The organism is Variovorax sp. LARHSF232, assembly GCF_052871435.1.
The window spans coordinates 669,788-711,533 of sequence record NZ_JBIXJS010000003.1; the positions used below are offsets into that span (position 1 = coordinate 669,788).

Genomic DNA, 41,746 nt, shown 5'->3' on the forward strand with positions numbered 1-41,746 from the left:
AGCATGTCGTAGTCGCCGGCGCGCTTGGCGCCAAAGCGGAAGTCGTCGCCCACCAGCACGTAGCGCGTGCCCAGGCCCTCGATCAGCACCTGGTCGATGAATTCGTCGGGCGTGCGGCTGGCCAGCCGCGCATCGAAGGGCAGCACGATCGTCTGGTCGACGCCGCAGGCCGCCAGTTCACACAGCTTGTCGCGCAGGGTGCCGATACGTGCCGGCGCCAAGTCCGGCTTCTTGTTGACCTGAGCAAAGTAGTCGCGCGGGTGCGGCTCGAAGGTCAGCACGCAACTGGGGACGCCGCGATGCCGCGCCTCGGTGGTCAGGAGCGCCAGCATCGCCTGGTGGCCCCGATGCACCCCGTCGAAGTTGCCGATCGTCAGAGCACAGGCCCTGGCAACGCCGGGATGTCGGAAGCCACGGAAGATCTGCATGGGTGGAGTATCTTTTTGATAGCACGCCGTGCCCGGCCGATGGCCCCTGGCAGGCTTATTGTCATGAAAGCGGTATATATTGTGACCGCGTTGATCGATCTCAATTGCCGTGATTCTTCTTTTGTCGAGGAGGCGTGCGTGGTGAAGGTCTTGAAGCTGTCGGCCCAAGGGCTGCCGCAGTCGTGGATTTCGCTGGAACAGGCGGTGACCCACTACGCGGCGGACGAGGTGCGCTGGGAAGTCGGCGCCCAGGTGGCCCTGTTTCGCGGCGGGCACAACGCCCTCACCGGCCAGCAGTCGCAGATCGCAGTCAACAGCATCATCGGCACCAAGGGCGTGCCCAAGATCAATCCGTTCACGCAGCGTCCCGGACTCACCAACAGCAAGCTCTTTGCGCGTGATCGCAACATCTGCGCTTACTGCGGCGGCCATTTCCACGACGAAGACCTGACGCGCGAGCACATCCGGCCCTTTGCCCAGAACGGCGTCGACACCTGGATGAACGTGGTCACGGCCTGCCGGCACTGCAATCACCGCAAGAGCAATCGCACGCCCGAGCAGGCCGGCATGCCGCTTTTATACGCGCCCTACGTGCCCAGCCTGTGGGAAGACTTCATCCTGCGCAACCGCCGCATCCTGGCGGACCAGATGGAGTTTCTGATGGCGCACCTGCCGCACACATCGCGCCTGCACGGGTAGCCAGGCCTCCCGGCTTTTCACTTCGCTTCGCTGCGTGTAATTCGCCGCCTCCCGAGGAGGGGACCTCACCTGCGGCCCGGCGAAGCCGGTTCCGCGGTGTGGGACTGGAAAAGACAAAAGCAAAACGCCCGCTGGCGCGAAGCCAGCGGGCGTTTTTGCGTTGAGCGACGCGTGGCCTATGCGAACACGCCGGCCGTGTCCTGCATGCGTGCCGAGACTTCGCCCAGGTGATGCAGGCTGTCGCCGAAAGTCATTTCCATCTGGGTGAGCTTGCGGAAGTAGTGGCTCACGATGTACTCGTCGGTCACGCCGATGCCGCCGTGCAGTTGCACCGCCTGCTGGCTGATGTAGCGCATCGACTGGCCCAGCTGGTACTTGGCGCGGGCGATGGCCTGGCGGCGCTCGGCGGCCGGGGCGTTGAGCTTGAGGCTGGCGTAGTAGCTCATCGAGCGGGCCAGTTCCAGCTGCATCTTCATGTCGGCCGCGCGATGGCGCAGCGCTTGGAAGGTGCCGATGGCCACGCCGAACTGCTTGCGCGTGTTGAGGTATTCGACGGTGATGGCCAGGGTCTTGTCCATCACGCCCACTGCCTCGGCGCACAGGGCGGCGATGCCGATGTCCACCGCATGCTCGAGCACCGGCAGGCCGTCGATGGCGATCAGGGTCGCGGCGGCGTTGCTCATCACCACTTCGGCCGCGCGGCCGCCGTCCTGCGTGACGTAGCCCTTGGTCTCGACGCCGCTGGCGGCGCGCTCGACCAGGAAGAGGGCGATCTTGCCGTTGGCTTGCGCCGGCACCAGGAAGGCGTCGGCTTCATCGCCGGCCGGCACCAGGCTCTTGGTGGCCGACACGGTCCAGCCGCTGCCGGTTTGCGTGGCCTTGGCCTCGCACACATCGAGCTTGTAGCGCGCCTTGCGCTCCTGGTAGGCCAGCGCCACCAGGGCCTGGCCGCCGGCGATGCGCGGCAGCCAGTTGTCCTTGGTGTCCTGGTCGGCATGGCCAGCCAGCACGGCGCCCGCGATGAAGGCTTGCGCCAGGGGCTCGAGCACGATGCCGCGGCCCAGCTCTTCCATCACCACCATGCCTTCGACCGGACCCATGCCCAGGCCGCCTTCGTCTTCAGGGATGTAAAGACCGCCCAGGCCCAGCTCGGCCAGTTCGTCCCAGGCCTCGCGCGAGAAGCCGCCGGCCTTTTCGATGCCTTGGCGGCGCTCGAAGGTGTAGCCCTTTTCGACCCACTTGGCGACGGCGTCGCGCAGTTGCTGCTGATCGTCAGAAAAATCGAAGTCCATTTTGTATTCCTTAGCGAAGCTCTTGCTGGAGCCCCCTCTCGGAGGGGGTGCGGGGGAGCAGAACGGATTCGCGAAAGCGAAATATCGTCGCCGGCCCGCAGTTCGTATCAGCCCAAGACCGTTTGGGCGACGATATTTCGCTGCACTTCGTTCGAGCCACCGTAGATGGTGGTCTTGCGCATGTTGAAGTAGGTGCTGGCCAGCGGCGCCAGTTCGGGGTGGCCGCCGGGGAAGTCGCCTTGCCAGCCGGCTTCCATGGCCTCGCGCACCAGCGGCAGCGAGTAGGGGCCGCCGGCGAGCATCATCAGCTCGCTGTAGCGCTGCTGGATTTCGCTGCCGCGGATCTTCAGAAGGCCCGCGATGTCCAGCGAGTTCTTGCCCGACTTCTCGGCCGAGAGCACGCGCAGCACCAGCATCTCAAGGGCGACCACGTCGACCTCGAGCTTGGCGATCTCGTCGCGAAAGCGCGGGTCTTCCCACACGCCTTCCTTCTTGGCGATGCGCTTCAGGCGCTCGAGCTCGCGCTTGGCGCGGTTCACGTCGGCGATGTTGGTGCGCTCGTGCGAAAGCAGGTGCTTGGCATAGGTCCAGCCCTTGTTCTCTTCGCCGATCAGGTTTTCGGCCGGCACTTCGACGTTGTCGAACCAGACCTCGTTCACTTCGTAGCCGCCGTCCATCAGCTTGATGGGGCGCACCGTGACGCCGGGCGACTTCATGTCGATCAGCAGGAAGGAGATGCCGGTCTGCGGCTTGCCTTCGTTGCTGGTGCGCACCAGGCAGAAAATCCACTCGCCGTACTGACCGAGGGTGGTCCAGGTCTTCTGGCCGTTGACGATGTACTTGTCGCCCTTGCGTTCGGCACGGGTCTTGACCGACGCGAGGTCAGAGCCCGAACCCGGCTCGCTGTAGCCCTGGCTCCACCAGACTTCGCCGCTGGCGATGCCCGGCAGGAAGCGCTTGTGCTGCTCGGCGTTGCCGAAGGCCATGATCACCGGCGCCACCATGACGGGGCCGAAGGGAATGATGCGCGGCGCGCCTGCGAGGGCAGTTTCTTCCTCGAACAGGTGCTTTTGCACGGCGGTCCAGCCCGGGCCGCCGAACTGCTTGGGCCAGCCGTAGCCCAGCCAGCCCTTCTTGCCCAGGATCTTGGCCCAGCGCTGCAGATCGTCGCGCGTGAGCTCCAGAGCGTTGTGCACCTTGTGCGAGATGTCCTTGGGCAGGTTTTCCGCAACCCAGGCGCGGATGTCTTCGCGGAACTTCTGTTCCTCGGGGGTAAAGGCCAAATCCATGGGTATGTCTCCAGAGAAGGCGGGTTTTTAGCACGCTCGTTCGTGTCATCGAGTCCGCCCGGCGACAGGCCCAACAAGACCCGGATAATCCGCGCCGGCATGACGAAGAACATTGTGATCCTGATCTCGGGCGCTGGCTCCAACATGAAGGCCATCGTGAACGCGGCGGCCAGCGGACGCTGGGCAGAGAGATTCGATGCCCGCATTGCGGCCGTCGTCAGCAACAAGGAGGAGGCTGAAGGCCTGGCCTTTGCGCGTGCGCACGGCATTGCGACCGCCGTGGTGAAGCACCGCGACTACGCCACGCGCGAGGCCTTCGATGCGGCGCTGGCGGGCACCGTCGACGCCTGGCAGCCGGCACTGGTGGTGCTGGCCGGCTTCATGCGCATCCTCACGCCCGGCTTCGTCGGTCACTACGAAGGGCGGCTTGTGAACATCCACCCCTCGCTGCTGCCGGCCTTTCCCGGGCTCGACACGCACCAGCGGGCCATCGATGCCGGCTGCCGGGTGGCCGGCGCCACGGTGCACCAGGTGACTGCCGACCTCGACCACGGGCCCATCCTGGCCCAGGGCGTGGTGCCGGTGCTGCCAGACGACACGGCGCAGAGCCTGGCAACCCGAGTACTGGCGCAGGAGCATGCGATCTATCCCAAGGCCATCGAGGGCTTTCTGGCCACCAACGGCACTGCTTGAGGCAATTTCGCCACGGCCTTAAGTCACGGAAGCCCTTGCGACGCCGAACATTCGGCCTGTGCACGGAAGTTGGCGTTTAACATTCCCTTACTTTTTAAGGGCCTGATGTGGAACGAGCCGACTTCGTTCATCTTGTTCGCCTGAGCGAACATGACAGTGCCGACGACAGCGCACGCTACCGAAGGGGCGTGGCTTTCTTCGCGGCGCTCGGCTACGCCTGGGTCATCGCCTGCCTGATGCTGGCGATCGGCATCCTGATCTGGATCGCCGCGTCCTTCGGCGACAAGGGCATGAACCATTTCAGCCGAGTCTGGCTGGGGCTGTTCGCCTTGGGTCTCTTGTGGGCGACCCTGCGTGCCCTGTGGGTGAGCTTCGACGAACCGGCCGGCGTGCCCCTTTCGCGCGAGGACGCGCCGCGCCTGTTCGATGCCCTGGACCGCATCCGCGACCGCATCGATGGGCCGCCAGTCCACCATGTCTATCTGGACGACGATTTCAACGCCAGCATCCGCCAACTGCCGCGCTTCGGCTTGCTGGGCGGCGCCGTCAACTACCTGAGCGTGGGCCTGCCCCTGTTGATGGCGCTGGACCGCCGGCGCCTCTTGTCGGTGCTGGCGCACGAGTACGGCCATCTGCGCGGCAACCATGGCCGCCTGAGCGCCTGGATCTACCGGACCCGCCTGTCCTGGCTCAAGCTGGACGAAAGCCTGCAGCGCAACGAAGGGCTCATGGCGGCGGTGTCGCAGGCCTTCTTCCGCTGGTATTTCCCGCGCTTTGCCGCCAAGACCTTCGCGCTGGCACGCCAGGACGAGTACGAGGCCGACCGCATCTCGGCCCAGCTCCTGGGCACCTCGGTCGCCGCGGCCGCGCTGACCGAGATCGCCGTCAAGGGCGCCTGGTATGCCGAGGATTTCTGGCCGTCCCACTGGGCGCGGGCCGCCAAGGAGGCCGAGCCGGCCGGGCCTTTCACGGCCTTGCGCATGCAACTGCGCGCCGCGCCCGACCCCGTCTTTGCACGCGAGGCGCTGCGTGGCGCCATGCGCCGGGTGAGTGACGTCGACGACACCCATCCGGTGCTGCGCGACCGTCTCGAAGCTTTCGAGGAGAAGGCGCAGCTGCCCGAATGGTCGGCCAAGCCCGCGCTCGACATGCTGGCGGACCAGGGCCAGAAGTGGATCGAGCACTTCGATCGCCAGTGGTGCCGCAATCACGCCAACGGATGGAAGCAGCACTTCGGCTACCTCGGCCGGGTGCGCGAGCGCGTGAATGCGCTGGCTGCCAGCGTCGGCCGCAACAACGCCGACGAAATGGTCGAGTGGGCCGACCTAGAGCGCCGGCTGGACGCCCACGCCGATGTGCGCTGCCGCTACGAGCGTGCCCTGCAAGTCACGCCCGAGCACGCTGGCGCCCTGCGCGGCTACGTGCAGATGCTGCCGGCGCTGGATCGTGCGGCGCGCCTGCCGGCACTCGAGCGGCTCTACCAGTCCGGCAGCGCCAGTCGCTGGTGGGCCGCCAGGGCCGCCGTGGCGCTGCTGGAGAACCCCGAGGCGGGAGCGCATGACGAAGCAGGGCTGAAGCAATGGCGCGCACGCCTCAAGGAGGCGGAGGAGGGCGAGCGCCGCGCCTGGGAAGAGATCACCAGCACCCCCTTTTTCAGCCAGATCGCCGCGCACGATTTGAGCGACTTCGAGAGCGGCGAGCTGCAAGCCGATCTGGTGCGCTGCCATCCGATCGCGCGGGCCTGGCTTGTGCGCAAGACCTTGCGCGAATTTCCCTGGCGGCGGGCCTACATCCTGTTCCTGGAGCTGCCCGGCCTGATCGACGAGGAGCGCTATCACCTGTGCCGCGAGCTCGAGCAGACGCTCAGCCTGCCCGGCGCCGCGCTGGTGCTGTGGGCCGCTCATTCGCCGACCCTGGAAGACATCCAGCGCCACGCCCGCGCGCCCTTCTGGACGCGCATCGCGTACTGAAGAGATTTTCGATTCGTGCGCCGCCGGGCCGGCTGGCGCCGAGGTCGATGGGACAATCGGGTCATGCACCCCAGAGCCTTGCTGGACGCCGCCGCGGAACTCGTCGGCCTCGTCCTGAAATTCGACCATCCCGCGGACGCTATCGTGTCGCGCTACTTCCGCGAACACCGCGAACTGGGCCAGCGCGAGCGCGCGACGCTGGCCGAGACCGTCTACAACGTGCTGCGCAAAAAGCTCCAGTACGACCACTTCGCGCCTTCGGGCAGTGGGCCCAAGGAGCGCCGCATGGCGATCCTGGGCTTTCACGGCCCCCGCGACTTCCTGCACAGCGCCCTGAACGACACCGAGTCGAGCTGGCTGAAAGCCTGCGATGCGGTGAAGACCGCCGATTTGCTGGAACGCCACCGCCACAACCTGCCGGAATGGCTTGTCGGGCCGCTCAAGGCCCAGCTGGGCGGCGAGTTCTGGCCGTTGGCCGACGCCTTGCTGCGGCCGGCGCCGCTGGATTTGCGGGTGAACGCCCTGACCGACAAGCGCGCCGACGTGCAGGCCGAGCTCAAGTTGGCCGGCATCAAGGCCATGTCCACGCCTCATTCGCCCTGGGGCCTGCGCATCGACGGCAAGCCGGCGCTGAACAAGCTCGACACCTTCACGCGCGGCGCCATCGAGGTGCAGGACGAGGGTTCGCAATTGCTGGCCCTGATGCTGGACGCCAAGCGCGGCGAGATGGTGGTGGATTTTTGCGCCGGCGCCGGCGGCAAGACCCTGGCCATCGGCGCCTGCATGCGCAGCACCGGGCGCCTGTACGCCTTCGACGTCTCGGCGCACCGGCTGGATGCGCTCAAGCCTCGGCTGGCGCGCAGCAAGCTGTCCAACGTGCATCCGGCTGCCATCGCGCATGAACGCGACGATCGGGTGAAGCGGCTGGCCGGCAAGATCGATCGGGTGCTGGTTGATGCCCCCTGCTCGGGCCTGGGCACCCTGCGCCGCAACCCGGACCTCAAGTGGCGCCAATCGCCCAAGGCGGTGGAGGAGTTGACGGCCAAGCAGGCCGCCATCCTGCAAAGCGCATCCCGGCTGGTGAAATCCGGCGGCCGCCTGATCTATGCTACTTGCAGCGTGCTGCCGGAGGAAAACGAAGCCATCGCCGAGGCTTTTGGCGCCGCCCATCCGGATTTCGAGCCGCAGGACGCCGGTGAACTGCTCGCCGCGTTGAAAGTGGACGGCGCGCCGGGCCTTTGCAGCGGCGGCGAGAGCGGTTCGCGCTACCTGCGACTGTGGCCCCATCGACATGACACCGACGGATTTTTCGCAGCGGTCTGGAAGCGCAAGTAAGGTCGGTGAAATTGGGTGATCCGGCCTAAAGGAGCAATTGGCGCGATTTCTTGAGGGAAATCAAAGGTCTTTTTTTGGCCGGTCCGGTAAAATCAGGCTTCAACCAACGAGCCCGCGCCTTCGCGCGACCATGGAGTACCAAAGTTGTTTTTTACTGATTCTGCTGTTGTGAGCTCGGCCATCGAGTGGCTTGCCAACGGCTTGTGGGGTCTCAGCTGGTGGCAGGTCGTCCTGTACACGCTGATCACCACGCACATCACGATCGCCTCGGTCACCATCTTCCTGCACCGCGCCCAGGCGCACCGCGCGATGGACCTGGGGCCGATCCCTTCGCATTTCTTCCGTTTCTGGCTGTGGCTCGGCACCGGCATGGTGACGCGCGAATGGGTGGCCATCCACCGCAAGCACCACGCCAAGTGCGAAACCGAAGACGATCCGCACAGCCCGCAGACCCGCGGCATCGAGACCGTGTTCTGGCGCGGCGCCGAGCTGTACCGCGCGGAAGCCAAGAACGTCGAGACCATTGCCAAGTTCAGCCACGGCGTGCCCGACGACTGGATCGAGCGCAACCTGTACAGCCGCTTCAGCTGGCAGGGTGTGGGCCTGATGCTCATCATCAACCTGGCCCTGTTCGGCACTCTGGGCCTCACGGTCTGGGCGGTGCAGATGCTCTGGATTCCTATTACTGCCGCCGGCATCATCAATGGCATCGGCCACTACTGGGGCTATCGCAACTTCGAGGCGCCTGACGCCAGCACCAACATCTCGCCCTGGGGCCTGATCATTGGTGGCGAAGAACTGCACAACAACCACCACACCTACCCCACCTCGGCCAAGTTTTCGGTCAAGAAGTACGAGTTCGACATCGGCTGGGTCTACATCCGCATGATGGAAGCCATCGGCTGGGCCAAGGTCAAGAAGGTGCCGCCCAAGCTCATGATGGGCGCCGTGCAAGCGGTGGCCGACGAGAAGACGCTGGAGGCGGTGATCGCCAACCGCTACGAAGTCATGGCCCGCTACGCGCGCGAAATGCGCCGCACCTGCAAGGGCGAGATCGAGCAGCTCAAGGCCAAGGGCGCCGACCTGTCGGTGCTCAAGGGCGCCAAGCGCTGGCTGCACCGCGATGACGACAAGGTGCCGGCCTCCGCCCGCCAGACCCTGGTGCAGGCGCGTGCCGCACACCCGGTGCTCGACAAGATGGTCACCATGCGCGAAGAGCTGCGCCAGATGTGGCTCAACACCTCGCAGTCGCGCGAGCAGCTGACGGCTGATCTGGCCGCCTGGTGCCACCGTGCCGAGGCCAGCGGCATTGCCGCCCTGCAGGACTTCTCGGTCCGTTTGCGCGCTGCGCGCACCTGAGCATCGCCGCCAAGTGCGGCGCCTAGAAAAAAAGCCGACCTCAGGTCGGCTTTTTTGTGCCTGCCGTTGTTCGACAGGCAAAGAAAAACCCGCTGGATCGCAGCGGGTTTTCAAAGGAGCGGGCCGAATTACTTCAGCTTGATTTCCTTGTATTCGACGTGCTTGCGCGCCTTGGGGTCGAACTTCATGATCGACATCTTTTCAGGCATCGTCTTCTTGTTCTTGCTGGTCGTGTAGAAATGGCCGGTACCCGCGGTGGATTCCAGCTTGATCTTCTCGCGTCCGCCTTTGCTCGTTGCCATGTGATGCTCCTTACTTAGGCTTGGCCGCGTGCACGCAGGTCTGCGAGCACGGCGTCGATGCCGTTCTTGTCGATCAGGCGGAGCGCAGCGCTGGAAACGCGCAGGCGAACCCAGCGGTTTTCGCTTTCGACCCAGAAACGACGGTATTGCAGGTTCGGCATGAACCGGCGCTTGGTTTTGTTGTTGGCGTGGGAAACATTGTTCCCGACCATCGGGCCCTTGCCCGTGACTTCACATACGCGTGCCATGAGGACACTCTTTCATGAACAGCTGGCACGGCATGGGAAATTGGATCCCCAGGCGGTGTGTTTCAGCTTGACCTCGCCAGAAAACGGGTGGCGGTAACCCGTCCTTGCCGGTGCTCGGGGTCGTTGCGACGCCGAACGCCATTTTTGGCAAAGCCGTGGATTATAGCCCGGCCCCGGGAACAGCGCTATTCCTGCTCCAGGAAGCGCTGGGCGTCCAGCGCCGCCATGCAGCCGGTGCCGGCGCTGGTGATGGCCTGGCGATAGACATGATCCTGCACGTCGCCGGCGGCGAACACGCCCGGAACGCTGGTCATGGTGGCAAAGCCCTGCAGTCCCGACTTGGTCAGGATGTAGCCGTCCTTCATCTCCAGCTGCCCCTTGAAGATGTCGGTGTTGGGCTGATGGCCGATGGCGACGAAGCAGCCCTTCACGTCGAGTTGCTCGGTGGCGCCGGTTTGCGTGCTCTTCAGGCGCACACCGGTCACGCCGCTGTCGTCGCCCAGGACTTCGTCCAGCGTGTGGAAGAGCTTGAGTTCGATCTTGCCTTCGGCTTCCTTGGCGTGGACCTTGTCCATCAGGATCGGCTCGGCGCGGAACTTGTCGCGCCGGTGCACCAAGGTCACTTTGCTGGCGATGTTCGACAGGTACAAGGCATCCTCGACGGCGGTGTTGCCGCCGCCGATCACGCAGACCTCCTGGTCGCGATAAAAGAAGCCATCGCAGGTGGCGCAGCCCGAGACGCCGCGGCCCATGAAGTGCTGCTCCGAGGGCAGGCCCAGGTACTTGGCCGATGCGCCGGTGGCGATGATCAGCGAGTCGCAGGTGTAGGTGCCGCTGTCGCCGGTCAAGGTGAAGGGGCGCTTGCCGAAGTCGACCTTGTTGATGTGGTCGAAAACGATCTGCGTCTTGAAGCGCTCGGCATGCTCCAGAAAACGCTGCATCAGCTCGGGGCCCTGCACGCCGTGCACGTCGGCCGGCCAGTTGTCGACGTCTGTTGTGGTCATCAGTTGGCCGCCCTGTGCGATGCCGGTGACGAGCATGGGCTGCAGGTTGGCGCGGGCGGCGTAAACCGCCGCGGTGTAGCCGGCAGGGCCGGAGCCGAGAATGAGGACCTTGGCGTGTTGCGTGGAGGACATGGAAGGGGAAGCCTGTAAAACGTGAAAAATACACGCGCAGTGCGTGTACATTTTGGATCAATGGTGGGTACGAAGTATCCGCGTACGGTTCCAAATGGGAGTCACGACGATTTCAATGCGCGCGATTGTATGAATCGATTGGATTCGGTCTCGCGCCTTTTTGAGGGATCCTGAAGAATGTCGATGCTGTCCAACCTCGAACTCCTCCGGCGCGTGCCGCTTTTCTCGGCACTGACCACCGGGCAATCGGCGAGCATCGCCGATGCCATCGTCAAGAAGCGCTTCAAGCGGGCCGAGATGGTGGTCGAGCAAGGCAAGAAGTCCGACGCCCTCTACATCATCCTCACCGGCCGCGCTCGCGTGATGAGCACCGACAGCCGCGGCCGCGAAGTGATTCTGGCCACGCTGCAACCGGGCGACTACATCGGCGAGATGAGCCTGATCGACGACGAGCCGCATTCCGCCACGGTGCGCACCGAAGTGCAGACCGACGTGCTCATGCTGGGCCGCGAAGCCTTCTCGCGCTGCCTGCCTGAAAATTCCTCGATGTCTTACAACATCATGCGCGGCTTGGTTGCGCGGCTGCGCCATGCGGACCGCAAGATCGAGTCGTTGGCGTTGATGGACGTCTATGGCCGGGTGGCGCGCTCCCTGATCGAGTTTGCGGCGGACGACGGCGCCGGCAACCTCAAGATCCGCGAGAAGATCTCGCGCCAGGACTTGGCCAAGATGGTCGGCGCCTCGCGCGAGATGGTCAGCCGGGTGATGAAGGACCTGGAAGAGCGCGGCTTCGTGCAGACGCAGCCCGACGGCTCGATGATCGTCAAGGAACGGCTTTCATCGCTTGCCTGAAGCCGCCGGCGGGCGGTCCGTCCTTTTGTGACAATGGGGTCCTCCCGCGGGGGCCTGCCATCGTTTTGTTGAAGAAGACAACGGCGTCCCCGCGCATGCGCGCGGGTAGACCGCCGTTTCTGCCATGACCTATTCGCTCAACACGCTCCAATCCAACGTCGGCGCGCAAGCGCAGCCGGCGCGCTCCCGCGCCTTGCGCTTCGCGCACGAGATCACGCTGATTGCCGGCTTCGTGCTTTTTCTGTTCTGGCTCCTGGCCATGCTCAGTTTCACGCCTTCGGACGCCGCCTGGTCCACCTCGGGCACTGGCGGTGAGGTCAAGAACTGGGGGGGGCGCATCGGCGCGTGGCTGGCCGACGGCAGCTACTACCTGGCCGGCTACTCGGTGTGGTGGTGCGTGGCCGCGAGCTGGCGCGCCTGGGTATCTTCGCTGGCTGGCTGGCTGCGTGGCGCCGAAGGTGGCCAGCACGAGCAGCCGCCGCGCGGCCGCTTCAACCGCAGCCGCATCGCCTTCTGGGGTGGCCTCATCCTCTTGTTGTGCGCCAGTGCAGTGCTGGAATGGTCCAGGTTGTATCGGCTGGAATTCCGCTTGCCCGGCCATGGCGGTGGCGTGCTGGGCTACCTGGTGGGCCCCTTGAGCGTGAAGTGGCTGGGCTTCACCGGCTCCGCGCTGGTGGCCATTGCCGGAGGCGTGATCGGTTCGGCCCTGGTGTTCCGCTTTTCCTGGACACAGATTGCCGAGCGCATCGGCGCCCGCCTGTACACCCTGTTCGAATCGCGCCGCGAGAAGCGCGAGATTGCGCAGGACATCGCGATGGGCAAGCGCGCCGTGCGCGAGCGTGAGCGCGAGGACAGCGTGCTCGGCGGCGAACGCGAGGCCGACGAGGTGGAGTCGCCCGACGAAGAACTGCGCGTCGAGCCGCGACCCAAGCGCCGCCCGCCCGCGCCGCCGGTGCAGATCGAGCCCGCGCTGGCCGAGGTGCCCAAGAGCGACCGCGTCGCCAAGGAGCGCCAGAAGCCCTTGTTCCGCGAGCTGCCCGACAGCAAGTTGCCGCAGGTGGATCTGCTCGACGCATCTCAGGGCCGGCAGGAAACCGTCTCGGCCGACACTTTGGAAATGACCAGCCGGCTGATCGAAAAGAAGCTCAAGGATTTCGGCGTCGAGGTGCGGGTGGTGCTGGCCTCGCCCGGCCCGGTGATCACCCGCTACGAGATCGAGCCGGCCACCGGCGTGAAGGGCTCGCAGATCGTCGGCCTGGCCAAGGACCTGGCGCGTTCGTTGTCGCTGGTGTCGATCCGCGTGATCGAGACCATCCCCGGCAAGAACTACATGGCGCTGGAGTTGCCCAACGCCAAGCGCCAATCGATCAAGCTCAGCGAGATCCTCGGCTCGCAGGTCTACAACGAAGGCAAGTCCATGCTCACGATGGGCCTGGGCAAGGACATCGTTGGCAATCCGGTGGTGGCCGACCTGGCCAAGATGCCGCACGTGCTGGTGGCCGGCACCACGGGCTCGGGCAAGTCGGTGGGCATCAACTCCATGATCCTGAGCCTTCTGTACAAGGCCGAGGCGCGCGACGTGCGCCTGCTCATGATCGATCCGAAAATGCTGGAAATGTCGGTCTACGAAGGCATCCCGCATCTGCTGGCGCCGGTGGTCACGGACATGAAGCAGGCGGCCTATGGCCTGAACTGGTGCGTGGGCGAAATGGAGCGCCGCTACAAGCTGATGAGCAAGCTGGGCGTGCGCAACCTGGCCGGCTACAACACCAAGATCGATGAAGCCAAGGCGCGCGGCGAGTTCGTCTACAACCCCTTCAGCTTGACCCCGGAAGAGCCGGAGCCGCTCAAGCGCGAGCCGCACATCGTGGTCATCATCGACGAGCTGGCCGACCTGATGATGGTGGTGGGCAAGAAGATCGAAGAGCTGATCGCCCGCCTGGCGCAAAAGGCCCGTGCCGCCGGCATCCACCTGATCCTGGCGACCCAGCGGCCCAGCGTGGACGTGATCACCGGCCTGATCAAGGCCAACATCCCGACCCGCATTTCCTTCCAGGTCTCCAGCAAGATCGACAGCCGCACCATCCTCGACCAGATGGGCGCCGAGGCGCTGCTCGGGATGGGCGACATGCTCTACATGGCCAGCGGCACCGGCCTGCCGGTGCGGGTGCACGGCGCCTTCGTGTCGGACGAGGAAGTGCACCGCGTGGTGGCCTATCTCAAGTCGCAGGGCGAGCCCGACTACATCGAAGGTCTGCTCGAAGGCGGAACCGTGGACGGCGAAGGCGATCTACTGGGTGAAGGTGGCGGCGACGGCGGCGAGAAGGACCCGATGTACGACCAGGCGGTCGAAGTCGTGCTCAAACACCGCAAGGCCAGCATTTCGCTGGTGCAGCGCCACCTGAAGATCGGCTACAACCGCGCCGCGCGGCTGGTCGAGGACATGGAAAACGCCGGCCTGGTCAGCGCCATGAGCGGCAGCGGCCAGCGCGAAATCCTGGTGCCGGCGCGCGCCGAGTAGGAAGACTGATTTGATGATGATGAAGCGCTTTTTGTTGGGATGCTCGCTGCTGCTGTTGCTGTCGACGGCGGCGGGCAGCGCCTGGGCCGGCGGCATGGAAAGCCTGGAAGCCTTCGTGAAGAACGTGCGCTCGGGCCGCGCCCAGTTCACCCAGACCGTGACGCCGCCAGCCAGGGAGGGCGAGCCGGTGCGCAACCGCGTGTCCACCGGCAGCTTCGAATTCCAGCGGCCCGGCAAGTTCAAGTTCGACTACAAGAAGCCGTTTGTCCAGCTGATCCTGGCCGACGGCCAATCGCTGTGGCTCTATGACGCCGACCTGAACCAGGTCACGCAACGCAAGCAGGCGCAGGCCTTGGGTTCCACCCCGGCCGCCCTGATCGCGGCCGCCGCCGACCTGCGCGCCCTGCAGGCCGACTTCGACCTGGAAGCGGCGCCCGAGCGCGATGGGCTGCAATGGGTCAAGGCCACGCCCAAGGCCAAGGACGGCCAGCTGCAGCATGTGCAGGTGGGCTTCGCCGGTGAATCGCTGGCAGCCCTGGAGATCCTCGACAGTTTCGGCCAGCGCTCGGTGCTGAAGTTCGACAAGGTCGAAGTCAACCCGGCGCTGCCGGCGGGCACCTTCACCTTCAAGACGCCCGCCGGTGCCGATGTGATCAGGCAGTAGCTTGGCTTCCTCCGGCGCGCACCAACCGCTTGCCGAGCGCCTGCGCCCCCGCAACCTGGGCGAGGTGATCGGGCAGCAGCATCTGCTCGGGCCGGGCATGTCGCTGCGCATCGCCTTCGAGTCGGGGCAGCCGCACTCCTGCATCTTGTGGGGCCCACCGGGCACCGGCAAGACCACCATCGCCCGCCTGATGGCTTCTGCCTTCGATGCGCAGTTCATCGCCATCAGCGCGGTGCTGGGCGGCGTCAAGGACATCCGTGAGGCAGTGGAACGCGCGCAGCTGGCGCGTGACGGCCTGACCCAGCAGCGCACCATCGTCTTCGTCGACGAAGTGCACCGCTTCAACAAGAGCCAGCAGGACGCCTTCCTGCCGCATGTGGAAAGCGGTCTCTTCACCTTCATCGGCGCGACCACCGAGAACCCGTCCTTCGAGGTCAACTCGGCGCTGCTGTCGCGTGCCGCGGTGTATGTGCTGCAGCCGCTCGGTGAAGTCGATCTCAAGAAGATCGTGGCCAAGGCCCAGGCCATCGACGCCGTGCCCGCCATCGAGGCCGCTGCCGTCGACCGGCTGGTGGCCTATGCCGACGGCGACGCGCGGCGCCTGCTCAACACGCTGGAAACCCTGGCGGTGGCGGCGCGCGCCGAGAAACTGGGCGACATCAGCGATGCCTGGCTGTTGCGTGTGCTGGGCGAGCGCATGCGCCGCTACGACAAGGGCGGCGAGCAGTTCTACGACACCATCTCGGCGCTGCACAAATCGGTGCGCGGCAGCGATCCGGATGCGGCTCTGTACTGGTTCGTGCGCATGCTCGACGGCGGCGCCGACCCGCGCTACATGGCGCGCCGCCTGGTGCGCATGGCCAGCGAGGACATCGGCCTGGCCGATCCGCGCGCGCTGCGCCTCGCGCTCGACGCGGCCGAGGTCTACGAGCGGCTGGGCACGCCCGAAGGCGAACTGGCGCTGGCCGAATGCGTGGTCTACCTGGCCGTGGCGCCCAAATCGAACGCCGTCTACAAGGCCTACAACGAAGCACGGGCCTTCGTGCAAAAGGACGGCACGCGCCCCGTGCCGATGCATTTGCGCAATGCGCCGACCCAGCTCATGAAGCAGCTGGACTACGGCAAGGGCTACCGCTATGCGCACGACGAAGACGGCGGATTCGCCGCCGGCGAGCGCTATCTGCCCGAGGGCATGGAAGCGCCCGGTTTCTACCGCCCGGTAGAGCGCGGCCTGGAGGTTCGCATTGCCGAAAAGCTGCGCGAATTGCGCCGCCGCAACCAGGACGCCGGCTGACCGAGGCTCCACGGCAGCGCTATACACCAGCGGGAAAACCCCGGCCTGCCGTGCCCCAAAACGGGGATGACAGTTGTCTACAATCCCGCCCACTAACCCGCGGCCAAACCATTGCTGGCGGGTTTTTTGCTAACTAGAGAGCCTCAGCGCCGACCCGGCGCATCAGGTAATAGAAAGCAGCTCCCAAGGCTGCAACGGAAAAGGGACCTCATATGGACATCTTGCTGCAACAGATCATCAACGGTCTGGTTCTCGGCAGCATGTACGCCTTGATAGCCTTAGGCTATACGATGGTGTACGGCATTATCAATCTCATCAACTTTGCCCATGGCGAGGTCCTCATGGTCGGGGCACTGACCAGCTGGACCATCATCGGCTGGATGCGCGAGGCCATGCCCAACTCGCCGGGCTGGCTGATCCTGATCCTGGCATTGATCATTGCCTGCATCGTCGCCGCGGTGCTCAACTTCGTGATCGAAAAGGTAGCCTATCGGCCGCTGCGCAACAGCCCCAAGCTGGCGCCGCTGATCACCGCCATCGGGATGTCGATCCTCTTGCAGACGATCGCCATGATCATCTGGCGGCCCACCAACAAGGCCTATCCGACCTTGCTGCCCAGCGAATCGATCCACATTGCCGGTGCTTCCATCTCGCCGACGCAGATCATGATTTTGGGCCTGACGGCCGTGTCACTGGCGATCCTGATGTGGATCGTGAACTTCACCAAGCTGGGACGCGCCATGCGCGCGACCGCCGAAAACCCGCGCGTTGCCGCGCTGATGGGCATCCGCCCCGACATGGTGATCTCGGCCACCTTCATCATCGGCGCCGTCCTGGCGGCCATCGCCGGCGTGATGTACGCCTCCAACTACGGCATCGCACAGCATGCGATGGGCTTCATTCCCGGGCTGAAGGCCTTCACCGCGGCAGTGTTCGGCGGCATCGGCAACCTGGGTGGCGCGGTGGTCGGGGGCATCCTGCTCGGCGTGATCGAGGCGGTGGGTGCGGGCTACCTGGGGGCGGTGACGGGCGGCGTGCTGGGCAGCCAGCACAGCGACATCTTCGCCTTCATCATCCTGATCCTGACGCTCACCGTGCGCCCCTCGGGCCTGCTGGGCGAACGTGTGGCCGATCGCGCCTGAGGAGTCCTGCACCATGAAAGACTCCACCAAAAAAATCGTCGTCTTCATCGCCTCGGCTGTGCTCCTGCTGGCCCTGCCGCTGGTGCTGCAGACCCAGGGCAATGCCTGGGTGCGCATCGTCGACATCGCACTGCTCTACGTCTTGCTGGCGCTGGGCCTGAACATCGTGGTCGGCTATGCCGGCCTGCTGGACCTGGGCTATGTGGCTTTCTTTGCCATCGGCGCGTACATATACGCATTGCTGAGCTCGCCGCACCTGACCGACACCTTCCCCGCCATCAAGGCCATGTTCCCGAACGGGCTGCATGTGTCGTTCTTCATCGTGGTTCCGCTGGCATTCGTGGTGGCGGCCGTCTTCGGCGTGATCCTCGGCGCGCCGACGCTCAAGCTGCGCGGCGACTACCTGGCCATCGTGACTCTGGGCTTCGGCGAAATCATCCGCGTGTTCCTGAACACGCTGGACCACCCGGTCAACATCACCAACGGCCCGAAGGGCATCCTGGCGATCGACTCCGTGAAGATCTTCGGCCTGGACCTTGGGCGCATGCTCAAGCTCGACGGCTTCTCGATCTCGTCGGTGTCGCTGTACTACTACCTGTTCCTGACGCTGGTGATCATCACGGTGATCGTGTCGCACCGGCTGCAGCTGTCGCGCGTGGGCCGTGCCTGGATGGCCATTCGCGAAGATGAAATCGCCGCCAAGGCGATGGGCATCAACACCCGCAACATGAAGCTCTTGGCCTTCGGCATGGGCGCGAGCTTTGGCGGCGTGTCCGGCGCCATGTTCGCCTCGTTCCAGAGCTTCGTGTCGCCCGAGTCCTTCGCCTTGATGGAGTCGGTGATGATCGTGGCCATGGTGGTGCTCGGCGGCCTGGGCCACCTGCCCGGGGTGATCCTGGGTGCGGTGCTGCTGGCGGCACTGCCTGAAGTGCTGCGCTACGTGGCAGGTCCGCTGCAAGCCATGACCGATGGACGCCTGGACGCGTCCATCCTGCGCCAGCTCTTCATCGCGCTGGCCATGATCGTGATCATGCTGGTGCGTCCGCGCGGCCTGTGGCCGTCGCCCGAGCATGGCAAGTCGCTCGTGCGCAGAAACGGGAAGCCGGTTGCCGATGGGTCCATCCAGGCACATGCGCCCGGCGTGGAAACGCCCGCCGATGAAGTTCCGGGCGAAGCCTCGCGTCCGATGTCGATCAATCCCTGAGAGCCGAGGACTTTGCAATGACTGAAACCATCCTCGACGTCAAAGGAATCTCCAAGCGATTCGGCGGCCTGCAGGCGCTGTCCGACGTGGGCATTTCCATCCAGCGCGGCCAGGTGTATGGCCTGATCGGCCCCAACGGCGCCGGCAAGACCACCTTCTTCAACGTCATCACCGGCTTGTACACGCCCGACAGCGGGAGCTTCCAGCTGGCCGGCAAGCCCTACCAGCCGACGGCCGTGCACGAAGTGGCCAAGGCGGGCATCGCGCGCACCTTCCAGAACATCCGCCTCTTCGCCGACATGACGGCGCTGGAGAACGTGATGGTGGGGCGCCATATCCGCACCCATTCCGGCGTGATCGGTGCCATCCTGCGCACCAAGAGCTTCAAGGCCGAAGAGGACGCCATCGCCGAACGCGCCCACCAGCTGCTCGACTACGTGGGCATCGGCAAGTACGCGGACTTCAAGGCGCGCACGCTCAGCTACGGCGACCAGCGCCGCCTGGAGATCGCACGTGCCCTGGCGACCGACCCGCAACTCATCGCCCTGGATGAGCCCGCGGCCGGCATGAATGCCACCGAGAAGATGCAACTGCGCGAGCTGATCGACCGCATTCGCAAGGACGACCGGACGATCCTGCTCATCGAGCACGACGTGAAACTGGTGATGGGCCTGTGCGACCGCGTCACGGTGCTCGACTACGGCAAGCAGATTGCCGAAGGAACGCCGGCCGACGTGCAGAAGAACGAAAAAGTGATCGAGGCCTACCTCGGCACCGGAGGACATTGAGATGAGCAGCAAAACTTTGCTGAAGGTCAGCGGCCTGAAGGTCGCTTACGGCGGGATCCAGGCCGTTAAGGGCGTCGATTTCGAAGTGCACGAGGGCGAACTGGTGTCGCTGATCGGTTCCAACGGCGCCGGCAAGACCACCACCATGAAGGCCATCACCGGCACCCAGCCGGCGCTGGCGGGCGACATCGAATTCCTGGGCAAGAACATCAGGGGCCGTGGTGCCTGGGACCTGGTGGAAGAAGGCCTGGTGATGGTGCCCGAAGGCCGCGGCGTCTTCACCCGCATGACGATCACCGAGAACTTGCAGATCGGCGCCTTCATCCGCAAGGACAAGGCCGCGATCGCGCAGGACATGGAGCGCGTGTTCGCCACCTTCCCGCGCCTGAAGGAGCGCGCCACGCAGCTGGCCGGCACCATGTCGGGCGGCGAGCAGCAGATGCTGGCCATGGGCCGCGCCCTGATGGCGCGCCCCAAGGTGCTGCTTTTGGACGAGCCCTCGATGGGCCTGTCGCCCATCATGGTCGACAAGATCTTCGAGGTGGTGCAGGACGTCTACAAGCAGGGCGTCACCATCCTGCTGGTGGAGCAGAACGCCAGCCGCGCCCTGCAGCTGGCCGACCGCGGCTACGTGATGGAGTCGGGCCTCATCACCATGAGCGGCGATGCCAAGGTGATGCTGAGCGACCCCAAGGTGCGGGCCGCCTACCTCGGCGAATAAGAAAAAAGCCGGCAGCAGCCGGCTTTTTTTTTCTGAGTCGCAGATCAAGCGTCAGTCGACGCGGGCGCCGGTGGCCTTGACCACCTTCTCGTACTTCGCCAGTTCGCTCTTCATGAAGGCGCCGAACTGATCGGGCGTGTTGCCCACCGGCTCGGCCATCAGCGCGGCAAAGCGAGTTTTGGTTTCGGGCGCCTGCAGCGCGGCGACGAAAGCCTTGCTCATCTTGTCGATGGTCTCGCGCGGCGTGCCGGCAGGGGCCACCAGGCCCCACCAGGTGTCGATCGAGAAGCCCTTGAGTGTGTCGGCGACCGGCGGCACATCGGGAAGCATCGGGCTGCGCGCCACGGTGGTCACGGCCAGGGCCTTGAGCTTGCCCGAGCGGATGTTGGGCGCGGCGGTGGCCAGGTTGTCGAAGTTGAAGTCGACCTGCTGCGACAGCAGCGCCAGTTGCGCCGGGTTGCCGCCGTTGTAGGGAATGTGCAGGGCGAAGATGCCTGCTTCCTTCTTGAACATCTCGCCCGCCAGGTGGCCGGCGCTGCCGTTGCCGCCGCTGCCGTAGTTGAGCTTGCCCGGATTCGCCTTGGCGTAGGCGATGAGGTCCTGCAGATTGCTGATCTTCAGGCGCTGCGCGGCCTCGGCATTCATCACCAGCACATTGGGCACCCGCACCATTTGCGTGATGGGCGCGAAATCGGTGGCCGCGTTGTATGGCATCTTGGCGTAGAGCCATGGATTGACCGCGTTGGTGGCGGTGGCGGCAATGCCAATCGTCAGGCCGTCGGGCGCGGCCTTGGCCACCATGTCGGCGCCGATGTTGCCGCCGGCGCCCGGCTTGTTGTCGATGATCACGGTGCCCAGCGAGTCCTTCACGCGCTCGGCGAGCGCGCGGGCGGTGACGTCGATCGGGCCACCCGCCGCATAGGGCACGATCAGGCGGATTGGCCGGCCTTGTTGCTGCTGCGCGAAGGCGGGCAGGGTGGCCGTGGCCAGCATTGCAATGGCGGTCGAAATCAGAAGACGTCTTGAAGTCATGGGGGCAGGGTCAGGGCATGGCCTTGTCGGCCTCGGTGGTGAATGCATCGGCGAAAAACTCCTCTTCCGGCAGGCCGGCGCGGGCGACGTAATCGTGCCGCGCCGAGTCCACCACGATCGGTGCGCCGCAGGCATACACCTGGTGGCCGGACAGGTCGGCGATGTCTTCCAGCACCGCCAGGTGGACGAAGCCGGTGCGGCCGGTCCAGTTGTCTTCCGGAACTGCGTTCGACACCACCGGCACGTAGCGCAGATTGGGCATCGCAGCCACGCGCTCGCGCATCCAGTCGTCCATGTACAGGTCTTCGGGCCGGCGGCCGCCCCAGTACAGCGCCGTGGGCCGCTCTAGCCCCAAGTGCGCCATGTGCTCGATCAGCGCCTTGATGGGCGCAAAGCCGGTGCCGGAAGCCAGCAGCACGACCGGCTTGTCGGACTCCTCGCGCAGGAAGAAGCTGCCGTAGGGCCCTTCGATGCGCAGGATTTCCTTTTCCTTCATGGCGCCGAACACGTGATCGGTGAAGCGGCCGCCCGGCAGGTGGCGCACATGCAGTTCCAGGCCGGTGCCCGGCTGGGCCAGCAGGTGCGGCGCGTTCGCCATCGAATAGCTGCGGCGCACGCCGCCTTGCAGGATGAATTCGACGTACTGGCCGGCGTGGAACTGCAGCGGCGCGCCCGCCGGCATCTGCAGCTTGATGGCCATCACGTCGTGCGACAGGCGGGTGAGGGCCTGCACGCGTACCGGCATCTTGCGGATCGGGAAGGCGCCGGCTTCGGTGACCTGGCGCGATTCCAGCACCACGTCGCTCTTGGCCACCGAGCAGCAGGTGAGCACGTAGCCGTTGATCTGCTCTTCGGCGCTCAAGGCCTTGCTCTGATGCACACCGATGGAGACCTCGCCCGACAGCTTCTTGCACTTGCAGGAGCCGCAGGCGCCGTCCTTGCAGCCGTAGGGCAGGCCGATGCCTTGGCGGATGGCGGCGGCCAGGACGGTTTCGTCGCCATGCGCGACGAAATTTCGTCCGCTCGGCTCGACGGTGATGGAAAAGCCCGCCTCGGGCGCCCCTGAACTCATGGGTATTCTTCGGTCCGACAAAAGGATGGAATTTTGCCTGCAAACCATAGTCCCCTCGGCGCGCTGCCCGCGCGCTTTCGCCGTGAACGGGTGCTGATCGTCGGCTGCGGCGACGTGGGCCTGCGCGCGGCGCGGCTGCTCAAGGGCAGGGTGCGCCTGCTGGCCCTGACCTCATCGGCGAGCCGCGTGGCTGAGCTGCGCACGGCCGGTCTGACCCCCATCGTGGCTAACCTCGACCAACCGCAGAGCCTGCATCGCCTGGCCGGACTGGCCGATCGGGTGCTGCATCTGGCGCCGCCGCCGCGCATCGAGAGCGGGCGCTGGTGGCGCGATGCGCGCACCAGCGCGCTGGTGCAGGCGCTGCGGCGCCGCAGCCTGCCGCTGTCCTTGGTCTATGGCTCGACCAGCGGCGTCTACGGCGACTGCGGTGGCGACAGGGTCCTGGAATCGCGCACCGTGCATCCGGACACGCCGCGCGCGCATCGCCGCGTGGATGCCGAGCGCGCGGTGCGCTGGTTGGGCCGCGCCGGCGTCAGGGCAAGCATTTTGCGCATCCCCGGCATCTACGCGCCCGATCGCGAAGGCGGCACGCCGCGCGAGCGCCTGACGCGTGGCACGCCCGTGCTGGCGCGCGAGGACGATGTCTACACCAGCCACATCCATGCCGACGACCTGGCGCGCGCCTGCCTGCTGGCGCTATGGCGTGGCGGGCCGCAGCGCGTCTTTCACGTGAGCGACGACACCGAACTGAAGATGGGCGACTACTTCGACCTGGCGGCAGACCTCTACGGCATGGCTCGGCCGCCGCGCATTGCGCGCAACGAGGCGCAAGGGCAATTGCCGCTGCAGCTGCTGAGCTTCATGAGCGAATCGAGGCGCCTGGACAACACGCGGATGAAGCGCGAGCTGCGCCTGCGGCTGCGGCATCCGACGGTAGCGACGGGCTTGCGCGCTTCATGAGGGATTGAACCAGGTGGGCCTGCAAGACCCTGACAAGGGTTGGGCCAAATACTGGTGCACTGGTGCACTGGTGCCCGAGGCCGGAATCGAACCGGCACGCCTTGCGGCGGGGGATTTTGAGTCCCCTGCGTCTACCAATTTCACCACTCGGGCCGTGAGGGGGAAGAGAGCCCGAAATTATGGCACAGTGCTTGGCATGAAGTACCCGACGATCGAAGACGCCATCGGCAAGACGCCGCTGGCGGCCCTGCAAAGAATCGAAGCCGCGGACAACGCGCGCCGAGGCAATGTCATCCTGGCCAAGCTGGAAGGCAACAACCCGGCCGGCTCGGTGAAAGACCGGCCGGCCCTGTCGATGATCAAGCGGGCCGAGGAGCGCGGCGAGATCAAGCCAGGCGACACCCTGATCGAGGCGACCTCGGGCAACACCGGCATCGCGCTGGCCATGGCGGCCGCCATCCGTGGCTACCGCATGGTGCTGATCATGCCGGAGGACCTGTCGGTGGAGCGTGCGCAAACCATGAAGGCTTTCGGCGCCGAGCTGGTGCTCACGCCCAAGAGCGGCGGCATGGAATACGCGCGCGACCTGGCCGAGCAGATGATGGCCCAGGGCAAGGGCCGCGTGCTCGACCAGTTTGCCAACTCGGACAACACGCGCATCCACTACGAGACCACCGGCCCCGAGATCTGGCAGGACACCCAGGGCCGCATCACCCATTTCGTGAGCGCCATGGGCACCACCGGCACCATCACCGGCGTCTCGCACTACCTGAAGGAAAAGAACTCCGCGATCCAGATCATCGGCGCGCAGCCGGACGAGGGCTCGCGCATTCCGGGCATCCGCAAGTGGCCGCAGGAATACCTGCCCAAGATCTACGAGCCCAGCCGCGTCGACCAGCTGGTGCATGTGAGCCAGGACAACGCCGAGGAAATGTGCCGCCGGCTGGCGCGCGAAGAGGGCATCTTTGCCGGCATCTCTTCCGCCGGCGCCCTGTGGGTCGCGCTGCAGATTGCCAGGACGGTGGAGAACGCCACCATCGTCTTCGTGGTGTGCGACCGCGGCGACCGCTACCTGTCGACCGGCGTCTTTCCGGCCTGAGCGCGACGATGCCGCATCCCAAGTTTTGCCAGGCCTGCGCCACACCGCTCGAATGGGTCGTGCAGCCGGAGGACGGAGGTCCCAAGGAGCGGCTGCGATGCCGCGCCTGCGGACATACGCACTGGAACAATCCCACGCCCGTGCTGGCGGCGATCGTCGAGTACCGCGGCCAGGTGCTGCTGGCGCGCAATGCGGCGTGGCCGACCAAGATGTACGCCCTGATCACCGGCTTCATGGAGGCGGGCGAGACACCCGAGGAGGGCATCGCTCGCGAGGTGAAGGAAGAAACCAACCTCGATGTGAGCTTCACGAAGATCGTGGGTGCCTACGACTTCCAGCGCATGAACCAGGTCATCATTGCCTACCACGTGGTGGCTGATGGCGAGGTCCGTTTGTCGCCCGAGCTGGTCGACTACCGGCTGTACGACCTGCCGCAGCTCAAGTGTTGGCCCGCGGGAACGGGCTACGCGCTGGCCGACTGGCTGCGTACCCGGGGGCACGAGCCGGTGTTTTTCACGCAAGCCGAGAACGAAGAGCGGCGCAGGGGCCTGAACCTGCCGCCACAGGAGCCAACACGTGCAAGTTGATCGCGAAATCGACACCCGCGGGCTCAATTGCCCGCTGCCCATCCTGAAGGCCAAGAAGTCGCTCAACGAAATGCAGAGCGGCCAGCTGCTGAAGGTGGTCTCCACCGATCCGGGCTCGGTGCGCGACTTCCAGGCCTTCTCGCGCCAGACCGGCAACGAACTGGTCGAGCAGCAGACGGCCGGCAGCGACTACATCCACGTGCTGCGCCGGCGCTGAGCGCCGGCGGGCCCAGCGGTCAGAGCGTCAGGCTCTTGAGGTAGCGGCGAAACTCCTCGCCCACCTCGGCGTGCTGCAGGGCCAGTTCCACCGTCGCCTGCAGAAAACCTTCCTTGCTGCCGCAGTCGTAACGCGTGCCTTGATAGGCGTAGGCGTAGACCGATTCCTTGTCGAGCAGCGCGGCGATGCCGTCGGTGAGCTGGATCTCGCCACCCGCGCCCTTGGGCTGGTTGCGGATCTGCGAAAACACCGAAGGCGAAAGGATGTAGCGGCCCGCCACGCCCAGGCGCGAAGGCGCGGCCTCGGGGCTGGGCTTCTCGACCATGCGGCGCACGCGGGTCAGGCCGTCTTCGACGCCGTCGCCCGCCACGATGCCGTAGCGCTTCACATGTTCCAGCGGCACTTCCTGCACCGCCAGGATGGAGCCGCCGAGCCGCTCGTGCGCACGCACCATCTGCGTGAGGATGCCCTCGCCGCCGGCGGGGCCGACCATCAGGTCATCGGCCAGCAGCACCGCAAAGGGCTCGTCGCCCACCAGGTGCTCGGCGCACAGCACGGCATGGCCCAGGCCCAGCATGCGCGGCTGGCGCACGTAGGAACAGGTCATGTCGTCCGGCACGACGGAGCGCGCGATTTCCAGCAAGGCGGTCTTCTGCGCGGCCTCGAGCTGGCTTTCCAGCTCGTAGGCGGTGTCGTAGTGGTCTTCGATGGCGCGCTTGTTGCGGCCGGTGACGAAGATCATGTCGCGGATGCCAGCGGCATACGCTTCTTCGACGGCGTACTGGATCAGCGGCTTGTCGACCACCGGCAGCATTTCCTTGGGTTGCGCCTTGGTGGCGGGGAGAAAGCGGGTGCCGAAGCCCGCCACGGGGAAAACGGCCTTGCGGATACGCGTCGTCGAAGTAGGCATGCTGTTGCGGTTGATAGGTGTCGTGATCGCCGATGGTAAGCGCCACGACACCTTCGCCGTGTCAGCCGAGACGCACTACCTGGTCTTTCAGCCTAGTCAACATGGCGGAAAACTCCGCGACCCGCTGCTTTTCCTGTTCGATGACGGCCGGCGGCGCCTTGGCCACGAAGGCCTCGTTGCCCAGCTTGGCAGTGGCCTTGGCGATCTCGCCTTCGATGCGGGCCAGCTCCTTGCCGATGCGGGCCTTCTCGGCCGCCTTGTCGATTTCCATGTGCAGGCACAGGCGCGCCGGCCCGACCACCGCCACCGGCGCCGCCTCGGCGGCCGCGGTCCACGCGGCCTCGTCGTCGAACACCTTCACTTCGCTCAGCTTGGCCAGGGCCTGGAGAACCGGCGCGCTGCTGCGCAGGAACGCGGCACTGCCCGCATCGTCTGCCACCGCGTACAGCGGGAAGCGGGTGGCGGGCGAAACCTTCATCTCGCCGCGCAGGGTGCGGCAGGCGTCGACCAGGGCCTTCAGGCGCGCCACATACGCTTCTGCCGCCTCGTCGATCTTCCCGCTCTGGCTCTCCGGATAGGCGGCGATCATGATCGATTCGCCCTGGCGGCCGGCCACCGGCGCCACCTTCTGCCACAGCGCCTCGGTGATGAATGGGATGACCGGGTGGGCCAGGCGCAGCAGCGCTTCCAACGTACGGATCAGGGTGCGGCGGGTGGCGCGCTGCTGGGCGTCGTCGCCGGTCTGGATCTGCACCTTGGCGATTTCCAGGTACCAGTCGCAGAACTCGTCCCAGGCAAACTGGTAGATGGCGTTGGCGACGTTGTCGAGGCGGTATTCCTCGAAGCCCTTGGCCACTTCGGCTTCCACGCGCTGCAAGGCCGATGCGATCCAGCGGTCCGCCTGGCTGAAGTCGAGGTAGCCGTGCGCCGGGCCGCCGGGCGCGCACTCGGCCTTGGTGTGCTCGCGCAGGCCGCAGTCCTGGCCTTCGCAGTTCATCAGCACGAAGCGGGTGGCGTTCCACAGCTTGTTGCAGAAGTTGCGATAGCCCTCGCAGCGCTTGGCGTCGAAGTTGATGCTGCGGCCCAGCGAGGCGAGTGATGCAAAGGTGAAGCGCAGCGCATCGGCGCCGAAGGCCGGGATGCCGTCCGGAAATTCCTTTTGCGTGTTCTTGCGCACGGTGGGCGCGGTCTCGGGCTTGCGCAGGCCCTGGGTGCGCTTGTCCAGCAACTCGGGCAGTTCGATGCCGTCGATCAGGTCCACCGGATCGAGCACGTTGCCTTCGGACTTGCTCATCTTGTTGCCGTGCGAATCGCGCACCAGGCCGTGGATGTAGACGTGCCTGAACGGCACCTTGCCGGTGAAATGCTTGGTCATCATGATCATCCGGGCGACCCAGAAGAAGATGATGTCGTAGCCGGTCACCAGCACGCTCGAGGGCAGGTACAGATCCAGGTCCTGCGTCTTCTCGGGCCAGCCCAGGGTCGAGAAGGGCACCAGGGCGGCCGAGTACCAGGTGTCGAGCACATCCTGGTCGCGGGTGAGCTTCTTGCCGGGCGCCTGGGCTTGTGCCGCGGCCTCGTCTTCGGCGACGTAGACCAAGCCGGCTTCGTCGTACCAGGCGGGAATCTGGTGGCCCCACCAGAGCTGGCGCGAGATGGTCCAGTCCTGGATGTTCTCCATCCAGTGGTTGTAGGTGTTGACCCAGTTCTCGGGCACGAAGCGCACTTCGCCCGACTTCACCGCCTCGATGGCCTTGTGCGCGATGGAGGTACCGTCGTTGGCCGGCTTGGTCATGGCCACAAACCACTGGTCGGTGAGCATCGGCTCCACCACCGCGCCGGTACGGGCGCAGCGCGGCACCATGAGCTTGTGCTTCTTGGTCTCGACGAGCAGGCCCAGTTCCTTCAAGTCGGCCACGACCGACTTGCGGGCATCGAAGCGATCGAGGCGGCGGTACTTTTCCGGCGCGTTGTCGTTGATGGTGGCGTCCAGCGTCAGCACGCCGATGATCGGCAACTGGTGGCGCAGGCCCACTGCGTAGTCGTTGTGGTCGTGCGCCGGCGTGACCTTGACTACGCCGGTGCCGAATTCCTTGTCCACGTATTCGTCGGCAATCACCGGGATGAGGCGGTCCACCAGCGGCAGCTTGACCTGCTGGCCCACCAGGTGCTTGTAGCGCTCGTCCTCGGGATGAACCATCACCGCCACGTCGCCCAGCATGGTCTCCGGACGCGTGGTGGCCACCGTGAGCGAGCCGCTGCCGTCGGCCAGCGGGTAGGCGATGTGCCAGAGGAAGCCGTCTTCTTCCTCGCTCTCGACTTCCAGGTCGCTGACCGCGGTCTTGATGGTCGGGTCCCAGTTGACCAGGCGCTTGCCGCGATAGATCAGGCCCTCGTTGTAGAGCTGCACGAAGGTCTGGGTGACCACCTTCGACAGCTTGTCGTCCATGGTGAAGTACTCGCGGCTCCAGTCCACCGTGTCGCCCATGCGGCGCATCTGGCTGGTGATGGTGTTGCCGGACTTCTCCTTCCATTCCCAGACCTTCGCGACGAAGTTCTTGCGGCCCAGGTCGTGGCGGCTGAGTTTTTGCTCCTGCAGCTGGCGCTCCACCACGATCTGCGTCGCGATGCCGGCGTGGTCCGAGCCCGGCAGCCACAGCGTGTTGGCGCCCTTCATGCGGTGGTAGCGCGTCAGGCTGTCCATGATCGTCTGGTTGAAGGCATGGCCCATGTGCAGGGTGCCGGTGACGTTGGGCGGCGGCAGCTGGATGGCGAAGGAGGGGGCGCCGTTCTGGGGCGCCTTGGTGCCGCGGTAGCCGGCCTGCGCGTAGCCGCGCCGTTCCCATTCGGGACCCCAGTGCGCCTCGAGGGCGGCGGGTTCGAAGGACTTGGACAGGCTCTCGAGGCCAGGCTGGTTCAGGGTGTCGCTCATGGGGGGCGATGGGTGGGCGTTCAAGGGAGGCGGCATGGATACGGCACCCCGCATGCGGGGTGCCGCCGTGATTCGGAAGGGAGAACCCGCGATTTTATTCGAGCGCCCTGGCGCGCAGGTCCGCGGCCCCGCCATGTCGCGCTGCGCGCGGTGCGTGAGTTCACAACCCGGGAGTCGTCGTCAGCGCCAATCCAAATCGGCATCTAGCTTCCCAAGGTGCAGGCAATCTGAATTTGACTTGTGAATTTTCCGAATAGAGAAATTATTTTCAATTCTTCGACAATTCGCGATCATTGCGTGGTCGGCAATGCGTCGGATGAAATTCATTGGCGCTGAAAGTCGACAATAAATACTCGTGGAATTTTCGTTGTCAACATGCTGATCAGACGATCTGCGGCAAACGTGTAGGAAAAATCTTGGCTTGTGATTCCTGCTTTCTGGATCATCTTGCAGAAAATTCCGAATGAAAAATAGCCGTTTCTCAATCTAGAGAATTGCTTGTTGTGCGGATCGTGCACCAAATGTGAAAAATCAACGAGTCTCTCGATCTGGCATTTTCTCTATTGGGCAGATCTGGCTCGGACGTCAGGATAATCATTGTCAAATATTTGCGAGCTCGCAGCTTGAAATGCGAAAGGCGCGCTTATGTGACCCGCAACCTGTCAAAACAAGCGACAGCAGAGAACCAACATGACGATCACTGTTAGGAAAAAAAGGCAATCCACTCGCCTGGTGCGCAGCCGTGCCGCCCAAGCCGCCTTGCTGACGCTGGTATTGGCAGGCTGCGCCGTGCAGCCGAAACCCCTCGAGACGCAGGAAAACCGGGCCCGGGCCACCGACCTGATGGCGCGCGTCGATGCCGATCAAGAGCCGGTGAGCGCACCGATCGACCTATACGAAGCCATGGCCCGAGCCATCAAGTACAACTTGGACGGTCGTGTCGAACTGATGAACCTGGCCCTGAGCCAGCGCGAACTGGATCTGCAGCGCTACGACATGCTGCCCAAGTTCGTTGCTTCGCTGGACTATGCCGGCCGCGACAACTACTCGGGTGGCATCAGCCGTTCGCTGCTGACCGGCCAGACTTCGCTCGAGCCCTCGACGTCTTCCGACAAGAATGTGTTGTCGGGCGATCTTTCGCTGAGCTGGGACGTGCTGGACTTCGGCCTGTCGTACGTGCGCGCCAAGCAGGCGGCGGATCAGGTCAACATTGCCGACGAGCGCAAGCGCAAGGTGGTCAACCGCATCGTCGAAGACGTGCGTTCGGCCTACTGGCGCGCCGTCAGTGCCGAGCGGCTGCTGGGCAAGACTCAAGAGCTCGAGCGCGTGACGCAAGCGGCGTTGGGCCAGGCCGAACGCCAGGAGAAGGCCGGCTTTACCGCCCCGCTGGCGCCGCTGACCTATCAGCGCGAACTGCTGAGCATCAGGCGCGATGCCCAGGCCCTGGGCCGCGAGTTGGGCGTGGCCAAGCAGCAATTGGCGGCGCTCATGAACCTGCCGCCCAACACCAAGTACACGGTGGCGCTGCCCTCGCAGTCGACGGTGTGGAAGCCGCTGGAGCTGCCCGGCATCCAAGGCGCCGACTACGTGGCCATGGTGCGCACGGCCATCGAGAACCGCCCGGAGTTGCGCGAAGTGGCCTACCAGCTGCGCAGCAACGATCAGGAAACCACCGCGGCCTATCTTCGTGCGCTGCCCAGCCTGCGCGTGTTCGCCGGCCTCGACTTCAGTGACAACAGCTTTCTCTACAACAACAACTGGGTGGGCTGGGGCGCGCGTGCCAGCTGGAATGTGCTCAACGTGTTCCGCCTGCCGGCCGAGAAGGAAAAGATCAAGGCCCAAGGCCAACTGCTCGATCAGCGGCAGCTGGCCCTCACCACGGCGGTGGCCACTCAGGTGGAAGTCAGTCGTGTCCGCTATGCCCTGCGCCTGAACGAACTCCAGACCGCCAAGCGCTACCAGGACGTGCAGAGCCGGATCGAGGGGCAGATCGAGGCCGGCTACAAGGCTGAGAAGCTCAGCCGCCAGACGCTGATCCGCGAGCAGATGAACACGCTGGTCTCGCAGGTGCGCTACGACATGGCCCTGGCCGATCTGCAGAACGCCTATGCCAACGTGTACGCCTCGCTGGGCATCGACCCGGTCGAAGCCGGCATGACAACGACCGAATCGGTGACCGAACTCGCCGGCAAGTTGCGGAGCATGTGGGCCAAGCGCCACGACGCGGTGGCCGGTTCGCCCAACGCTTCAACCTCGCCAGAGCGGACGCACAAGACAACAGGATCTGCTCACAGCAGCCCCGCAACCGGAGGCTGAGGCCGCTGCGTTGCCGTACTCGAAACCTTGGATGGATGCAGCGCATCATGAAGATACTGATGAACTCGAACTCCTTGTCACCGCGACGCGCTTCGCTGTGGCTGGTGGGCCTGCTGCTCGCAAGCCCCGTGACCTGGGCTGCCACGCCAGCGGAGTCCAGCGTGGCGCGCGGTGTGCTGCGGGCCGAGCGCGAGGCCGTCCTTTCATCCGCGGTATCGGAGCGCATCGTGCGCATGCCCTTCCGCGAGGGCGAGCACTTCGACAAGGGCGACGCACTGGTCACTTTCGACTGCGGGCGCCTGGGCGCTGAGCTTCGCGCCGCACGAGCGGGCGCCGCGGTGGAAGAGCGCAATGCCAAGGTGCAGGCCGAGCTGCTGGCCATGGACGCCACCGGACGTGCCGACGCCGACATTGCCCGCCTGAAGGAAAAGGAGCGCGATGCGCAGGCCGACGTAATCCATGAGCGCATGTCCGGCTGCAAGGTTGTGGCCCCGTTCGCGGGCCGCGTGGTCGAGACGATGGCGCGCGCGCACGAGACGCCACCGCCCAACGAGAAGTTGATCAAGATCGTCAGCGACGGCCCGCTGGAACTGCACATGGTGGTGCCGTCCAAGTGGCTGTCGTGGCTGCACAAGGACTCCACCGTCGCCTTCAAGGTCGACGAGACCGGCGACGTCCTCCAGGCCAAGGTCCAGCGCATCTCCGCCGCGGTCGATGCCGTGAGCCAGACCGTGAAGATCGTGGCAGCCGTCGACAAGGTGCCCGCCACCGTGCGGCCCGGCATGAGTGGCCGCGCCACGCTCAACGGCGTCACCAGCGACGACAAAGGCGCCGCGCGCGCGGCGAAGCCTGCGGCCGCCATGCTGGAGCCCGTGTCGCGCACGATTCCCGTGCGAGAACGGAGGTAAGGGCGATGACATTGCCTGCTGTTGAAGCGCTGTCCGACGAGCCGAAAGAGCCGTCTCGTACGCGCTTGGTGTCCAGGGAAGCGGCCAACGGCGTCGTCAGGCGCCGCGCGTCGATCGGCGCGGCGCCGGCTGAAGCCGATGCCGGCTCACTCCGGCCTTCGCGCGAAGCGGCAGCGGCAGCGAGCAACGGTACGAGCCCGGCCAGTGCCCACCTGATTCGCATCGAGGGTGAGCTGCGCCGCTGCATGACGCGCGACGCGCTGTGGCAGCACCTGGCCAACGAGGCGGTGGCGCTGCTGCCCTTCGGCCAGGCGCTGGTGTTCGAGGCGCAGGCGCCCGCGGTGTCACGGCTGCCCTGGCGGGCGCACACGGGCGTGTCCGGCGCATCCGGCGACGCCCTGCGCTGGAAGACCGTGGCCGTATCCGGGCTGGCGCGGGTTAACCGCGACGCCCCCATGACGCGCTGGTACGAGAACATCGGCGCCTCCGTGTGGCGGCAAGGCGAGGCGGCACGCTCGGTCCATGTGTTCGAGCTGCCCGCGCACGCCGACGCGGACGACCCCTGCACCGAGGATGCCGTCCTGCGCCACCTGATGTGGGTGCCGCTGGCCGACAGCGCGCAACCCGTTGCCGCCGGCTGGCTGCTGGCGCGCGAGCTTCCCTGGGACGATGCGCACCAGAAGCTGGCCGCGCGCCTGGCCCAGGCCTATGCCCACGGCCTGAGCGCGATCGAAGGCCGTGCGAAGCCGCCGCGCGCCTGGCGCCGCCACCAGACCCAACTGGCCGTCGCCGCCGCCATCGCCGCGCTGGCGCTGGTGTTCGTGCAGGTGCCGCTGACCACGCTGGCCCCGGTGGAGGTCACGCCGCAAGATCCGTTCGTGGTGGCCGCGCCGGTGCCCGGCGTCGTCGAGCGGATCCTGGTGTCCCCGGGCGCGCAGGTGCGCGAAGGCACGCCACTGGTGCAACTGGTGGACACCACGCTGCGCAGCGATTTCGAAGTGGCCAGCCAGAAGCTGGAAGTGTCGCGCGCCAAGATGCTGCGCCTGCAGCAGGCCTCGGTGGACGACGCCACCGCCAAGCGCGAGCTGGCCATTGCCCAGAGTGAGCAAAGCGTGGCCCAGGCCGAGCGCGACTACGCAGAGGCCTTGCTCGACAAGTCGATCATCAAGGCCGCGCGCGCCGGCGTGGCGCTGTATGGCGACCCGCAGGACTGGGTCGGGCGCCCGGTGGCCGTGGGCGAGGCCATCATGCGCGTGGCCGACCCGCAGCGCGTGGAGTTCCAGATCAAGGTGCCGGTGGCCGACGCGGTGAACCTGCACGAGGGCGCGCAGGTCAAGGTGTTCCTGGATGCCGACCCCCTGCATCCCCTGGACGCCCGGATCGTTCGTGCCGCCTACAAGGCCGAGGCCGACGCCGCCGGCGTGGCCAGCTTCACCGTGACCGCGCGCGCCGGCCGCGCCGATGCGCGCGTCGAGCGCCTGGGCTTGCGCGGCACGGCGCGCGTGTATGGCGAGGACGTCTCGCTTCTGTACTACCTGCTGCGCCGGCCGATCACCGCCGTGCGCCAATGGACCGGGATCTGAGGCCATGGACGCCGCTCGCATGACGATGCCCGCCCAGGCATCGGGCCCCGCACAAAATGCCGCCGCCTTCGACGCGCAGGCGCTGCCGCCATTGCGCAAGGACCTTCGACTGATCGACGGCGGTGCCGCCGGCCGCAGCCATGACGCCGTGGCGCAATGGAAGATCCACGATCCGCTGGCGCAGCGCTTCTTCGAAGTGGACCGCGGTGTGGTGGAGATGCTGGCGCAGTGGCCTGCCGGCACCGTCGGCGCCATGCGCGACGCGGTGGCGCGCGCCACCGGGCGGCGCCCCGCCGAGCAGGACGTGAAGGCGCTCATCGAATTCCTGATGGCGCACGAACTCGTGCGGGCCATGCCACAGCACAGCTATGCGCAGGCGCGCCAGCGGGCCGCGCGGCAAAACACCGCTTGGAGCCAGCGCCTGCTGCACGGCTACCTGTTCTTCAAGGTGCCGCTGGCACGGCCCGACGCCTTCTTGCGCCGCACGCTGCCCTGCGTTTCGTTCTGCTTCAAGCCCGCCTTCTGGGTGTTCCTGGCGGCGCTGGGCCTATTCAGCCTGTACCTGGTGTCGCGCCAGTGGGAGCGCTTCCTTTCCACCTTCCCCGACATGTTCTCGATCGCCGGCATGGCCACCTTCGGCCTGAGCCTGGCGCTGATCAAGACACTGCACGAACTCGGGCACGGCTACACGGCCGTGCGCATGGGCTCGCGCGTCACCACCATGGGCGTGGCCTTCATCGTGATGACGCCGGTGCTCTACACCGACACCACCGATGCCTGGCGCCTGCCGGATCGCCGCCAGCGGGTGCTGATCGACGCCGCCGGCATGGCCGTCGAGATCATGGTCGCAGTGCTGGCCAGCCTGGCCTGGGTGTTCCTGCCCGATGGGGCGCTGCGCCATGCGGCCTTCGCCCTGGCCACCACCGGCTGGGTGCTCAGCGTGCTGGTCAACATCAACCCGCTGATGCGCTTCGACGGCTACTACCTGTTCAGCGACTTGATGGGCTACCCGAACTTGCAGGAGCGTTCCTTCGCCATGGGGCGCTGGTACCTGCGCGAACTGCTGTTCGGCTATGGCGACGGGCAGCCCGAACCGGCGCACGGGCGCGGCAAGTGGTTTCTCGTCGGCTTTGCCTATGCCACCTGGGTCTACCGCGTCCTGCTCTTCCTGGGCATCGCGCTGCTCGTCTATCACCTGTTCTTCAAGCTGCTGGGCGTCGCGCTGTTCGCGGTGGAGATCGCCTGGTTCATCGTGCTGCCGATCTGGCGCGAACTGCGCGTGTGGCTGGCGCGTCGCCGCGAGAGCGGTGCGCGCGTGCGCATCACCGCCGTGGTGGCGCTGGCGCTGCTAGGGGCGCTGCTCGTCCCCATGCCGTATACCGTGCGCATTCCGGCCGTGCTGAGCGCGGCCGAGCAGGCGCCGGTCTTCGCATCGCAGCCGGCGCGCCTGGAGGAAGTGCATGTCCACCCAGGCCAGGCCGTTCGCGCAGGCCAGGTGCTGCTCACCTTGACAGCGCCGCTGATCGATCAGCAACTGCTGGCCTCGCACGATCGCGCCGCCTTGCTCGAGGAGCGCCTGGGCCGGCGCAGCGCGGACGATCGCGATCTGTCGGAAAGCCTGGTTCTGGCACGGGAACTGAGGCTCGAGCGTGACCGCATCGAGGGCTTGCTGCGCGAGAAGGCCCGCCTGGTTGTGCGCGCGCCGCTCGACGGTGTCGTGGCGGAACTGGCGCAGGACCTGCATGCGGGCCGCTGGTTGAACGACAAGACGCGACTGGCCGTGGTGGCCGCGACTGGCGCGCTGGAAGCGCGCGGCTGTGGATGGCGACGACCTGCGGCGCATCGAGGACGGCGACACCGGCCGCTTCGTCGACGAACTGCACCTGCTGCCGGCCCGCGACGCCACGGTGCAACGCATCGGCGCCGCCGCGTCGGACCACCTGGACAACTGGCTCGTCGCGTCGGTGTTTGGCGGGCCCGTGGCCTCACGCATGCAAGACCGCAAGGCGCGTGCCGAGCACGCGATGTTCGAAGTGTCGGCGCGTGTGGCCGCACCCGCCGGCCAGGCCTTGCCGCCGACCGAAATCCGCGGCGAACTCCAGGTGCGCGGTGCGCCGCAGAGCCTGGCGATGCGAATGATCCGTCGCGTGGCATCGGTGCTGGTGCGCGAGGGAGCGGCATGACCCGATCGGCATTTCGCACGGATCCGTACCCGGATTTGCGCCTCGTCCGGCGCGCAAGGATGCAGGCAGGCGCTGCCGATCGCTGCGCGGCAATCGTTTTGTAAGTTTTTTTATCAGGCACACCCCTGGGCACATCGACCGGAAGGGTGAATGCACAAAAGGGAGTTTCCAGCATGTTCAAACCGTCCCAATCCCGCAAGCGCAAGGCCTCCAAGGGCAAGGCGGCGATCGCTGCGCAAACCCGGCTGCATCTGCGGCCGCTGGAGCAGCGCGTGCTGCTCGACGCCGCCGCTGTGCAGACCGCGCAGGAAGTGGCAGCGCAGGGCGGGGCCGGGATGCCGCCAGACGATGTGACCGAGAGCGGCGACGCCGACCTGATCGCGGCGCTGGAGACCAGCACGGATGCCGCGCAGGCCGGCGCCGAGCAGGCAGCCAACGCTATCTACTTCGTCGATCGCTCGGTGCCTGAGGTGCAGACGCTGGTCGATGCCCTGCCGTCCGGCGCCGAGGTGCACTACATCGAAGCCGGCGTGGATGGCGTCGAGTTCATCGCCGCCACGCTGCAGGGGCGCAGCGAGGTGGCGGCGATCCACGTCCTGAGCCATGGCGAGGCGGGTCAGCTTCAACTGGGCTCGGCGGAACTCACGGCCGCCAGCATGCAGGGGGCCTACCGCGATGAGTTGCTGGCCATTGGGCAGGCGCTCACCGCCGACGCAGACATTCTGGTCTATGGCTGCGATTTCGGACAGGGCGATGTGGGTGGGCAAGCGGCCGAACTCCTGAGCAGCCTGACGGGTGCGGACGTTGCGTCGTCCATCGACCTCACCGGCGCTGCGGAACTGGGTGGCGATTGGCACCTGGAGCGCGAAGTCGGAACGGTGGAGACCCGTGCGGTTGCGGCCGATGCCTGGGACCACCTGCTGCTTGCGCCGACGATGTCGACCACGAGCTTCACCATCGTGAGCACCACCGAAGACCTGGGCGGAACAGCGGCGGTCACGGATCCGAATGTGCCGCCGCCCGCGCGGCCGGGCATTGCCGTTTCCACCTTCGCCGTCACCACGACGGACGGGGACACGAGCGCGGCCGCACCCGGCATTGCCATTGTCGGTGCGGACAACACCCATGGCCAGTGGTGGTACTCGCTCAACTCGGGAACGACCTGGGCCCAGCTGACGAACATCTCGGACGCCCACGCGATGCTGCTGTCCCGCAATGTCACGACCACCCGCGTGTTCTTCCAGCCCCATGGCGACTTCAACGGCACCAGCACGCTGACCATCCGCGCCTGGGACAAGACTTCTGGCGCCGATGGCCAGTTCGTCAACATCACCGCCACCGGCGGCACCACGGCCTTCTCCAGCACCACGGCCGTTGGCACGCTCACGCTGTCGGCCGTGGCGGACATCATGGCTGACACCATCAATGGCGCCAACGCCGCCGTCGAAGACACGGCCAAGGTCTTCAACCCCATCGCCGGCACCGGCGGCGCGACGGCCGACGCCTTCGAAGGCAGCAACCCGCAGATCACCGCCATTGCCGGCCAGGCCATCGTGCCGGGCGGCACGGTGGCGGTCACCAACGGCACCGTGAGCCTGGGCGCGGATGGCCAGACACTGACGTTCCGGGGCGCGGCGGACTGGAGCGGCACCACCACTTTCAGCTACACCGTCACTTCCGGCAGCGTGACCGAGACGGCCAACATCGCGATGACGGTGACTGCGGTGGCCGATGCGCCACGGATCGACCTGGACACCGCCACGGCGGGTGCCGACTACGCCGCCAACTATGACCAGGGCGCGGTCGCCATCGGCAACCTGGTGTCGGTCACTGATCCGGACGGCGACAACCTCGCGTCGATGACGGTGACGTTGACAGGCGCCACGGCGGCAGACTCGCTTACGCTGATGGGCACGGTGACGGGCATCACGGCCAGCTACAACAGCGCCACCGGCGTGCTCACGCTCAGCGGCAACGCCACGCCGGCCAATTACCAGACGGCGCTGGGCCTGGTGCGCTTTGCCACCACTTCGGGCGCCACGACCGCGCGCACGATCAGCGTCGCGGCCACCTCATCGGCGGTGCCGATCGCGTCCAACGTGGCCGTGGCCACCATCACGCCCGTCGACAGCGACGGCGACGGCGTGGCCAATGCAGGCGACATCGACGATGACAACGACGGCCTGCTGGATACCAGAGAGGCTGGTGTGTCATTGATCGCCGACGGGGGCTTCACCGCAAGCACCTTCGACAGCGGGTGGACTGCCAATAGTGAGAACGTCTTTACCGCGTCCTCTCAGGGAATACCGAACTCAACGCTGACCGGCGGGCTGTTCGACGAACTCAATCCAGGCGGAAATGCGGACACGGGAGCGCGAGGCCTGTATGTCAATTTCGACTTCGCCGACTACTACTACTCGTATGCCATTCCTCAGAATCTCAGCGCCGGCACTTACGACTTTGCTTTTGACCTCGCCAAGGTTCCCGCGTTTTCGGACAGCAGCGGCACTGATTTCTACCGGATCGTTCTGTATTCGGGTTCTGCCACTTCGCCGACGACTTCCATCGTCCTTGCTGCTGGAACGATTCAAAGCCTGACGACAGCGTTCCAGAATTTCTCTGGCTCCGTGACGGTCGCCTCGCCGGGGTCGTACTCGATTCTCGTGCAGGTCAACCCCAACGGTGCGGGCAATGGCGACTTTGTCGTTGACCGCTTGGCTTTCGGACGCTCTGGTGACAAGGATCAGGACTCAGTTCCAGATCGTCTCGATCTCGATTCCGACAATGACGGCATCACCGACAACGTCGAGGCGCAGGCCACGGCCGGCTACCTGGCGCCAAGCGGTCAGGGCAGCGCCGTGGTGGACGCCGACGACGACGGCCTGGACGACCGCTACGACGCCAACACGGCAAACGCCAGCTCGGCGGCGAGCCTGGGGCTGACGCCGGTCGATACCGACGGCGATGCATTGGCGGACTACCTGGATGCGGACAGTGACAACGACGGCAAGCTCGACCTGACCGAGCGCGGCGACGGCCAGCCCACGTCCATGACCAGCACCGCCGACACCGACCGGGACGGCCTGCTTGACATCTTCGAGCACGGCAGCGTGAACGATGGCTTCTATGTCCACGACGGTTCGGTGACCACCAGCGGCAGCGGACTGGCCACCACGGTGGTTTCCATCAACCTGGCAGACAGCGACGAAGACACCGCGGCCAGCGGAAGCGATGCATCGCCGCCCGCACGCGACTTCGACTGGCGCGACAACGTCATGACACCGGCCATCGATCTGAACTCCGCCGTTGGCGCGGCCGACGGATCGCGCGACAACACCGTCAGCCAGACCAGCGGCGGCGCCGCGGTGAACTTGGCCATGGCCAATGCCGATGTCAGCGACTTCGGCGACAACGACCTGGCCAGCCTGCGCATCAGCCTGGGCGGCGTGCAGGACGGCGCCAACGAGGTGCTGAACATCGCTGGCATCGACTTTGCTCTCAATGCCGACCGGTCGCAGGCTGCGACGGTGGATGGCGTCGATTTCCTGATCAGCTATACGGTGGCGGGTGGCTTCGTCATCACGCGCAATGGCGGTGGCGCCATCGCGCAGGCCGCGCTGGACACGCTGGTGCGCGGCATGGCATACCGCCACACGCTGGCATCAGCCACGGCGGGCGCGCGGACGCTGAGTTTCGTCGTCACCGATGCCGGTGGCGCAAGTTCATCCGCCGCCGTGGCCACCGTTCAGGTGGTTCCCGGCAACGTGGCGCCGGTGAATACGGTGCCGGGCGCACGCACGGTCGACGAGGACAGCGCATTGGCCTTCACCGGCGCCAATGCCATCAGCGTCAACGATGCCGATGGCAACCTGGCGAGCACGCACCTGACTGTCGGCAACGGCACGCTGACCGTGAACCTGGTGGGCGGAGCGACGATCTCCGGCGGCGCCAACGGCACGGGGACCTTGACGCTGTCCGGCACGCAGGCGCAGATCAACGCCGCGCTGGCCAGCCTGGTCTACCAGGGCAACGCCAATTTCAACGGCGCCGACACGCTGACCGTGCTGTCGAGGGACAGCGCCGGCGTGCCGCTGTCGGACACTGACACCGTGGCCATCACAGTCAATCCGGTCAACGATGCGCCGGCGGCGGTCGACGACACGGCCAGCACCAACGAAGACACGCCGCTGAGCTCGACGGTGAACCTGCAGGCCAACGACAGCGACCTGGACGGCGACCTGCTGAGCGTGGTGGCGGGCACCTTTGCGACGAGCCAGGGCGGCAGCATCACCATCGCGGCGGACGGCAGCTACACGTACACGCCGCCGGCGAACTTCAGCGGCATCGATACGGTGGACTACACCGTCACGGACGGTTCGCTTACGGACGTGGGCAGGTTGACGATCACCGTCACGGCGGTCAACGACACGCCGGTTCCTTTGGAGCCGGTCCCGCCGACGCCGGGCCAGACCTTCAACCCGGCCACGGGCAACTACGCGGCCGAGACGCAGGAGGACACCGACTTCAGCGGTCGGGTGGCCGCCACCGACGCCGATGGCGACACCCTGAGCTACGCGGTGACGACGCAGCCGACCCATGGGACGGTGACGATCGATGCGGCCACGGGGGCCTACACCTACACGCCGACCCCTGACTTCAACGGCAGCGACAGCTTCGTGGTGACGATCGCCGACGGCAACGGCGGCACGGCGCAGACGACGGTCACCATGACGGTGGCGGCGGTGGCCGATATCGCGGCGGACACGGTGACGACCGTCGAAGACACGCTGGTCAACATCGCCGTGCTGGGCAACGACATGTTCGAGAACGGCGGCCGTTCGGTGACGGCGATCAACGGGGCGGCCGTGACGGTGGGCACGCCCATCGCAGTGTCCAACGGCACGGTGACGCTGAGGGCGAACGGGACGCTGGACTTCCAGCCAACGGCCAACTTCAACGGCGCCACCAGCTTCAGCTACACGGTGACTTCGGGCGGCGTGACCGAGACGGCGAGCGTGACGGTGAATGCCACCGCGAGCAACGACACCCCCGCAAACACGCTGCCCGGAGCGCAGAGCACGTCGGAGGACACGGCCAAGGCGATCGTCGGCGTGTCGGTGGCAGACATCGACAGCGCGAGCCTCACGTCGACGGTGTCCGTGACCGGCGGCACGCTGAGCGTGACGACGGGCGGCGGCGCGACCATCACGGGCAACGGCAGCGCGAGCGTGACGCTTTCGGGCACCGCTGCCGAGATCAACGCGGCGCTGGCGGGGCTGAGCTACACCCCGACGGCCGATTACAACGGCACGGCGACGCTGACGCTGGTGACGAGTGACGGGAGCCTGAACGACACGGACACGGTGGCGATCACGGTGGCGGCGGTGGCCGACATCGCGCCCGACACGGTGACGACCGCCGAAGACATGCCGATCAACGTCGCCGTGCTGGGCAACGACAGCTTCGAGAACGGCGGCCGTTCGGTGACGACGGTCAACGGGGCGGCAGTGACGGTGGACACCCCGGTGGCGGTGTCCAACGGCACGGTGACGCTGAGGGCGAACGGGACGCTGGACTTCCAGCCAGCGGCCAACTTCAACGGTGCCACCAGCTTCAGCTACACGGTGAGCTCCGGCGGCGTGACCGAGACGGCGAGCGTGACAGTGAATGTCACCGCGAGCAACGACACCCCCGTGCCGTTGGAACCGATCCCGCCCACGCCGGGCCAGACCTTCAACCCGGCCACGGGCAACTACGCGGCCGAGACGCAGGAGGACACCGACTTCAGCGGTCGGGTGGCCGCCACCGACGCCGATGGCGACACCCTGAGCTACGCGGTGACCACGCAGCCGACCCATGGGACGGTGACGATCGATGCGGCCACGGGGGCCTACACCTACACGCCGACCCCTGACTTCAACGGCAGCGACAGCTTCGTGGTGACGATCGCCGACGGCAACGGCGGCACGGCGCAGACGACGGTCACCATGACGGTGGCGGCGGTGGCCGA

The 41,746-nt window shown here is 66.0% G+C and carries 32 protein-coding genes and 1 tRNA gene (1 of these 33 only partly in view); 22 read left to right on the forward strand and 11 right to left on the reverse strand.

Annotated elements, in window-relative coordinates; genetic code table 11:
* Positions 1-428 carry the beginning of a bifunctional riboflavin kinase/FAD synthetase gene (locus ACIPRI_RS12025; protein WP_446621658.1) on the reverse strand. The gene continues 598 nt to the left of window position 1, outside the view, so the window shows 428 of its 1,026 coding nt (coding positions 1-428); the start codon lies at positions 426-428; the stop codon falls past the left edge of the window.
* Positions 429-569: 141 nt separating this feature from the next.
* Here ACIPRI_RS12025 and ACIPRI_RS12030 point away from each other — a divergent pair, with 141 nt between their 5' ends.
* On the forward strand, positions 570-1,127 hold the full coding sequence (locus tag ACIPRI_RS12030) for an HNH endonuclease (RefSeq protein WP_446621713.1): 558 nt from the start codon (positions 570-572) through the stop codon (positions 1,125-1,127).
* A 176-nt stretch (positions 1,128-1,303) separates the two neighbouring features.
* Here ACIPRI_RS12030 and ACIPRI_RS12035 read toward each other — a convergent pair whose 3' ends face one another.
* Together ACIPRI_RS12035 and ACIPRI_RS12040 are read right to left on the reverse strand one after the other, a co-directional pair.
* Positions 1,304-2,419: an acyl-CoA dehydrogenase family protein gene (locus ACIPRI_RS12035; RefSeq protein WP_446621659.1), complete on the reverse strand. Its 1,116-nt coding sequence runs from the start codon at positions 2,417-2,419 to the stop codon at positions 1,304-1,306.
* 107 nt (positions 2,420-2,526) lie between these two features.
* Positions 2,527-3,708, reverse strand: coding sequence for an acyl-CoA dehydrogenase family protein (locus tag ACIPRI_RS12040; RefSeq protein WP_446621660.1), 1,182 nt, complete (start codon positions 3,706-3,708; stop codon positions 2,527-2,529).
* 99 nt (positions 3,709-3,807) lie between these two features.
* Between ACIPRI_RS12040 and purN the strand changes: the two genes are divergently transcribed.
* From purN to ACIPRI_RS12060, 4 genes are all read left to right on the forward strand, one after another.
* Entirely contained in the window at positions 3,808-4,401 is a 594-nt protein-coding gene (gene purN, locus ACIPRI_RS12045; RefSeq protein WP_446621661.1) for a phosphoribosylglycinamide formyltransferase, read from the forward strand.
* Positions 4,402-4,508: 107 nt separating this feature from the next.
* Entirely contained in the window at positions 4,509-6,371 is a 1,863-nt protein-coding gene (locus ACIPRI_RS12050) for a M48 family metalloprotease (protein ID WP_446621662.1), read from the forward strand.
* 63 nt (positions 6,372-6,434) lie between these two features.
* Positions 6,435-7,706, forward strand: coding sequence for an RsmB/NOP family class I SAM-dependent RNA methyltransferase (locus tag ACIPRI_RS12055; RefSeq protein WP_446621663.1), 1,272 nt, complete (start codon positions 6,435-6,437; stop codon positions 7,704-7,706).
* Positions 7,707-7,850: 144 nt separating this feature from the next.
* Positions 7,851-9,065, forward strand: coding sequence for a DesA family fatty acid desaturase (locus ACIPRI_RS12060; RefSeq protein WP_446621664.1), 1,215 nt, complete (start codon positions 7,851-7,853; stop codon positions 9,063-9,065).
* 128 nt (positions 9,066-9,193) lie between these two features.
* On the opposite strand, the gene rpmG is transcribed toward ACIPRI_RS12060, so the two are convergent.
* The 3 genes from rpmG to trxB all read right to left on the reverse strand — a co-directional run bounded on the left by rpmG (position 9,194) and on the right by trxB (position 10,751).
* Positions 9,194-9,367 carry a 50S ribosomal protein L33 gene (gene rpmG / locus ACIPRI_RS12065; protein ID WP_007830291.1) on the reverse strand — a complete coding sequence of 58 codons (174 nt, stop codon included), beginning with the start codon at positions 9,365-9,367 and terminating at the stop codon, positions 9,194-9,196.
* A 14-nt stretch (positions 9,368-9,381) separates the two neighbouring features.
* Positions 9,382-9,615 (reverse strand): 50S ribosomal protein L28, encoded by a 234-nt coding sequence (rpmB, locus tag ACIPRI_RS12070; RefSeq protein ID WP_068640873.1) that lies wholly within the window; start codon positions 9,613-9,615, stop codon positions 9,382-9,384.
* A gap of 185 nt (positions 9,616-9,800) precedes the next feature.
* Positions 9,801-10,751, reverse strand: a complete 951-nt coding sequence (gene trxB, locus ACIPRI_RS12075; protein WP_446621665.1) for a thioredoxin-disulfide reductase — start codon at positions 10,749-10,751, stop codon at positions 9,801-9,803.
* Between the two features lie 177 nt (positions 10,752-10,928).
* Between trxB and ACIPRI_RS12080 the strand changes: the two genes are divergently transcribed.
* The 8 genes from ACIPRI_RS12080 to ACIPRI_RS12115 all read left to right on the forward strand — a co-directional run bounded on the left by ACIPRI_RS12080 (position 10,929) and on the right by ACIPRI_RS12115 (position 19,937).
* Positions 10,929-11,603, forward strand: a complete 675-nt coding sequence (locus ACIPRI_RS12080) for a Crp/Fnr family transcriptional regulator (RefSeq protein ID WP_446621666.1) — start codon at positions 10,929-10,931, stop codon at positions 11,601-11,603.
* Between the two features lie 124 nt (positions 11,604-11,727).
* A complete protein-coding gene (locus tag ACIPRI_RS12085) occupies positions 11,728-14,124 on the forward strand; it encodes a DNA translocase FtsK (protein WP_446621667.1) in 2,397 nt (798 codons plus the stop codon).
* A gap of 19 nt (positions 14,125-14,143) precedes the next feature.
* A complete protein-coding gene (gene lolA, locus ACIPRI_RS12090; RefSeq protein ID WP_446621714.1) occupies positions 14,144-14,788 on the forward strand; it encodes an outer membrane lipoprotein chaperone LolA in 645 nt (214 codons plus the stop codon).
* Position 14,789: 1 nt separating this feature from the next.
* Positions 14,790-16,082 carry a replication-associated recombination protein A gene (locus ACIPRI_RS12095; RefSeq protein WP_446621668.1) on the forward strand — a complete coding sequence of 431 codons (1,293 nt, stop codon included), beginning with the start codon at positions 14,790-14,792 and terminating at the stop codon, positions 16,080-16,082.
* A 212-nt stretch (positions 16,083-16,294) separates the two neighbouring features.
* Positions 16,295-17,224 (forward strand): branched-chain amino acid ABC transporter permease, encoded by a 930-nt coding sequence (locus ACIPRI_RS12100; RefSeq protein ID WP_446621669.1) that lies wholly within the window; start codon positions 16,295-16,297, stop codon positions 17,222-17,224.
* A gap of 13 nt (positions 17,225-17,237) precedes the next feature.
* The gene (locus ACIPRI_RS12105; protein ID WP_446621670.1) at positions 17,238-18,428 is read left to right on the forward strand and encodes a branched-chain amino acid ABC transporter permease; all 1,191 of its coding nucleotides are present in this window, start codon (positions 17,238-17,240) and stop codon (positions 18,426-18,428) included.
* 17 nt (positions 18,429-18,445) lie between these two features.
* A complete protein-coding gene (locus tag ACIPRI_RS12110) occupies positions 18,446-19,216 on the forward strand; it encodes an ABC transporter ATP-binding protein (RefSeq protein WP_446621671.1) in 771 nt (256 codons plus the stop codon).
* 1 nt (position 19,217) lies between these two features.
* The gene (locus ACIPRI_RS12115) at positions 19,218-19,937 is read left to right on the forward strand and encodes an ABC transporter ATP-binding protein (protein WP_446621672.1); all 720 of its coding nucleotides are present in this window, start codon (positions 19,218-19,220) and stop codon (positions 19,935-19,937) included.
* A 51-nt stretch (positions 19,938-19,988) separates the two neighbouring features.
* Here ACIPRI_RS12115 and ACIPRI_RS12120 read toward each other — a convergent pair whose 3' ends face one another.
* Together ACIPRI_RS12120 and ACIPRI_RS12125 are read right to left on the reverse strand one after the other, a co-directional pair.
* Entirely contained in the window at positions 19,989-20,969 is a 981-nt protein-coding gene (locus tag ACIPRI_RS12120) for a Bug family tripartite tricarboxylate transporter substrate binding protein (protein WP_446621673.1), read from the reverse strand.
* A gap of 10 nt (positions 20,970-20,979) precedes the next feature.
* Positions 20,980-22,041: a CDP-6-deoxy-delta-3,4-glucoseen reductase gene (locus ACIPRI_RS12125; protein ID WP_446621674.1), complete on the reverse strand. Its 1,062-nt coding sequence runs from the start codon at positions 22,039-22,041 to the stop codon at positions 20,980-20,982.
* A 33-nt stretch (positions 22,042-22,074) separates the two neighbouring features.
* Here ACIPRI_RS12125 and ACIPRI_RS12130 point away from each other — a divergent pair, with 33 nt between their 5' ends.
* Positions 22,075-23,001 (forward strand): NAD-dependent epimerase/dehydratase family protein, encoded by a 927-nt coding sequence (locus ACIPRI_RS12130; protein ID WP_446621675.1) that lies wholly within the window; start codon positions 22,075-22,077, stop codon positions 22,999-23,001.
* Between the two features lie 68 nt (positions 23,002-23,069).
* On the opposite strand, the gene ACIPRI_RS12135 is transcribed toward ACIPRI_RS12130, so the two are convergent.
* Positions 23,070-23,154: transfer RNA gene (locus ACIPRI_RS12135), tRNA-Leu, on the reverse strand.
* 43 nt (positions 23,155-23,197) lie between these two features.
* On the opposite strand from ACIPRI_RS12135, the gene cysM reads away from it, so the two are divergent.
* Genes cysM through ACIPRI_RS12150 form a run of 3 tightly spaced genes read left to right on the forward strand, consistent with a single transcriptional unit; the run spans position 23,198 to position 24,904 of the window.
* Entirely contained in the window at positions 23,198-24,100 is a 903-nt protein-coding gene (cysM, locus tag ACIPRI_RS12140; RefSeq protein ID WP_446621676.1) for a cysteine synthase CysM, read from the forward strand.
* 8 nt (positions 24,101-24,108) lie between these two features.
* Complete coding sequence (locus ACIPRI_RS12145; RefSeq protein ID WP_446621677.1) at positions 24,109-24,687, forward strand: NUDIX domain-containing protein; 579 nt, start codon at positions 24,109-24,111, stop codon at positions 24,685-24,687.
* Entirely contained in the window at positions 24,677-24,904 is a 228-nt protein-coding gene (locus ACIPRI_RS12150) for a sulfurtransferase TusA family protein (RefSeq protein ID WP_446621678.1), read from the forward strand. Before ACIPRI_RS12145 ends, ACIPRI_RS12150 begins: the two co-directional genes overlap by 11 nt.
* A 19-nt stretch (positions 24,905-24,923) precedes the next feature.
* Here ACIPRI_RS12150 and galU read toward each other — a convergent pair whose 3' ends face one another.
* Both galU and ACIPRI_RS12160 read right to left on the reverse strand, forming a co-directional pair.
* The gene (gene galU / locus ACIPRI_RS12155; protein ID WP_446621679.1) at positions 24,924-25,814 is read right to left on the reverse strand and encodes a UTP--glucose-1-phosphate uridylyltransferase GalU; all 891 of its coding nucleotides are present in this window, start codon (positions 25,812-25,814) and stop codon (positions 24,924-24,926) included.
* A 61-nt stretch (positions 25,815-25,875) separates the two neighbouring features.
* Positions 25,876-28,746, reverse strand: coding sequence for a valine--tRNA ligase (locus ACIPRI_RS12160; RefSeq protein WP_446621680.1), 2,871 nt, complete (start codon positions 28,744-28,746; stop codon positions 25,876-25,878).
* 690 nt (positions 28,747-29,436) lie between these two features.
* Between ACIPRI_RS12160 and ACIPRI_RS12165 the strand changes: the two genes are divergently transcribed.
* The 5 genes from ACIPRI_RS12165 to ACIPRI_RS12185 all read left to right on the forward strand — a co-directional run.
* Positions 29,437-31,062 carry a TolC family protein gene (locus tag ACIPRI_RS12165; protein ID WP_446621681.1) on the forward strand — a complete coding sequence of 542 codons (1,626 nt, stop codon included), beginning with the start codon at positions 29,437-29,439 and terminating at the stop codon, positions 31,060-31,062.
* A 59-nt stretch (positions 31,063-31,121) separates the two neighbouring features.
* Positions 31,122-31,970, forward strand: coding sequence for an efflux RND transporter periplasmic adaptor subunit (locus ACIPRI_RS12170; protein WP_446621682.1), 849 nt, complete (start codon positions 31,122-31,124; stop codon positions 31,968-31,970).
* A 5-nt stretch (positions 31,971-31,975) separates the two neighbouring features.
* Complete coding sequence (locus ACIPRI_RS12175) at positions 31,976-33,553, forward strand: HlyD family efflux transporter periplasmic adaptor subunit (RefSeq protein ID WP_446621683.1); 1,578 nt, start codon at positions 31,976-31,978, stop codon at positions 33,551-33,553.
* Between the two features lie 19 nt (positions 33,554-33,572).
* Positions 33,573-35,840: a site-2 protease family protein gene (locus tag ACIPRI_RS12180; protein WP_446621684.1), complete on the forward strand. Its 2,268-nt coding sequence runs from the start codon at positions 33,573-33,575 to the stop codon at positions 35,838-35,840.
* 69 nt (positions 35,841-35,909) lie between these two features.
* A partial coding sequence (locus tag ACIPRI_RS12185; RefSeq protein WP_446621685.1) for a tandem-95 repeat protein occupies positions 35,910-41,746 on the forward strand: 5,837 nt, incomplete at its 3' end.

Excerpts from the sequence above, each read along its gene's own strand:
- ACIPRI_RS12040 (WP_446621660.1), bottom strand. The coding sequence starts at position 3,708 with ATGGATTTGGCCTTTACCCCCGAGGAACAGAAGTTCCGCGAAGACATC.
- ACIPRI_RS12165 (WP_446621681.1), top strand. The coding sequence starts at position 29,437 with ATGACGATCACTGTTAGGAAAAAAAGGCAATCCACTCGCCTGGTGCGC.
- trxB (WP_446621665.1), bottom strand. The coding sequence starts at position 10,751 with ATGTCCTCCACGCAACACGCCAAGGTCCTCATTCTCGGCTCCGGCCCT.
- ACIPRI_RS12055 (WP_446621663.1), top strand. The coding sequence starts at position 6,435 with ATGCACCCCAGAGCCTTGCTGGACGCCGCCGCGGAACTCGTCGGCCTC.
- ACIPRI_RS12120 (WP_446621673.1), bottom strand. The coding sequence starts at position 20,969 with ATGACTTCAAGACGTCTTCTGATTTCGACCGCCATTGCAATGCTGGCC.
- rpmG (WP_007830291.1), bottom strand. The coding sequence starts at position 9,367 with ATGGCAACGAGCAAAGGCGGACGCGAGAAGATCAAGCTGGAATCCACC.
- ACIPRI_RS12100 (WP_446621669.1), top strand. The coding sequence starts at position 16,295 with ATGGACATCTTGCTGCAACAGATCATCAACGGTCTGGTTCTCGGCAGC.
- cysM (WP_446621676.1), top strand. The coding sequence starts at position 23,198 with ATGAAGTACCCGACGATCGAAGACGCCATCGGCAAGACGCCGCTGGCG.
- ACIPRI_RS12180 (WP_446621684.1), top strand. The coding sequence starts at position 33,573 with ATGACGATGCCCGCCCAGGCATCGGGCCCCGCACAAAATGCCGCCGCC.
- ACIPRI_RS12145 (WP_446621677.1), top strand. The coding sequence starts at position 24,109 with ATGCCGCATCCCAAGTTTTGCCAGGCCTGCGCCACACCGCTCGAATGG.
- ACIPRI_RS12085 (WP_446621667.1), top strand. The coding sequence starts at position 11,728 with ATGACCTATTCGCTCAACACGCTCCAATCCAACGTCGGCGCGCAAGCG.
- purN (WP_446621661.1), top strand. The coding sequence starts at position 3,808 with ATGACGAAGAACATTGTGATCCTGATCTCGGGCGCTGGCTCCAACATG.
- ACIPRI_RS12035 (WP_446621659.1), bottom strand. The coding sequence starts at position 2,419 with ATGGACTTCGATTTTTCTGACGATCAGCAGCAACTGCGCGACGCCGTC.
- galU (WP_446621679.1), bottom strand. The coding sequence starts at position 25,814 with ATGCCTACTTCGACGACGCGTATCCGCAAGGCCGTTTTCCCCGTGGCG.
- rpmB (WP_068640873.1), bottom strand. The coding sequence starts at position 9,615 with ATGGCACGCGTATGTGAAGTCACGGGCAAGGGCCCGATGGTCGGGAAC.
- ACIPRI_RS12170 (WP_446621682.1), top strand. The coding sequence starts at position 31,122 with ATGAACTCGAACTCCTTGTCACCGCGACGCGCTTCGCTGTGGCTGGTG.
- ACIPRI_RS12105 (WP_446621670.1), top strand. The coding sequence starts at position 17,238 with ATGAAAGACTCCACCAAAAAAATCGTCGTCTTCATCGCCTCGGCTGTG.
- ACIPRI_RS12160 (WP_446621680.1), bottom strand. The coding sequence starts at position 28,746 with ATGAGCGACACCCTGAACCAGCCTGGCCTCGAGAGCCTGTCCAAGTCC.
- ACIPRI_RS12125 (WP_446621674.1), bottom strand. The coding sequence starts at position 22,041 with ATGAGTTCAGGGGCGCCCGAGGCGGGCTTTTCCATCACCGTCGAGCCG.
- ACIPRI_RS12115 (WP_446621672.1), top strand. The coding sequence starts at position 19,218 with ATGAGCAGCAAAACTTTGCTGAAGGTCAGCGGCCTGAAGGTCGCTTAC.
- ACIPRI_RS12110 (WP_446621671.1), top strand. The coding sequence starts at position 18,446 with ATGACTGAAACCATCCTCGACGTCAAAGGAATCTCCAAGCGATTCGGC.
- lolA (WP_446621714.1), top strand. The coding sequence starts at position 14,144 with ATGAAGCGCTTTTTGTTGGGATGCTCGCTGCTGCTGTTGCTGTCGACG.
- ACIPRI_RS12175 (WP_446621683.1), top strand. The coding sequence starts at position 31,976 with ATGACATTGCCTGCTGTTGAAGCGCTGTCCGACGAGCCGAAAGAGCCG.
- ACIPRI_RS12080 (WP_446621666.1), top strand. The coding sequence starts at position 10,929 with ATGTCGATGCTGTCCAACCTCGAACTCCTCCGGCGCGTGCCGCTTTTC.